This window comes from Bacteroides bouchesdurhonensis (genome assembly GCF_900155865.1).
GTDB classification, from domain to species: domain Bacteria; phylum Bacteroidota; class Bacteroidia; order Bacteroidales; family Bacteroidaceae; genus Bacteroides; species Bacteroides bouchesdurhonensis.
The window spans coordinates 3,997,116-4,054,786 of record NZ_LT707006.1; the positions used below are offsets into that span (position 1 = coordinate 3,997,116).

General features: G+C 39.4%; 51 protein-coding genes and 2 pseudogenes (1 of these 53 only partly in view). 28 read left to right on the plus strand and 25 right to left on the minus strand.

Features of this window, described 5'->3' with window-relative positions; genetic code table 11:
* The first annotated feature begins 174 nt into the window (after positions 1–174).
* The 5 genes from CZ225_RS17425 to CZ225_RS17445 all read left to right on the plus strand — a co-directional run bounded on the left by CZ225_RS17425 (position 175) and on the right by CZ225_RS17445 (position 4,230).
* Positions 175–813 carry a hypothetical protein gene (locus CZ225_RS17425; protein WP_077154792.1) on the plus strand — a complete coding sequence of 213 codons (639 nt, stop codon included), beginning with the start codon at positions 175–177 and terminating at the stop codon, positions 811–813.
* A gap of 149 nt (positions 814–962) precedes the next feature.
* Complete coding sequence (locus tag CZ225_RS17430) at positions 963–1,742, plus strand: hypothetical protein (RefSeq protein WP_077154793.1); 780 nt, start codon at positions 963–965, stop codon at positions 1,740–1,742.
* Between the two features lie 42 nt (positions 1,743–1,784).
* On the plus strand, positions 1,785–2,573 hold the full coding sequence (locus CZ225_RS17435) for a hypothetical protein (protein WP_129585823.1): 789 nt from the start codon (positions 1,785–1,787) through the stop codon (positions 2,571–2,573).
* A 37-nt stretch (positions 2,574–2,610) separates the two neighbouring features.
* Positions 2,611–3,393 (plus strand): hypothetical protein, encoded by a 783-nt coding sequence (locus CZ225_RS17440; protein WP_129585824.1) that lies wholly within the window; start codon positions 2,611–2,613, stop codon positions 3,391–3,393.
* Positions 3,394–3,429: 36 nt separating this feature from the next.
* Positions 3,430–4,230 (plus strand): hypothetical protein, encoded by an 801-nt coding sequence (locus CZ225_RS17445; RefSeq protein ID WP_129585825.1) that lies wholly within the window; start codon positions 3,430–3,432, stop codon positions 4,228–4,230.
* Between the two features lie 69 nt (positions 4,231–4,299).
* Here CZ225_RS17445 and CZ225_RS17450 read toward each other — a convergent pair whose 3' ends face one another.
* From CZ225_RS17450 to CZ225_RS17470, 5 genes are all read right to left on the minus strand, one after another.
* Positions 4,300–5,871, minus strand: coding sequence for a ClC family H(+)/Cl(-) exchange transporter (locus tag CZ225_RS17450; RefSeq protein WP_077154797.1), 1,572 nt, complete (start codon positions 5,869–5,871; stop codon positions 4,300–4,302).
* Positions 5,872–6,038: 167 nt separating this feature from the next.
* A complete protein-coding gene (locus tag CZ225_RS17455) occupies positions 6,039–8,807 on the minus strand; it encodes an outer membrane beta-barrel protein (protein ID WP_077154798.1) in 2,769 nt (922 codons plus the stop codon).
* A 44-nt stretch (positions 8,808–8,851) separates the two neighbouring features.
* Positions 8,852–9,415, minus strand: a complete 564-nt coding sequence (locus CZ225_RS17460) for a hypothetical protein (protein WP_129585826.1) — start codon at positions 9,413–9,415, stop codon at positions 8,852–8,854.
* Between the two features lie 26 nt (positions 9,416–9,441).
* Entirely contained in the window at positions 9,442–9,801 is a 360-nt protein-coding gene (locus CZ225_RS17465; protein WP_077154800.1) for a hypothetical protein, read from the minus strand.
* Positions 9,802–9,805: 4 nt separating this feature from the next.
* Complete coding sequence (locus CZ225_RS17470; protein WP_077154801.1) at positions 9,806–10,342, minus strand: RNA polymerase sigma factor; 537 nt, start codon at positions 10,340–10,342, stop codon at positions 9,806–9,808.
* A gap of 468 nt (positions 10,343–10,810) precedes the next feature.
* Between CZ225_RS17470 and CZ225_RS17475 the strand changes: the two genes are divergently transcribed.
* Together CZ225_RS17475 and CZ225_RS17480 are read left to right on the plus strand one after the other, a co-directional pair.
* Positions 10,811–15,685, plus strand: a complete 4,875-nt coding sequence (locus tag CZ225_RS17475) for a RecQ family ATP-dependent DNA helicase (RefSeq protein WP_077154802.1) — start codon at positions 10,811–10,813, stop codon at positions 15,683–15,685.
* 146 nt (positions 15,686–15,831) lie between these two features.
* Positions 15,832–16,104, plus strand: a pseudogene (locus CZ225_RS17480) (ATP-binding protein); the annotation flags it as partial.
* A 366-nt stretch (positions 16,105–16,470) separates the two neighbouring features.
* On the opposite strand, the gene dnaK reads toward CZ225_RS17480, so the two are convergent.
* On the minus strand, positions 16,471–18,381 hold the full coding sequence (dnaK, locus tag CZ225_RS17495) for a molecular chaperone DnaK (protein WP_077154803.1): 1,911 nt from the start codon (positions 18,379–18,381) through the stop codon (positions 16,471–16,473).
* Positions 18,382–18,679: 298 nt separating this feature from the next.
* Here dnaK and CZ225_RS17505 point away from each other — a divergent pair, with 298 nt between their 5' ends.
* A complete protein-coding gene (locus CZ225_RS17505; RefSeq protein ID WP_077154805.1) occupies positions 18,680–19,936 on the plus strand; it encodes a DUF3472 domain-containing protein in 1,257 nt (418 codons plus the stop codon).
* Positions 19,937–20,031: 95 nt separating this feature from the next.
* Here the strand turns inward: CZ225_RS17505 and CZ225_RS17510 are convergent, their stop codons facing one another.
* Entirely contained in the window at positions 20,032–20,820 is a 789-nt protein-coding gene (locus CZ225_RS17510) for an META domain-containing protein (RefSeq protein WP_077154806.1), read from the minus strand.
* 144 nt (positions 20,821–20,964) lie between these two features.
* Here CZ225_RS17510 and CZ225_RS17515 point away from each other — a divergent pair, with 144 nt between their 5' ends.
* From CZ225_RS17515 to recA, 4 genes are all read left to right on the plus strand, one after another.
* Positions 20,965–22,251, plus strand: coding sequence for a hypothetical protein (locus tag CZ225_RS17515; protein ID WP_077154807.1), 1,287 nt, complete (start codon positions 20,965–20,967; stop codon positions 22,249–22,251).
* 95 nt (positions 22,252–22,346) lie between these two features.
* Complete coding sequence (locus CZ225_RS17520) at positions 22,347–23,540, plus strand: saccharopine dehydrogenase family protein (RefSeq protein WP_077154808.1); 1,194 nt, start codon at positions 22,347–22,349, stop codon at positions 23,538–23,540.
* 74 nt (positions 23,541–23,614) lie between these two features.
* Positions 23,615–24,067 (plus strand): thioredoxin-dependent thiol peroxidase, encoded by a 453-nt coding sequence (gene bcp / locus CZ225_RS17525; RefSeq protein ID WP_077154809.1) that lies wholly within the window; start codon positions 23,615–23,617, stop codon positions 24,065–24,067.
* Between the two features lie 28 nt (positions 24,068–24,095).
* Entirely contained in the window at positions 24,096–25,130 is a 1,035-nt protein-coding gene (gene recA, locus CZ225_RS17530; protein ID WP_025073862.1) for a recombinase RecA, read from the plus strand.
* A gap of 786 nt (positions 25,131–25,916) precedes the next feature.
* On the opposite strand, the gene CZ225_RS17535 is transcribed toward recA, so the two are convergent.
* The gene (locus CZ225_RS17535; protein ID WP_234982984.1) at positions 25,917–27,176 is read right to left on the minus strand and encodes an ISAs1 family transposase; all 1,260 of its coding nucleotides are present in this window, start codon (positions 27,174–27,176) and stop codon (positions 25,917–25,919) included.
* Positions 27,177–27,625: 449 nt separating this feature from the next.
* Between CZ225_RS17535 and CZ225_RS17540 the strand changes: the two genes are divergently transcribed.
* A complete protein-coding gene (locus CZ225_RS17540) occupies positions 27,626–28,990 on the plus strand; it encodes a helix-turn-helix domain-containing protein (RefSeq protein ID WP_159441784.1) in 1,365 nt (454 codons plus the stop codon).
* Between the two features lie 66 nt (positions 28,991–29,056).
* On the opposite strand, the gene CZ225_RS17545 is transcribed toward CZ225_RS17540, so the two are convergent.
* The 4 genes from CZ225_RS17545 to CZ225_RS17560 form a co-directional block, all read right to left on the minus strand.
* Complete coding sequence (locus tag CZ225_RS17545; RefSeq protein WP_077154810.1) at positions 29,057–30,049, minus strand: YeiH family protein; 993 nt, start codon at positions 30,047–30,049, stop codon at positions 29,057–29,059.
* A 112-nt stretch (positions 30,050–30,161) separates the two neighbouring features.
* The gene (locus CZ225_RS17550) at positions 30,162–30,536 is read right to left on the minus strand and encodes a YccF domain-containing protein (RefSeq protein WP_077154811.1); all 375 of its coding nucleotides are present in this window, start codon (positions 30,534–30,536) and stop codon (positions 30,162–30,164) included.
* Positions 30,537–30,587: 51 nt separating this feature from the next.
* Entirely contained in the window at positions 30,588–31,484 is an 897-nt protein-coding gene (locus CZ225_RS17555) for a LysR substrate-binding domain-containing protein (RefSeq protein WP_077154812.1), read from the minus strand.
* Positions 31,485–31,525: 41 nt separating this feature from the next.
* Complete coding sequence (locus tag CZ225_RS17560; protein ID WP_077154813.1) at positions 31,526–32,113, minus strand: DUF6621 family protein; 588 nt, start codon at positions 32,111–32,113, stop codon at positions 31,526–31,528.
* A 320-nt stretch (positions 32,114–32,433) separates the two neighbouring features.
* Here CZ225_RS17560 and clpB point away from each other — a divergent pair, with 320 nt between their 5' ends.
* Positions 32,434–35,022, plus strand: a complete 2,589-nt coding sequence (gene clpB, locus CZ225_RS17565; protein ID WP_077154814.1) for an ATP-dependent chaperone ClpB — start codon at positions 32,434–32,436, stop codon at positions 35,020–35,022.
* Between the two features lie 122 nt (positions 35,023–35,144).
* Here clpB and tnpB read toward each other — a convergent pair whose 3' ends face one another.
* Together tnpB and tnpA are read right to left on the minus strand one after the other, a co-directional pair.
* Positions 35,145–35,510 (minus strand): IS66 family insertion sequence element accessory protein TnpB, encoded by a 366-nt coding sequence (gene tnpB / locus CZ225_RS17570; protein ID WP_077154815.1) that lies wholly within the window; start codon positions 35,508–35,510, stop codon positions 35,145–35,147.
* A 3-nt stretch (positions 35,511–35,513) separates the two neighbouring features.
* Entirely contained in the window at positions 35,514–35,870 is a 357-nt protein-coding gene (tnpA, locus tag CZ225_RS17575) for an IS66 family insertion sequence element accessory protein TnpA (protein ID WP_077154816.1), read from the minus strand.
* Positions 35,871–35,950: 80 nt separating this feature from the next.
* On the opposite strand from tnpA, the pseudogene CZ225_RS17580 reads away from it, so the two are divergent.
* A pseudogene (locus tag CZ225_RS17580) lies at positions 35,951–36,556 on the plus strand (alpha/beta hydrolase); the annotation flags it as partial.
* Between the two features lie 22 nt (positions 36,557–36,578).
* Complete coding sequence (locus tag CZ225_RS17585; protein WP_077155872.1) at positions 36,579–37,118, plus strand: GNAT family N-acetyltransferase; 540 nt, start codon at positions 36,579–36,581, stop codon at positions 37,116–37,118.
* Here CZ225_RS17585 and CZ225_RS17590 read toward each other — a convergent pair.
* Positions 37,097–38,008: a helix-turn-helix domain-containing protein gene (locus CZ225_RS17590; RefSeq protein WP_077154818.1), complete on the minus strand. Its 912-nt coding sequence runs from the start codon at positions 38,006–38,008 to the stop codon at positions 37,097–37,099. The two genes, CZ225_RS17585 and CZ225_RS17590, sit on opposite strands and share 22 nt — an antisense overlap.
* A gap of 162 nt (positions 38,009–38,170) precedes the next feature.
* Between CZ225_RS17590 and CZ225_RS17595 the strand changes: the two genes are divergently transcribed.
* Genes CZ225_RS17595 through tatA form a run of 7 tightly spaced genes read left to right on the plus strand, consistent with a single transcriptional unit; the run spans position 38,171 to position 42,612 of the window.
* On the plus strand, positions 38,171–38,383 hold the full coding sequence (locus CZ225_RS17595) for a hypothetical protein (protein WP_077154819.1): 213 nt from the start codon (positions 38,171–38,173) through the stop codon (positions 38,381–38,383).
* Positions 38,384–38,390: 7 nt separating this feature from the next.
* Positions 38,391–39,428, plus strand: coding sequence for a cyclophilin-like fold protein (locus CZ225_RS17600; protein WP_077154820.1), 1,038 nt, complete (start codon positions 38,391–38,393; stop codon positions 39,426–39,428).
* A 4-nt stretch (positions 39,429–39,432) separates the two neighbouring features.
* The gene (locus tag CZ225_RS17605) at positions 39,433–39,993 is read left to right on the plus strand and encodes a DapH/DapD/GlmU-related protein (protein ID WP_077154821.1); all 561 of its coding nucleotides are present in this window, start codon (positions 39,433–39,435) and stop codon (positions 39,991–39,993) included.
* 6 nt (positions 39,994–39,999) lie between these two features.
* Positions 40,000–41,001, plus strand: a complete 1,002-nt coding sequence (locus CZ225_RS17610; protein ID WP_077154822.1) for a flavin reductase — start codon at positions 40,000–40,002, stop codon at positions 40,999–41,001.
* A gap of 3 nt (positions 41,002–41,004) precedes the next feature.
* Positions 41,005–41,823: a carboxymuconolactone decarboxylase family protein gene (locus CZ225_RS17615; RefSeq protein WP_077154823.1), complete on the plus strand. Its 819-nt coding sequence runs from the start codon at positions 41,005–41,007 to the stop codon at positions 41,821–41,823.
* Between the two features lie 12 nt (positions 41,824–41,835).
* Complete coding sequence (locus CZ225_RS17620) at positions 41,836–42,405, plus strand: flavodoxin (RefSeq protein ID WP_077154824.1); 570 nt, start codon at positions 41,836–41,838, stop codon at positions 42,403–42,405.
* Between the two features lie 15 nt (positions 42,406–42,420).
* Positions 42,421–42,612, plus strand: a complete 192-nt coding sequence (tatA, locus tag CZ225_RS17625) for a twin-arginine translocase TatA/TatE family subunit (RefSeq protein WP_200800553.1) — start codon at positions 42,421–42,423, stop codon at positions 42,610–42,612.
* 547 nt (positions 42,613–43,159) lie between these two features.
* Here tatA and CZ225_RS17630 read toward each other — a convergent pair.
* Genes CZ225_RS17630 through nusB form a run of 5 tightly spaced genes read right to left on the minus strand, consistent with a single transcriptional unit; the run spans position 43,160 to position 46,536 of the window.
* Positions 43,160–43,591, minus strand: coding sequence for a DUF5606 family protein (locus tag CZ225_RS17630; protein ID WP_077154825.1), 432 nt, complete (start codon positions 43,589–43,591; stop codon positions 43,160–43,162).
* A gap of 24 nt (positions 43,592–43,615) precedes the next feature.
* Positions 43,616–44,230, minus strand: coding sequence for a dephospho-CoA kinase (gene coaE / locus CZ225_RS17635; protein WP_077154826.1), 615 nt, complete (start codon positions 44,228–44,230; stop codon positions 43,616–43,618).
* Positions 44,220–45,233 carry a CdaR family protein gene (locus tag CZ225_RS17640; RefSeq protein WP_077155874.1) on the minus strand — a complete coding sequence of 338 codons (1,014 nt, stop codon included), beginning with the start codon at positions 45,231–45,233 and terminating at the stop codon, positions 44,220–44,222. The genes coaE and CZ225_RS17640 overlap by 11 nt, the downstream gene beginning before the upstream one ends.
* 20 nt (positions 45,234–45,253) lie before the next feature.
* Positions 45,254–45,568 carry a preprotein translocase subunit YajC gene (gene yajC / locus CZ225_RS17645; protein ID WP_077154827.1) on the minus strand — a complete coding sequence of 105 codons (315 nt, stop codon included), beginning with the start codon at positions 45,566–45,568 and terminating at the stop codon, positions 45,254–45,256.
* 41 nt (positions 45,569–45,609) lie between these two features.
* Entirely contained in the window at positions 45,610–46,536 is a 927-nt protein-coding gene (nusB, locus tag CZ225_RS17650; protein WP_077154828.1) for a transcription antitermination factor NusB, read from the minus strand.
* Positions 46,537–46,704: 168 nt separating this feature from the next.
* On the opposite strand from nusB, the gene CZ225_RS17655 reads away from it, so the two are divergent.
* The 5 genes from CZ225_RS17655 (at position 46,705) to CZ225_RS17680 (ending at position 50,564) form a co-directional block, all read left to right on the plus strand.
* Positions 46,705–47,097, plus strand: a complete 393-nt coding sequence (locus tag CZ225_RS17655) for a PUR family DNA/RNA-binding protein (RefSeq protein ID WP_077154829.1) — start codon at positions 46,705–46,707, stop codon at positions 47,095–47,097.
* Positions 47,098–47,233: 136 nt separating this feature from the next.
* Positions 47,234–47,824: a 50S ribosomal protein L25/general stress protein Ctc gene (locus CZ225_RS17660; RefSeq protein WP_077154830.1), complete on the plus strand. Its 591-nt coding sequence runs from the start codon at positions 47,234–47,236 to the stop codon at positions 47,822–47,824.
* Between the two features lie 139 nt (positions 47,825–47,963).
* Complete coding sequence (pth, locus tag CZ225_RS17665) at positions 47,964–48,530, plus strand: aminoacyl-tRNA hydrolase (RefSeq protein WP_077155875.1); 567 nt, start codon at positions 47,964–47,966, stop codon at positions 48,528–48,530.
* 43 nt (positions 48,531–48,573) lie between these two features.
* A complete protein-coding gene (locus tag CZ225_RS17670; protein WP_077154831.1) occupies positions 48,574–48,996 on the plus strand; it encodes an RNA-binding S4 domain-containing protein in 423 nt (140 codons plus the stop codon).
* Positions 48,997–49,205: 209 nt separating this feature from the next.
* A complete protein-coding gene (locus tag CZ225_RS17680) occupies positions 49,206–50,564 on the plus strand; it encodes a transposase (protein ID WP_077153452.1) in 1,359 nt (452 codons plus the stop codon).
* A 300-nt stretch (positions 50,565–50,864) separates the two neighbouring features.
* Here the strand turns inward: CZ225_RS17680 and CZ225_RS17685 are convergent, their stop codons facing one another.
* The 5 genes from CZ225_RS17685 to CZ225_RS17705 all read right to left on the minus strand — a co-directional run.
* Positions 50,865–51,290, minus strand: coding sequence for an HIT family protein (locus CZ225_RS17685; protein ID WP_077154833.1), 426 nt, complete (start codon positions 51,288–51,290; stop codon positions 50,865–50,867).
* A gap of 51 nt (positions 51,291–51,341) precedes the next feature.
* Positions 51,342–53,612, minus strand: a complete 2,271-nt coding sequence (locus CZ225_RS17690; RefSeq protein ID WP_077154834.1) for a monovalent cation:proton antiporter family protein — start codon at positions 53,610–53,612, stop codon at positions 51,342–51,344.
* A gap of 210 nt (positions 53,613–53,822) precedes the next feature.
* Positions 53,823–54,908, minus strand: coding sequence for a glycine cleavage system aminomethyltransferase GcvT (gcvT, locus tag CZ225_RS17695; RefSeq protein ID WP_077154835.1), 1,086 nt, complete (start codon positions 54,906–54,908; stop codon positions 53,823–53,825).
* 54 nt (positions 54,909–54,962) lie between these two features.
* The gene (pepT, locus tag CZ225_RS17700; protein WP_025073846.1) at positions 54,963–56,186 is read right to left on the minus strand and encodes a peptidase T; all 1,224 of its coding nucleotides are present in this window, start codon (positions 56,184–56,186) and stop codon (positions 54,963–54,965) included.
* A 121-nt stretch (positions 56,187–56,307) separates the two neighbouring features.
* A protein-coding gene (locus CZ225_RS17705; RefSeq protein ID WP_077154836.1) for an amidophosphoribosyltransferase crosses the window boundary here: on the minus strand, positions 56,308–57,671 show its 3' portion. The gene runs 46 nt beyond the window's last position; the window shows 1,364 of its 1,410 coding nt (coding positions 47–1,410); the start codon falls outside the window, past its right edge — the gene reads right to left on this strand; it ends in the stop codon at positions 56,308–56,310.

The window sequence follows — 57,671 nt, forward strand, 5'->3', positions numbered from 1 at the left end:
TATCGTGGTTTCAGAAGATTTTAATTAGAAGCATCTCTACAGGATAGAGCATAGTTAAATAAGATATTTACTGAACACGATTATAAAAAACATTTATAAAGCTAATTATAAACAACTGAAAATTAAGCCGGAGATAAGCGCCCGGCAATGTTTCGGAGCTAAAAAATCAATATTATGAAAAAAGAAAGAAAATTAAGAAGGTTGGATTTTGATTTGATACAGGCTGAAATGTCGGTTATTGATGGAGAACTTTTAAGAAGTATTGTCGGAGGATATGATAACGACTGCTTTTGGAGATGTATCGCATATATAAACAGTGGTGGTAGTTCTTACTCTGAATCTGATGCCAATAGCTATGCTGAAGCTTATTTTGGTTCTGGCGTGGATCTGAATAAAAGAAAAGATGGTGTAGGATTGGATACTAATCAGATGAGAGAATATATTAATAATAACTACAATAATAGTAGCAATACAAGTTATACAGATAGTAAGACACAATATTTAGTTGTTCAGTTTGATCCCCAAAAAGTACCAGGGCTGAAAGTAGGAAGTACAACGCATGTAGCGATATACAAAAAAGATTTTTGGGACAACGGTGTTCCAACAATACAGGTTTATGACCCGCAACAAAAGGCTACATATAATGTTCCGAAAGACGCTTGGATAGAATCTTTTACTGTTGGTAACAGTAGTGATGGAAGCAATAGTAGCAATAATTACGAAAGCAGTAACTATGGAAGCAGCAATTATGGAAGCAGTAGTAGCAGTAGCAGTAGTAGTAGCAGTAGTAGTAGCAGTAGTTACTATGGCTAATTTAATAAACAAAAAGCGTTTATTACAACTAGAAGCTTGAATGCTTTTAGTTTTGAATGCAAATATTATATATAAGTAATCCTATAACAAGTTAATTGTATCCGTAGCACCAATATTCTATACAATAAAATTTAACATCCTCTAAAGTTATGAATAATATAAGAAGAAGATTATTATCAATAATATGCATCATCGCATATTTAATTCCTGCATACGGACAAAGAGATACACTAACAGCAGATGGATTATATCTGAAATATAATTCTGCATGTTATCAAGTAAGTGGTGTTAAACCAACTATAAAAGAATTGATAAAGAATAAAGACATCCAAGTTTCTATTCCCAATGATTCAGATATGATAAGAGGAGAATTAGATAGAGAAACAAAACGTATAGGTTTAACTTATAAACATCTCCCACAGTATATTATTTCTGAACAATTTGGTCTTCGTTATCCACCAAATCCTTTAGAGTTGCTTAAGACAGTAGGAAATGCAATAACTTCCCAATGGATACATAAAGATGGTGAATGCATACTATTTTTAAAATGTGGGGGAATTACACCAAGCCCCAACAAGGCTATCAACGATTTGCCAAAAGCTCATTTCAACTACATAAAGCATGTCTTAAAAATAGGTCCCTTCCTGACCTATTATCCAACAGAAAAGGAAATGCAAAGAATTAAAAAGAAAATAACCATTTGGTCGCCGGAAAAGGCAAAGGAAACGGTTAACGCACAATATGTGATTACCTATCCGATTAAAAGCAAAAAATCCGTATATATGGGTAAATATATACATAAACTAGACTTAATGATGATAAAATGGGGAGAAAGACTGACTGTCTCATTCTTGGTTACTAAAAAGGGAAATAAGAATATTGAGAAATATATTAAGGATGTTGAGGAAGCATTCTGGTTTGAAGATTGATGGGTGATAATAATGCCGTATAAAACAAAAACAATTATAAATATGGATAACATAAGAAAGCTGTTTCTAATGATATGCACCATCGCATATTTAATTCCTGTATACGGACAAAAAGATACAATCACAGCAGATGGATTATATCTGAAATATAATATTCCAAGTTATCATAGGAGTAACCTTACAATGCAGGATATAAAAAAAATATTAGATGGAGAAATGGATTCCCCTGCTCCTAAGGATTCTGATATGGAAAGAGGAGAATTAGCTAGGCAGACGAAGTTCATAGGTTTAACCTACAAGGTGCTTCCGCAGTATATTATTTCTGAAACGTTTTATCTTAAGGAACCTCCGTTAAATCCAAAAGAGTTATTGTGGACGACAGGTAGTATAATACTCTCACAGTGGATACATGAAGATGGAGAATGTATATTATTTATTAAATGTAGTGGAGATAGGCCAATAGAAATGAAAACAAACAAGTCTATCGATAGATTGCCAAGAAGTATGTTTGAATGGATCAGGGAAAGGCTAAATGTAACCCCTATGTCATTAAAAAAAATAACAGAGGAAGAAATACAAGAGATTAAAAAGAAAATAACCATGTGGCCACCGGAAAAGGCAAAGGAAACGTTTAACGCACAGTACGTGATTACCTATCCGATTAAAAGCAAGGAATCCGTATACATGGGTAAATATACACATATGATGGACTTGATGATGACAAAATGGGGAGAGCATCTGACTGTCTCATTCTTGGTTACTAAAAAGGGAAATAAGAATATTGAAAAATATATTAAAGATGTAGAGGAAGCATTTTGGTTTGAAGATTGATGGGTGATAATAATGTCGCATAAAACAATTTATAAACATGAACTATAATATAAAAAGATTATTATCAATGATATGCGTCATTGTATACTTAATCCCTGTGTACGGACAAAAAGATACAATCACAGCGGAAGGAATATTCCCGAAATACAACCACTTGGTTTATCGTCCGAAGGACCTATCAAAGCACACAATAAAAATAGTAAAAGATGGAGAAATTAAGGAATCTTCCACTGATCCCAATATGGAACTGATAAGAGGAGAATTGGACAGAGCGACAAAAGCTATAGGGTTAACATATAAAAGACTACCACAATATATTATATCTGAAACATTTGGTCTTGAATTTCCTCCGGTAAATCCCAAAGAGCTACATATGACAGCAAATAATGCAATAACTTCTCAGTGGATACATGAGGATGGAGAGTGTATACTATTCATCAAATGTCCCGGCATGAAGTCAAAGATAGATAAATCGATTACCAAACTACCAAAAGAACTTTTTTATTGGATAAAGCAAGCGTTAGGTATGGGATCCTTCTTAATCTATCCGACAGAGGAGGAGATGAAAAAGATTAATAAAGAAATAACTTGTTGGTCACCGAGAAAATCTAAAAAAGTTTTTAATGCACAGTATGTGATTACCTATCCAATTAAGAATGAAAAATCTATATATATGGATCTATACATGCATAAAATGGACTTGACAATGATAAAATGGGGAGAGCGTCTGACTGTCTCATTCTTGGTAACTAAAAAGGGAAATAAGAATATTAAAAAATATATTAAAGATGTAGAGGATGCATTCTGGTTTGAAGATTGATGGGTGATAATAATGTCGCATAAAACAATTTAAACAATGAATAATATAAGAAGATTATTATCAATGATATGCATCATTGTATCCTTAATTCCTGTTTACGGACAAAAAGATACAATCACAGCAGATGGATTATTTCTTAAATACAATACGCCAAGTTATCGCACCAGTAACCTTAAGCCACAAAATTCTAATAAAATAATTCACGGAGAAATACGCCGCTCTACTCCTAAGAATTCTGACATAGAAAGAAGAGAATTAGCTCGGCAGACAAAGTCTATAGGTTTAACTTACAAAGTTCTTCCACAGTATATTATTTCTGAGACATTTCACCTTCTTCCTCCTCAGAATCCGAAAGAACTGCTTTGGACAGCACGTGGTATAATAACCTCCCAGTGGATACATGAAGATGGAGAATGTATATTATTTATCAAATGCAGTGGAATGGATAAACGAATAATAAAAGGAGAGGAACTAAAACCAAACAAGACTATTGATAAATTGCCAAGAAATGTGTTTGGCTGGATCAAAGATAAGCTAAATGTAACCCCTATGTCATTAACAGAAATAACAGAGGAAGAAATACAAGAGATTAAAAAGAAAATAACCATGTGGTCACCGGAAAAAGCGAAGGAAACGTTTAACGCACAGTACGTGATTACCTATCCGATTAAAAGCAAGAAATCCGTATATATGGGTAAATATACACATAAGATGGACTTGATGATGACAAAATGGGGAGAGCATCTGACTGTCTCATTCTTGGTTACTAAAAAAGGGAATAGAAACATTGAGAAGTATATTAAAGATGTAGAGGATGCATTCTGGTTTGAAGATTGATTAAAAAGCTGGTTCATTAGCAGTATCTATTTAAAAATCAAGTGTATCCAAGCAATGAGTTGAATGTCACTAATAAATATTTGCCATGCTGACTAGCGGTTCATAAAGTTTCTCTATATCTTGGGCATCCATTTCTATCTGTACCTGATCACCCGGCATTAATCGCTGTGCTTTAGGAGACCGGTTTTTCCGGTCACGATGAATATTGATAATGATACATCGCTCCGGCAAACGAAGTTCATCAACTAGTTTCCCATCCAGATAAGAACCGCTCATAACCTCTACAGACAAAGTATAACGGGCTTCCGCCTGGAATACGGGAGAGTGAATCATATCATCATACAGCGTCACATTGAAAGGTTTGATTTGCAGCATTTCGGTAAAATAATAGGTTAGTCCGCCCACCACTATTGAAGGATAAAAAACTTCCAGATGACCGGTAATCTCAGTAATCAATACAATAGCCGTCAATGGAGTACGAATGACGGCAACCAAAAAAGCGGACATACAAATCAGCATTATATAGCTAATATGCTCGTAACTGATGAATCCATAACGTACTAAAATGAGAGCTATGATCTGTCCGATGAGTCCGCCGGTTACCAGTGTCGGAATAAAGTTTCCACCGGGAAGACCGGAAGAAAAAGACAAGACGCTAAAAACCAGATGCAATATCATCATACTCGTAATCCATAAGAGTTGTGTATCCGGATTCATCGCTTGTGAAAGTAGAAACTGTTCACCCCCACCCGTCAAATTGACTTCTGTCATCGAAATTAAATAAGCAATAAAAAGAAGGTATAACATCTTCATATAAACGGGATGTTTGATTGCCGGATATATGCGTTTAAAGTAGAGTGTCACCAAAGAGAATAATTTTCCGGCAATAGAAATAGCAGCAGCCAACAACAGGAAGAGCTTCACTTGTCCCCAGAATGTTAAAGCCGGCACTACCGCATCTATATGTGCATAAGCATTCATTGGAAACATCCAACTGGCTACACCTCCTGCCACCACTCCTGCCAACAAAGTTGTTATAGCTGTTTTAGGAGCATCAAAGCGTTCGATAGATTCAATAACTAATAATGAAGAAGCTAATGGAGCAGAAAAAGCGGCTGCCAATCCGGCACCTGCACCGGCTGCCAATAGCTGTTTACGTTCACCTGCCAATACATGTCCCCATTTAGAAACCAAACATCCTACATATGAACCGATCTGTACGGAGGGACCTTCACGCCCTAATGACAGTCCGGTGCTCAATGCGAGAATACCTCCTACAAATTTAGAAACCAATTCAATAAAAGGATGTTTATAAGAAACTCGTCCGTTAATTACTCCACGAGTCTGAGGAATGCCTCCACCTGTAATCAAAGGCATTTTTCTTACCAGCCAGGCAACAAAAATAAGTATGCCCCACATGATCAGGAAAAGAGGGATATACCAATACCATTTAGGATGAGAATCAAAAAAATCGTGACGGAAATCAAAGAATAGTTGAAGTAGATAGTGATAAGGTGCAGCAATAAGCCCTGTCAGTAGCCCCACAAAGATACTGACAAAGTAAAGTCGCGCATCAATCAACTTCAGTTTCATGTCACGCCAGTTTTTATTATCTTTCAATTGTTTTATATATTGAAACATTCGCATATTTCTCACTGTTTGACTCACACGACATGGATGAATCACATAATACGTGTGACACATAGAACAATCAAAACGTAGCGAAGTTTTCTGAGAAAAGTTATTTTTATGCGAGTTTTCTATAACGATTACTCTTCATTGAATTAAAAAACGAAAAATATGTCTGATTACCTTCCCATCAGATTTAACCGGAATATGGCATGTACGATAAAGTAAGAACCTAAAGCATTATAATCTGCATCACGAATAGACGTAGCGGTAATCGTACGTATCTGGGAAGTATTTTGATGAAGAATATCATAGATTTTAAAACGAAGCAGGAGTTGTTTCTTTTTCAGGAGTGCTTTAGTCAATTGGCAATTCCATATATAGTTTTCCCGGGCAAGTCCTTCGTAACCATAACCTTCACGTATGAAATAACTCAGGTCACTATAAAGTTCCATATTCCAAGGTAGATAAAGCTGCATAGTAGCCCCCATCTGATAATCATAAGTTTCCGTCCGCATCTCTCGTACATTATTATATGAATTATTATAACGTATTCCGGCATTGGCAGAAACTTCTATTTGTTTGGTACGATAGGTTAGTTGCAAACGTTCTCGCAACATGAGATGTTGTACGGAGCTTTTTACAGGTGCTTCTTTATTAATCGTTGTATAGCTGTTCTGGTTTCTAAACTGGAAATTAGAATTGTTACGGAAGATCCAATTACGATTCTTAAAAGGATTATTAAGAGAAAAAGATCCTGAAGTGCGCCAGTTTCCATTCATATTGACGGGAGTCGTAGTCCGTACTCCTGTTTCATTGTCATAAGTCACCTGATTGGTTACACTATTCATTGTATTTTCTGCCAAAAGAACAGCAGCCATATTGCGACGGGTTTTCGTATTGTAGGAATTAAAACTCATCGTAAGCGTGTTTGTGTAAGAAGGCTTTAACGATGGATTTCCAACACGTATATATAAAGGGTTTGTCTGATCGACTACCGGTTGAAGATCACGAATACCGGGCTGACGACTTTTTCCTCTATATACAATCTGCAAGCGAGTGCGCTTAGAAAACTTATAACGGAAATTAACGGTAGGAGAGAAATTGATGACTGATCTTTCCAATTGATTCTCCGGAGCATCTTTCAATATAGAATGACTGGTTGACTTCTGCGGCTCTACATCTGCTCCAACATTATAATCGTATTTCTTACGATTGGTACGTACGGAGAGATTCAACAAATGATTACTATATTGATTCTCGAAACAGTTACTTGCATCCTCATCATAATCGGGAGTGAAGTCTTCTAATTCCTTATCCCAGTTGTAGACAAAACGGTCAGAATTATTCACCTTATATTGATAACTATAACGGAATTGAAGATAATGTAACCACGGCAACGGTTCCACATAAACCAGCTGTAATCGATAATTATATCCGTCTGCATCATCTTCTATCTTCTGGTTCTGAATCTTTTTGGTATCATTTTTAAAATATCGCGTAGTAGAAAGATTTCTTCTGTCTGTAGCGGAAGCATTCGTTCCATAATCTACCTTTAAAGCAACATTTCTTCCCTGCCGATTGAGTTTACGGCTTAGTTGTAACATCATTGCCACATTATAACGGGAACTGTTAGTGCTTCCGGATGATTCTTTTTTATTCAATAAGACATCATTTCCCCATCCTTCCTGAGTACCTACATTCTCTCTGTTGTTCTTGACTAAATTATATTGTGGACGAAAGATCAAAGTGGTAACTGTATCTATCTTCCATTCCAAATAAGCATTGGCAACCAAATTATGATTTTTCGTATAGGAGCTATTCGTACTATTTGTAATTGATTTATCCTGACGAAGGAAATTATCTATAGTCGTCCGGCTATTCTCAGAACGGTCCGTTCCCATATATTGGACATTTGATCGAAACTCGACATTCTTCCAGTTATAAGTAGCATTGACTCCTAATGAACGGGAAGTGGTCAAACCATTCTTACCACGAACATTGCCACTAGAACTGGATGATTCTTTCTGTAGTTCTGAAAAGCCTTGATTATTCGTATTATTTAGATTTTCGATAACGGTCAATTGAGAATTATCACGAAAACGATTTAGTGTGTTAGCCACCTCATAGCGATCCTTGCTTCCCATTCCTGCCATGAAGTTTTCTCTCCAACCTTGTTTCATATTCTTCTTCACCGAGAGATCGAGAATCATTTCTTCCTCACCATCATCTATTCCGGTCAAACGTGCCAAGTCAGACTTCTTCTCATAGGCTTTCAGCTTCTCTATCATTTCAACAGGCAGATTTTTGAGTGCAGCTTGCGGATCATCAAAAAAGAATTCTTTACCATCTACCAGAAACTTCTTCACCTCTTTTCCATTAATCAGCACCTTACCATCTTCGTCTATTTCCGCACCCGGTAGTTGTTTCACCAACTCTTCCAGCATCGAACCTTCAGGAGTGCGATATGCAGATGCGTTAAAAACAGTCGTATCCCCCTCGGTTATAGCCATAGGTGCTTGTCCGACAATCACCGCTTCTCCCAACATAAAGCCTTCGGGAAACAAATGGATATCTCCTAAATTGGCAACTGAAATTTTAGAAGAAATAGGGATAGTACGATAAATGGTTTTATATCCTACAAAAGAAACGTGTAGAAGCAGAGAATCCACCTTCTCTTTTGAATCATTTGTAGTTTTGTGTTGGGAAGGGGTCAGTTTAAATATTCCTTTATCATCAGTAGCACCACCTACTAACATCGTGCTATCCGGAAATGACAACAACCGGACCGTAGCAAACGATACCGGTTGTTGTGTTTCTGTATCAACCACCCGTCCGGCAAAACTCTCCCTACCGGACTGAGCATAGACATCCACGCTATTCAGTAATATCACATAAATAGTAATCAAACAAAACTGAAAAGAATAGATATGTCTGCCTATGCCCACCTTGTGTTGATCTAGTAGAAGTAATTTATAATAAACCTAATAACCTATTTCTGCGAATGATGTTGAACATGCTGCTTTTGTTGTCTCTGACGATCTCCCGGAGCAGGTTTCTGCCCTTTTCTACGATCAAATTCTTTTTTGAATTTATTTGCATTACTCTTTTCCTGCTGGTATATCTTCAATATCTGCTTCTGAGAAAGTATTTTGCTAAATTCATTGTAATATTTCTCACGGATATCTAACATCTTACGACTCTGTGCAAATTGGTCTTTCAACATTTTTGCAATATCTGCATCAGTCATTGCAGACCTTGGAGTTTTAGTTGCTTCAGTAGCTTGAGTTGCATCTTTCTTCACTCTAGGTTTAATGTTCATCATGCGACATTCACGCAATTCTTTCACATATCTCTGATAGATAGGAGTGAATTTTGCAGCTGTGGCATCATCCAGCATCAGGGATTTTATCATCTGGTTGGTCTGCATCTGCATCATTTGTTCCGGTGTAGGGCGTTGTTTTTTCTCTTGGTTGGCTTTATTCTGCGCAGAAAGAGAAAGTTGGCTTCCTATTAACAGCGTAGCTAATACTACATACATAAATTTTTTCATAATTCTAACTTTTTAATTGATTCACTTACTTAATTTAAAAATATATCATTCTCAGAGAAGCTGACGAGCTCTTCCAACTCCTCATCTGAAAGATTTTTAATCCAGTTATCTACCGGATCAACGGAGAGAGTTACATTATCAATAGCTAATACCTTTGTATCTGACAATGGAGAATCTGCAGGAAGGAATGAGGGGACAAACAACAATCCTGCCAACACGGCTACTGCAGCAAATGTTGTTGCTACAATCATGTGCAAGCGACATCTTTTCCGACGTTGTGTAATGCCGGTTTGTTCCATGACTTTACGCTGAACTTCCTCAAAGAAGTTATCGGAAGTACGATATGGAATCTGCTTACCAATATTGTCAAAATCAAAATCTTTATCCATGATATTATCTATTTATTATATATTCCTTTATTTTTTCTTTTGCATAGTGATAATTCACCTTGAGCGTTTCCACTTTACTACCCAGGATACGTGCAATTTCTTCGTATTCCAATTCATCATAATAACGTAAATTGAAAACAAGCCGTTGCTTTTCAGGTAAACTTAAGATGGCTTCCTGAAACTTCACTGCCAATTCGTTTTCATAATCTACATAATCAGAGGCTTTTAATTTACCAATCAACTCTTCTTGTATTTCTTCTGCTGAAATCACTCCTTCCTTGCGAACATTAAGAAAACGAAGACATTCATTGGTAGCAATCTTGTAAATCCATGTACTCAATGAACTTTCATTACGAAAGTGATCCAAATGACGAAATACTCTTATAAAGACTTCTTGTAGTATATCCTCAGCATCTTCATGAGATACTACTATCCGTCGGATATAATAATATATCGACTCCTGAAAGTTATCCATTAGCAACTTGAATCCTTTATCGCGATTGGAGGCACAAGCTTCCCGGATCTTATTTTCGTTTATCATCTGTTCATTTGGGCTTTGTTAGATTAGAACGAAGAAAGATGCCGAAGTTAAATTTGAAAGAAAGGCTTTTGTATTTATTAACTTTCAAAGCCTTATTATAAATGGGGTTGAATACTAGGTCATCTTCATTTTGCTATTGTTTGTTATCGTTATTTTTTTTAAGGGGTACTTCACTTCCTCAAAATCAACATTATCTCTGTATGAGCAATTTGCGTACACGTGTTGCAATTATATCGCAAATCCTAAAATAAGCATCCATAAGCAACTACAGCTCTTGATTGCAAAAGCAAGAGTTTTATTGGTTGTAAACACATAAAAATCAAAAGAAAGCAGTGATTTTAACAGATTATTCGATTTTATCCTTACCTTTGTAAACGACATTGGGGTGTTATAACCAAACAACAATAAGAAAACAATGCAAATACATAACTAATACAAATCATAGAACTATTTATTATATTGAATAATATGTCAATATGGAGCAAGCTCATAGGAATCAAGAAAACCGAGGATAGAAATAATATCATCGGTAATAAAACTACCTCTGTATCATGTAGTGCCTCTAATTATGCCATAGTAGATGTTGAAGTAGGCTTGAAAGATCATAAAATCCATGACATAGGAGCACTCAAACATAATGACACAATATTCCATAAAACTTTAAAAAAAGAACTATTTATTTTCTTAAACGACATAGACTACATCTGCGGTCACAATATCATTCATCATGATGCCCAATATCTGTTTACGGACACAACATGCCGCTGGATTTTAGTTGATACACTTTATGTCTCGCCTTTATTGTTCCCGGAACGCCCTTACCACAAGCTTGTGAAAGACGACAAACTGATCAGTGAACAGATGAACAATCCGGTTAACGATTGCAAGAAAGCAAAAGACTTATTGCTGGATGAAATAGCATGTTGGAATTCATTGCCGAAAGAGAAACGAATATTATTCGCATCGTTGCTAAAGGACGAGAAGGAATTTGAGGGATTCCTCCACATGGTAAGTGCGGAATATATCCATGAAGGAATACCTGAACTTATCAAAGAACTTTATACAGGAAAGATTTGCCAACATGCTGACCTAGACATACTCATCAAACAATATCCATGTGGATTGGCATACGCATTGGCTCTGATTGATACCACCGATTACCGTTCCATCACTCCCGGATGGGTACTTAACAATTATCCGGAAGTGGAATTTATTATAAGACTCCTGCGCCATACTAATTGCCACGAAGGTTGCGACTATTGCCATACGCAATTGGACGTGCTCCATAACCTAAAAACATTTTTCGGATATGAACGCTTCCGAACATACGAAGGCGAGCCATTGCAAGAACGAGCCGCCCAAGCTGCGGTGAAAGGCAAATCGCTGCTGGCGATATTTCCTACCGGTGGTGGCAAATCACTTACTTTCCAATTGCCTGCACTCATGGCAGGACGTTCTGTGCACGGGCTTACGGTTGTCATCTCTCCCTTGCAATCTCTGATGAAAGATCAGGTAGATAACCTTGCCGACAGAGGCATCACGGATGCCGTAACCATAAATGGGATGTTAGACCCCATCACAAGAGCACTGTCCATACAAAGAGTGCAAGATGGAGAAGCTTCACTGTTGTATATATCCCCCGAAATGCTTCGTTCCAAAACGATTGAGAGAATATTGATAGCTCGGCATGTTGTAAGGTTTGTAATAGATGAAGCGCATTGCTTTTCTTCATGGGGACATGACTTTAGGGTCGATTATTTCTACATTGGCAAATTTATCCGGCAATACCAGCAAAAGAAAAAATGCAAGAATCCGATACCGGTATCCTGCTTTACGGCTACTGCAAAGCAGAAAGTGATACAAGACATCTGCGACTATTTCAGGCAGACCTTGAACTTGAACTTAGAGTTGTTCGCATCAACGGCCTCAAGAACAAATCTGCACTATTCCGTCATACATGTAGAGAGTGACAATGACAAGTATTTAAAGCTGAGAGAACTTGTAGCAGAATCCGATTGCCCGACAATTGTTTACGTATCACGTACCAAACGAACCAAAGAATTGGCTGTCAAATTGACTCGCGACGGTTATAAGACACTCCCTTTCAATGGTAAGATGGAAGCGGATGAAAAAATTGCTAACCAAGATGCCTTCATGAACGATCAGGTACACATCATTGTGGCCACATCCGCATTTGGCATGGGAGTCGACAAGAAGGATGTCGGTCTTGTAGTACATTATGACATCTCCGATTCTTTAGAAAACTACGTTCAAGAAGCAGGCAGAGCAGGTCGTGATCCCGGTCTCAGCGCACGTTGTTATGTGCTTTATAGCGACAATGACTTGGACAAACATTTTATATTGCTAAACCAAACGAAACTAAGCATCAGTGAAATACAACAGGTATGGAAAGCCGTCAAAGACCTTACCAAACAGCGTATGAAAGTCAACTGTTCTGCATTGGAAATTGCCAGGCAAGCAGGATGGGACGATTCGGTATATGACATTGAAACCCGTGTACGAACAGCATTAGCTGCTTTGGAACAAAGCGGATATTTGGTGAGAGGGGACAATGTGCCTCATGTGTATGCCACAGGAATCACGGTAAAGAACATGGACGAAGCAAGAAAACGCATATCAGCATCTGTGCTCTTTGGCAACGATGAAATAGAAAAGGCAGTCCGCATCATCAAGTCATTGATATCCCAAAAGCACATCGCCAAGGCTCAAAATTCGGAAGCAGAATCACGGATCGACTATTTGGCTGACATCTTAGGGATAAGCAAAAGAGAAGTTATATCCGTAGTGGAACGTATGCGACAAGAAGGCATATTGGCAGACAGCAAAGATATATCTGCCTATCTGAAGGATGTAGGTGATTCGGAACGAAAGTCGCAAATACTCCTCGAACGCTTTGCAAAACTTGAACAATACATCCTCAATCATATTCCCGATGGAGCTTTACGAATATCATGCAAGCAACTGAATGAAAATGCCGTGAACGATGGAATCAATACATCCAAAGAAAAAGATATCCGGACACTACTCTATTTCCTCACTATCAAGGGATATACGCGCAAGAAAGAGGATGCGACTCGTTATATGGAAATAAGTCGCCTGACAGACCTGGAATCAACTCTCATGCGTTTTGAGAAACGATTGGAAATAAGTCGCTTTACTGTGGAATGGCTGTATCAATTAGCTTCTGATGCAGAAAAGGAAAACACACCCGGCAAAGCTATCCAATTCTCCGTGGTAGAACTTCTGAACCGAATAAAATCAAGTTCCCAATCCCTTTTCGGAGGACTTGACGACATTCAATTGGAAGATGTGGAAGAGGCACTTCTATACTTGTCGAAAATCGGTGCGCTTAAACTTGAAGGGGGATTCTTGGTACTTTATAATGCTATGAATATTCAAAGAATAAAGGACAATAAGTCGAGATACAAGCAAGATGACTACCGGATGCTGAACGAATTTTATAAACTGAAAATCCAACAAGTGCATATTGTAGGAGAATATGCCAATCTGATGGTGAGAGATTATCATGCAGCCCTGCAATATGTTCAAGACTATTTCCAAATGGACTACAGGAAGTTTGTCACAAAATATTTTAAAGGAGACAGAGTAAGCGAGATACAACGCAATTTGACACCACAGAAATACAATCAATTGTTTGGACAATTATCCAAACGGCAAATGGAAATTATTTCTGATAAGGATTCACGTTGCATTGTGGTTGGAGCCGGTCCAGGTAGTGGAAAAACACGAGTATTGGTTCACAAACTGGCCTCACTTCTGCTACTTGAAGATGTGAAACATGAACAGCTCCTGATGCTGACATTTTCAAGGGCTGCCGCTACGGAATTTAAACAAAGACTCATGGAGTTGATAGGCAACGCAGCACATTTTGTCGAAATAAAAACATTTCACTCCTATTGCTTCGATCTCCTGGGACGGATAGGGAATCTTGAAGATTCAAAAAATGTTGTTGCAAAGGCAGCCGAGATGATATGCCAAGGAGAAGTGGAACCCAATAAGATTGGCAAGACGGTGTTGGTCATAGATGAAGCTCAGGATATGGGAGCTAAAGAGCATGCACTCGTAAAGGCTTTAATGACTAATAATGAAGAAATGCGTGTGATAGCAGTGGGAGACGATGACCAAAACATTTATGAATTTCGCGGTTCCGATTCAAGTTATATGTACCAGCTGGCACAAGAAAGCGGAAGCACGTTTGTCGAAATGACCGAGAATTACCGCAGTACGCATCAGCCGGTGGATTTTGCCAACGGATTCTTGAAAACTATCAATAAAAGGATAAAAAGTACACCTATCATCTCTATGAGAAAAGAGAAAGGTTGGGTGGAAGTAATACGTCATCAATCGGAATATATGTATCAGCCGCTCGTCGAAAACTTGCTTCAACATAGGGATAAAGGAACTTCTTGTGTACTGACCCAAACAAATGAAGAGGCCGTTATCCTGATGGCTCTTTTGCGGAAACATGGCATAAACAGTAAACTGATACAATCAATGGACGGCCTACGTTTTTGGAATATGGCCGAAATGAGATATTTCCTGAGGTATATAAACAAGCGGATAAAAACACCGTTAATCACGGAAGAGCTGTGGGAAGAAGCCAAGCATAACACCTTCTCTACTTATGACAGGAGTCTAAGCTTGATGTATGTGAAACGTTGTGTGGAACAGTTTGAACAAACCAACAAGACTAAATATTTCAGTGACTTCAAAGAATTTGTATTTGAGTCGTCGGTGGAAGACTTCTGCGACGTATCAGGAGCCGACGTTGTGGTATCAACTATTCACAAGGCCAAAGGCAGAGAGTTTGACGATGTGTATATGCTCATATCCGACAATTATGTAAAGGATGCCCATCTGATGCGTCGATATTACGTAGGAATAACCCGTGCGAAAAACAGGCTGTTCATACATACAAACGGTGATTGTTTCAATCATTTGAGTGCAGACCGATATCTTATGGATCAGCGACAATATGACATGCCTGAAGAAATTGTACTGCAACTCTCTCACAAAGATGTTTATTTGGGATTCTTCAAAGAAAAGAAACAAGAGGTCTTAGCATTGAGAGGAGGAGATTCTTTAATTTACAATGATTTCTTTTTGTATAGTTCATTGACTGATAAACCCATAGCTAAGTTGTCATCAAAAATGCAGGATACATTATCCGAATGGGAACAAAGAGGTTACAAGGTGAAATCCGCATCTGTACGGTTCGTGGTGGCATGGAAACCTAAAGACGCACAAAAGAATGAACCGGAAACAGCTGTTCTTTTGGCTGACTTGATGCTTTCTTTGTAAGCTAAAACGTTTGAAAATATCAATTTTGTGATAAGAATTAAATATCATATAAATAATAAGGGAATGATGCTGATTCATAACAATACATTGATAGCGGAATACTCGGCTTATGATTTCAAGGGAATGTTGGAATGTAGGAAAGTAAAGTCATTGCGGATGTGTTCATACAGTTGGACTACATGGAGAAACGTGGTTCCGGCTTACGCAAAATGCGAGAACTTACGGAAAAACTATCCAAATTTCTGCAAGGCAAAGAACCACAATATCAAACGGAAGCGACTTCTTTCTTCACTACCTTTTATAATCTGAACTGGGGAGAGAACGGAAGAATACCTGTTGAGGAAGTGGTCAACAGGGTAAATAATCCCCTCGAAAAGTACCCTGTAAACGAAGAAAGCTCGGAGAAAAAATTCAGTGTAATTGACTTCTAACCTCGCGTTTCTATCTTTGCATCCTTTTTGCGTTTCCAAACAATTTTACCACATTTAGAAGAACAGTAATGACTGTCAAGTGTTTTTGCGACAAACACCTTGCCGCAAACCTTGCACTTCCGTTTGATTTCAAAGCCGATTGTTGGCATATTATCTACTTTTAAGTATGTGTTAGTATGGATAAATAAAATTTAGTACCACATTATCTACTTTTTTGTCTTGTCGCAAATATGTCGCAAACAAGAGATAGAAAACACATAGAAACCATGAACCCCATAAACGCAAAAAGCGTGCAACTCATTCATTGAGCTGCACGCTTTTGCTTATTGTTTATTATCTGTATCCTTATCGGAATCATTTGACTTCCTCGAAGTCAGCATCTTGGACATTATCACCATGTTTATTATCCTGCTGTCCAGCACCTGCACCAGCATTAGGATCAGTTTGTGCTCCTTGAGCACCACCTTGCTGTGCATACATTTCAGCACTTGCTGCTTGGAATGCTGTATTGATTTCAGCCATAGCAGAATCGATAGCAGCTAAATCCTGAGCTTTATGAGCATCTTTCAATTTCTGCAAAGCCGCTTCAATCGGAGCTTTTTTATCAGCTGGCAATTTATCACCCAAATCTTTCAACTGATTTTCAGTAGAGAAGATAAGGCTATCAGCCTGATTCAACTTATCAATCTTTTCACGTTCTTTCTTGTCTGCTTCCGCATTAGCAGCAGCTTCAGCTTTCATCTTTTCAATTTCATCTTTACTCAAACCGCTAGAAGCTTCGATACGGATAGCCTGTTCCTTACCTGTTGCTTTATCCTTAGCAGAAACTTTTAAGATACCGTTAGCATCAATATCGAAAGTAACCTCGATCTGAGGAACACCACGACGAGCCGGAGCAATACCTGTCAAGTTAAACTGACCAATTGATTTATTCTGTGCAGCCATCGGACGTTCACCCTGCAATACATGAATAGTAACTTCTGTCTGGTTGTCAGCAGCAGTTGAGAACGTTTCACTCTTCTTGCAAGGAATAGTTGTATTAGCTTCAATCAATTTAGTCATTACTCCCCCCATTGTTTCGATACCCATAGACAATGGAGTAACATCCAACAATACAACACCTTTTATTTCATCTGTCAATACTGCACCTTGTACTGCAGCACCTACAGCTACTACTTCATCAGGATTCACCCCTTTAGAAGGAACTTTACCGAAGAGATCTTGTACCAACTTTTGAACAGCTGGAATACGTGAAGAACCACCCACAAGGATTACTTCATCAATATCAGAATTACTCAAACCTGCATCGCTCATAGCCTTTTTACATGGTTCCAAACAAGCCTGAATCAAATCGTGAGCCAAGGATTCGAATTTTGCACGAGTCAAAGTCTTAACCAAGTGCTTGGGCACACCATTTACCGGCATGATATACGGTAAGTTAATTTCTGTACTTGTTGAAGAAGAAAGTTCGATCTTAGCTTTTTCGGCAGCCTCTTTCAAACGTTGCAGTGCCATTGGATCTTGAGTCAAGTCAGCACCTTCATCGTTCTTAAATTCCTGTACCAGCCAGTTGATAATTACCTGATCGAAGTCATCGCCTCCCAAGTGAGTATCACCGTTAGTAGAAAGAACTTCAAACACACCACCACCGAATTCAAGGATAGAAATATCAAATGTACCACCACCTAAGTCGAATACGGCGATCTTCATATCTTTATGAGCCTTATCCAATCCGTAAGCCAAAGCTGCAGCAGTCGGCTCGTTTACAATACGTTTTACTTCTAGGCCTGCGATTTGTCCGGCTTCTTTAGTAGCTTGACGTTGAGAATCAGAGAAATATGCAGGAACTGTGATGACAGCTTCTGTTACTTCATGTCCCAGATAATCTTCAGCTGTTTTCTTCATTTTCTGGAGAATCATCGCAGAAATTTCTTGCGGAGTATACAGACGTCCGTCAATATCAACACGTGGAGTATTATTCTCACCTTTTACTACTTTATAAGGAACACGTGAAACTTCTTTCTGTACCTGATCCCAATTTTCACCCATGAAACGTTTGATAGAGGAAACTGTACGTTGCGGATTAGTAATAGCCTGACGTTTAGCAGGGTCACCAACTTTACGTTCACCACCATCTATGAAAGCGACTATAGAAGGAGTAGTACGTTTACCTTCACTGTTCGCAATTACTACAGGTTCGTTACCTTCAAATACGGCAACACAAGAGTTTGTAGTTCCTAAGTCAATACCAATAATTTTTCCCATGATTGTTATTTTTATTTATTATTATTCAATTTCTTTTTGTCCGGTTGGTTACTTCCTTTCATCAAGAGCCACGTCTCAAACGGACATTGATAAAAAGACAAACCTTGTGCCAAAAAGGAATTAGACGAATACATGACATAATATCTGCCAAAAAGACAGTTGCACGATACTCCATCATTACCTGCTACATAAATAAGCAAGCCGGCAACTGATTCTTTAAACAAATGTAAGCGTCTCTGGTTCAATGAAGAAAAGAATTTCCTATTTTTGCAGCATTATATTCTAAAAATAAAATAAAATGAAAACACTACTATGCCTATTTGCCACATTTGTATGTATTACATTATCTGCCCAGTCTCAACAACTCAATATCGGGGTTGCCGGTAATGGTTACGTAACCACTCAAAGGGATGGTGCCCAAATCACACAATCCGGACTCTCGAATTGGACAAACCCAGCAAGTATTGTGAGCATATACTTTTATCTGCAACAGCCAACAACAGCCGATTTGTCACTTTATGCAAAAGGACATTCAGTAATTAAGGTCAGTTACGGAAAAAGAGCTTTCAAAATAAACCTCCAATCAAACGAATATACAAAAATTCCTGTAGGAAGTATTGATATTCCACACGCTGGTTATGTGCAAATCAATCTGCAAGGTATATCAAAAGAAGGAGAAGGCTTTGGCGAGATACAACAATTGATAGTAGACAATGTCTCGGGTAAAAGCAACTATGTAAAAGACTTTTCTGAGTATTGGGGACGTCGTGGTCCTTCGGTACATTTGGGATATACATTGCCAGAAGGGGATACAGAATGGTTTTACAACGAAGTTACTGTTCCGAAAAAAGGTGAAATTATGTACAGCTATTATATGGCAACCGGATTTAGCGAAGGATATTTCGGTATGCAATACAACTCTCCAACTGAACGACGGATTCTTTTTTCCGTATGGAGTCCTTTCGATACACAAGATCCTAAAAAGATTCCAGAAAACCAAAAAATTAAAATGTTACGCCGAGGTAAAGATGTGCATATCGGAGAGTTTGGCAATGAAGGGTCTGGAGGACAAAGTTACCTAAATTATCCATGGAAAGCCGGTAATACTTATAAATTCTTAATGCATGTAAAACCAGATGGGAATGGTAACACAATCTATACCGCCTATTTTTATGGTGCAGAAGAAAAATGCTGGAGACTAATAGCCAGTTTCCAACGTCCAATGACTGACACGTGGTACAAATATCCCCATAGTTTTCTGGAAAATTTCAGTCCGGAACAAGGATATTTATCACGTGAAGTATTCTTTGGTAATCAGTGGGCACGAAGTAAAGAGGGAAAATGGACTCAATTGACCGAAGCCACCTTTACTCATGATGCAACAGCTAGTGCCAAAGTCAGATTAGACTATCAAGGAGGTAATACAAAAGACAATCGATTCTATCTAAAAATGGGAGGTTTCTTCAATGAATCTGTTTCAATGGGAACAAAATTCTACTGTAAACCAACCGGAAAAGCACCTGAAATAGATTGGGAATCATTAGAAAAGCTATAACACTATCAGATTAAGACCTATAATATAAGGAAATATAAAATAGGCTCATATTACTTATAGCAGCATGAGCCTATTTTTATTTATATATATAAGGTTTACTTTTCTAAAACGAGAACCAACGCGCCATTAGCATCATACAGCCCAATTCCGCCTCCGGATAATACATCAAAGGATTTCACTTCATTCAGTGCTTTCAGAATTTTACCTTCTAGTTCCATATCAGGGCATGCCATCATTGTAGTAGCTACTCCTGGAAAAGAAATAGATTTAGCATTATCAGCATTTGTTTCAAAACCGCCATTCATCAAGTTACATCCGGCGTTTCCATGGATTGTTTTTTTCTTCACATCAAAAGCTAGAAAAGGTTGTTTTTCCATACCAGAAGGAACAGCTTCTCCGTTAACCTCTTTAATCTTCCATTCTCCACTCAAGACAGAAAGTTTCACGTCCGACACTTTTTTCTCAAGTATCATTACTGGACGATGGGATGCATTACACAAATACATTTTGTTTTTGCCCGCTCTCTTATAGGCTGTCACCTGCCCTAAAGCGTTCAATACATTATTTTCGGTTGTCATATCCGGACACATCATTCGAGTACTTGCCATTTCTTTAAGATCAATACTACCAGATTTAGCATTCACATCAAAGCTACCCATCATACGGTTACAACCACTATTACCAGATACTCGACCTGTAGTAGTATCAAACACTATAAACGGAAGATTTTTACTTTCATCCGGAACAACTTTTGAACCGTTAATCTCTATGATATTCCATTCACCATTAATAGATGATAAAGGAAGTGCCTTTTCTACAGAACGGCATGAAGACATTGCAAGTGCTACACCTGCAACGCAAATTGAAACAAATACTTTCTTCATTTTATTATAACGTTTAAGTTAAAATCGAGGCAAAGATATCAAAAAGATTGGGAAATTTAGCCCAATATAATATAAAATGTATACATTTGCCTCTAGGTATAAAACAAACAGACATTTTACATAGTTCATTTTAAATAAATTACCATGAGAATAATCATCCTGACTCTGCTTTTATTTTTTTGCTGCACATCGAATATTGCAGCTCAAGATGATTACCTCGTCTCCACTTCTGCCAATCAAGATATTTCAATCAGTGAAGAAGAACAGTTCATAAAACAAAACTTTCCCATGCAATTCTTATGCAAATGGACTCCCGGAATAAAATTCATGTTCAATCCTTCCGGACATGATCAATTTCTCCCTATCCTTTCATTTTGCGAAAATGAGAAAGAAGTAGAGAGCACAACGCTTAAACATAAAATACTCACGTTTGTAGGTACTGAAGAAATATCTAAGGAATTATCAATCGGAACAAACTATTCTACGCGTTTTCTTTTTGAATGTGAAGGGAAAAAGTATTATTACGAATTTAAGAATATAAGATTAGATGAAATTTGCGAGAAAAATCCACGTGCTTGCATCAATGGATTGGTATATTTACAAGATGTGGATACAGCAAAAGAATTGCTAATAGGAAGAAAAGTATACATACAGTCTGAGAGTGCTCGTATAGATGATACAAACAATTACTCAGGTTATCAAGATATCGCTATTCCTACCAATTTGGAAGCAACAATTACTGCTATTGGAGTCGGCAATCAGACATGCCCTGTCAAAATCATTTTTAAAGACAATCAAGATCACTCTTTCTATCTGGAGCTTGCTCTCTCACGAACAAACTCTGGGATGGACTTAAACAATTTCCAAGCCGAAAAGAAAATGAAATACTTTTCTAACGCTATCAGTTTTACTAATAAAAGATTAGACAATATAGAAGCATTGAAAAATAAATATATAGGATTAACCATTTATCCTAAAAAGATGCTGGAAGCCCAGCGAATCACCTTTCATGAAGACAGTCCCACAAAGTCCCGTGTACATCTACCCCGATACACGATCTTAAATATAAAGGATATTATTATCTCTTCTGTTCCAAATACACAAGCTGTCTTATCTGTGACTGATAAAAATGGAGCAGTCTATGAAATAGAAGTAGATCTCAAATATGACATAATCATCAAAAACGATAATTATATTGAAGACCTTTTCGGATTTGGAAATATCCATCAAAAATATTCGGGTATAACCGAAGAACACTGGGAAATCATTTCAAAAGGAGACCTGAAAGAAGGAATGAGTACAGAAGAATGCCGTTTATCCATAGGCAATCCAATAGAAATACGATTGAAAAAAGATACTCGTTTCGAGACCTGGTTTTATAATGGTAGGACCCTGGAGTTTGAAAACGGCACCTTACAACGTTTCAAATAAAAAGAAGTGCCTACGAATGATTATCTGAAAATAATCCCGTATATTTGCTCCATCAACAAATCTTAATTCTTAAATTTTAATTCTTAATTAAAGAAATGGGTAGAGTTCTTATTATTGGTGCAGGTGGTGTTGGCACTGTCGTAGCACACAAAGTGGCACAAAATGCCGATGTATTTACAGACATCATGATTGCCAGTCGCACAAAGGAAAAATGTGACAAAATCGTTGATGCAATAGGCAACCCCAATATAAAAACAGCGAAAGTCGATGCAGATAATGTAGATGAATTAGTCGCTCTTTTCAACAATTTCAAACCGGAAATAGTTATCAACGTTGCTCTTCCTTATCAAGATTTGACCATCATGGAAGCATGTTTGAAAGCAGGAGTAAACTATCTCGATACGGCTAATTATGAACCAAAAGATGAAGCTCATTTTGAATATAGCTGGCAATGGGCTTACCAAAACCGTTTCAAAGAAGCCGGACTGACTGCTATCCTCGGTTGCGGATTCGATCCGGGAGTAAGTGGTATTTATACGGCCTATGCTGCCAAACATTATTTTGATGAAATTCAATATCTGGATATTGTGGATTGCAATGCAGGAAATCATCATAAAGCTTTTGCTACTAATTTCAATCCAGAAATCAACATTCGCGAAATTACTCAGAACGGACGTTATTATGAAAATGGGAAATGGATAACGACGGGTCCGTTGGAAATTCATAAAGACTTGACATATCCTAACATCGGACCACGTGACTCTTATCTTCTTTACCACGAAGAATTAGAATCACTGGTTAAGAACTTCCCGACTATTAAGCGTGCCCGTTTCTGGATGACTTTCGGACAGGAATACCTGACCCACTTACGTGTTATCCAGAATATCGGTATGGCTCGTATCGACGAGGTAGAATATAACGGTACTAAAATTGTGCCTCTTCAATTCTTAAAAGCCGTATTACCAAATCCGCAAGACTTAGGAGAGAATTACGAAGGCGAAACTTCCATTGGTTGCCGTATCCGCGGTATTAAAGATGGAAAAGAACGCACCTACTATGTTTATAACAATTGTAGCCACCAAGAAGCATACAAAGAAACAGGTATGCAGGGAGTAAGTTATACCACTGGTGTTCCGGCAATGATCGGAGCAATGATGTTCTTAAAAGGAGAATGGAAGTGCCCTGGAGTAAACAATGTAGAAGAATTCAATCCGGATCCTTTCATGGAGCAGCTTAATAAACAGGGATTGCCATGGCATGAGGTATTCGACAAAGATCTGGAACTATAATAATAAAAAACTAAAAATGAAGAATAATTAATTGCGTTACACGATTTTATTTTTCATTTCTAATTATTTAAAATATGAATATAGGAGATAAAGCACCTGAAATCCTTGGTACCGATGAAAAAGGTGAAGAGATTCGTTTAAGTGCTTATAAAGGTAAAAAAATTGTATTGTATTTCTATCCGAAAGACAATACATCAGGTTGTACGGCTCAAGCTTGCAGTCTTCGCGACAATTATGCAGAATTGCGTAAGGCAGGTTATGAAGTGATCGGTGTGAGCGTAGACAATGCAAAATCGCACCAGAAATTTATTGAGAAAAATAATCTTCCTTTCACTCTGATAGCTGACATTGATAAGAAGTTGGTAGAAGAATTCGGTGTATGGGGAGAGAAGAAACTATACGGGCGTAGCTATATGGGAACCTTCCGTACTACTTTTCTCATTAATGAAGAAGGAATTATAGAACGGATTATCACTCCTAAAGAAGTGAAAACTAAAGAACATGCCGCACAGATATTAAATCAATAAAATCCATCTAACTATATAATAATAAGGTATGGCAAAAAAAGACGAACTTAATTTTGAAACAGATAATAAAATGGCATCAAGCGAAAAACTAAAAGCCTTACAAGCCGCCATGGAAAAGATAGAGAAAAACTTCGGTAAAGGCTCTATCATGAAAATGGGTGATGAAAGCGTTGAACAAGTCGAAGTAATCCCTACCGGTTCCATCGCCCTAAACGTGGCACTTGGCGTAGGAGGATACCCTAGAGGTAGAATCATCGAAATCTATGGACCGGAGTCATCCGGTAAAACGACATTGGCCATTCACGCCATTGCCGAAGCACAAAAAGCCGGTGGTATAGCTGCCTTTATTGATGCAGAACATGCCTTCGACCGTTTCTATGCTGCCAAACTAGGTGTAGATATCGATAACTTATGGATCTCACAACCGGACAACGGAGAACAGGCATTAGAAATTGCCGAACAGCTAATCCGTTCATCTGCTATTGATATCATCGTAATAGACTCCGTAGCCGCCTTGACTCCGAAATCGGAAATCGAAGGAGATATGGGAGATAATAAAGTAGGTTTGCAGGCACGTTTAATGTCACAGGCATTACGTAAATTGACTGCTGCTGTCAGCAAGACGCGTACCACTTGTATTTTCATCAACCAGCTTCGTGAGAAAATCGGCGTAATGTTCGGTAATCCGGAAACTACAACAGGAGGTAATGCATTGAAATTTTATGCTTCCGTACGTCTTGATATTCGTGGTAGCCAACCGATCAAAGATGGCGAAGAAATCCTTGGAAAACTAACTAAAGTAAAAGTTGTGAAAAACAAGGTGGCTCCTCCATTCCGTAAAGCAGAATTCGACATCATGTTCGGTGAAGGTATCTCCCACTCAGGAGAAATAGTAGATCTAGGAGCTGAATTGGGAATCATCAAGAAAAGCGGTTCATGGTATAGCTATAACGATACCAAGTTAGGACAAGGACGTGATGCAGCCAAACAATGTATCGCAGATAATCCGGAACTAGCAGAAGAACTGGAAAAGTTGATTTTCGAAGCACTGAAACATAAATAATCGATTACCGATTTTGAGTAAGAAAACTTCATTCACAGGCTGTCTCTCGCTTTTATTTTAAGAGGCAGCCTTTCTTTATGCTCTTTGAGTATCTTTTTCCCTCCCCCAAAAATATTTCTCTTTTAGCCTTTTCCATGTTTCTACTCATTATCCCAACTATATTCCAGGCTAAAAACATCTTCATTTTTTAATAATGACATTCAAGGAAATAAACATAAAAGAACAACAGAGCCAATATGGTCAAACAGATAAAGCAATTAGTATAGTCATAATCTACAACTAAAACAGAATTTTCCCAAAAAGGATGTATCAAATAACTACTAAATAATTTATTGATAGATATTACCCATACTTTTTGAAAGATTATACCCTATCAAGATCTATTAAAAGCTCTATACTTGCAGCGGAAAAACTATTAACAATGGTATTTTTGAACTTATAGAAAAAATATCACTGAAATTAGTTTGTACCCAAAAGAACTATATAACCGTCATTTAAATTATTATATGAGACCTATGAATATGTTTTTATTATTTATCGTTGGATTTTTATATCCACATCAAACAATTTCTTCTTATAAAAATTCCCCCTATCAATTAGAAGATAACAGTCATTTCAATTATTCAACATCCTTCGCACAACAATCAAAATTCGTCTCACCCCACGGCTTTTTCATTTAAGTTTTGATTTAGGGGTACAATCCCCCTACCCATGCCAGTGCGGCATGGGCGGGTATCCCGTTGTTGGTAATCAATGCGTTACGAATATGTCAAATCTGAATTTTTCTCATTTTTGAGCCAAAAAATGCAACACGTTAGTGAAGCTTACCGATAGTTCCCTTATTATCTCAGCTGTACCCTTTTGCTTATCTGATATTTTTTTCCTTCTGTTCTTCCAAACGGCAATCAATGCCAACACCATCCTTTGAATTGTGTCCAGATTCCTGGCCGCCCGTTCAGCCTTACGCTTTATGCTGTCCTGCCGGAGATTGCGGTCAAGATCCCAGTGCATGCTTTCAATAGCCCAATGCTGTTTGGTTATCTGACTAAGCCGCTCTGCACTGCTATCCAGGCTTGAAATGTAGAGTCGCTGTTCAGATGTACTCCTGCCATCGGACTTTTTTTCGGTAGATGTGACTATTTCTATAACTGTCAAATTGCCATTCCATTTTTCCCTGTCCACAATAAGTTCTTCCCCACGGTATATACGGCATATCCTTGACTCAATCCTGCCGTGTTCCAAGTATGGACCTTCCTTGTAGACATCAGTCGGGGTGGCGGTCTTTATAGAATCTTCAAGTCCATAGCGCAAAGATCTTTGATTCGCCTTGAGTTCGATCACGAAGTCTGCTCCTTTATCTCTAATCTTGTCTATTATTACCTTTTGGAATGACATGGCGTCTGCTGTGACTACACATCCTGACACGTCTAGTTTGTCCAATAACCGGGGCACGGATTTGATTTCATTACTTTTCTCCTTGCAAATATCAGTAGCCAAAGTAAGGCCCGAACCAAGTGAGTAGGCAGAGACGATATCAGGGTTACGTCCGTTGTCGTACAAGGTACCCCGCATGGCCTTGCCATCAATACAAATGATATCAGTTGCCGTAGTGGATATTTCCTTGCGGAAAACATCTGCAAAAGCAGACATGCGCTCAGCCATCTTTTCATCGTCTATGCTTTGAAACACACGGCAAAGCGTAGCTGCTGAGGGTAGCCCATACGGGAATAGCCCTTTCCCCTGCAGGCGTTTTAAGTGATGTTTGCCAAATTGAAGTATTTCAGCCCTGGTAATACACTTGCTGAGTCTCCCCAATATGACAAGCATGAGTATGTCTTCAAGTTTGTGCTTGAAGTTTCCCCTGCTTGTTCTGCGGTATTCAGGGACTGAGGATACAAATTTTCTCAAATGAGTCAGGATGCTGCCACGAAGACAGTCAAGGTGTTTCTTCTTTAGTAGTATTATGCGTAAAAAGTTGTATATCAGGGAAATAAATCGTATTTTTGCTGTCGCAAAAACAAAGGCGGAAGACAATAGAAACATCATACCACTATTGAATTCCGCCTATAAAAAAATAAAAATGAACGATAAGAAGAAACACCTAAGGCGGTGCTTCAGCATCGCTGCGCACGAATATAAGGATTTTTATTACAACAACAAGCGATGAACAATATTTCTTAAATGAAAAAGCCGTGGTCTCACCCCCATTATTATGGCAAGCTTCTTGGTCCTACTCTTTGGAAGGAATAACCATTGGTCTATTGATATCTCTGATGGCCCGCCACAGAATGCTTCATAACAAAAGGTTATTTTCTAACGAGAAATTAGAAATCGTATTGTATCTTATTCAAAGAACTCAAACTCCACTATCATTAATACAAAGGTTATTGGAAGATATAGATTCCAACGAACTGCCTGAAGCTACGTCGAAGAAAATGAAGAAGATACTCAGATACACTAATCATGTAATCAACTGTCATCAGAATATTATTACATTGGATAAGATAAAGGGAAAAATATACCCTGACACTTCAAATAATGAGTCTGATCTATCTACCTTTATAAACACTGTCACTAATCAATGCCGTATTTATGCCAATGCACGTCAAATAGAATTTAGGATAATCAAAGACTTTAACTGTATAAAATGCCAGATTAATGAAACAGTCATGAATGCAGCTTTGCAATGCCTTTTAAACAAAATAATTGATGTAACTCCTTGTAATGGTTGCATTGAAATAACAGTATCACAGCTAAAAGATTACTGGAATATGAAAATAACGAATTATGCACATAATGAGCTTGATAATAGAAATACAAATTCATTAAATTCTGTACCAATGCCTGTATATTGTTGTGGTAGCCTACGAAGTATCAAAAAGATAGTTCATCTACATGGTGGAAAATTAAGTGGCAATAAACATGGAAAAGCAATCTGTTTTCAGATTCAAATCCCAATACATTGTCCTTGCAAAATAAAGAAATACATGGTAACAGAAAAGTCGGAAACGGGAAACAATGGAGCAATTTATCCAACTAATACAAACTCGTCAAAACAAATAAAATTAATCCATAAAGCTAGTAAATTACCACATATTTTATTGGTGATGTCGGATAAAGAATTTAGTGATTATTTATGCGAAGCACTTACAACCTTTTATCAAGTAACTCTTTTGGAAGAGCCCGATAAAGTATATTCTTTTGCTTGCCAGAAAGGACCCGACACAATTATTATAGATGAGATAATCAATGGTACTTACGGAAATGATCTCTGTATCCAAATAAAATCCAATACTGAGATGTCCGATACTCCTATTATTTTATTACTCAACAAGAACATTCGTGAAAACTATCTCACATATATTAATAGTGGAGCAGATCGATTAGAACCGCGTACAGTAAGTATTTATGCACTTCAGGCTGACATTCAAATTTTAATAAAGAAGCGAATTGCACAACAAAACAAAATCAAAAAGCTACTATCAGACACCACTTTAATCAATCATCCTGAAGATGATATTAAAGACGATGAAAATGCTCTATTCCTAAAAAAGGTGGAAATGCTCCTTGAAAAAAATCTTTCTACTGAAAAATATAACGTAGATATACTAGGTTTGGACATGGGTATGAGCCGTACCGGATTTTATAATAAAATGAAAGAAATTACCGGGAAACCACCTGCAAACTATATGCTAACTTATAAGATGGCAAAAGCAAGAGCTTACTTATTGGAACAAACCTATAGTATTGGAGAAATTTCGACTATGTTAGGTTATTGTGATGCAAAATATTTCAGTAAAAAGTTCAAAGATTTCTACCATGTTTCTCCTACAAGGCTTCTCAAAAATACATTAGGGTAAAAATAACAAATAAGAGGTCATTCCTGTAATCTCAGAATGATCTCTTATTTTATAAATTATAAACTCTTATACAAAATAAATATATGCAAGTGTACTTAGACTGATTACAATCCACAACAATATTCCTTGTATAAGTGGCTTGATACCAACAGCTTTCAGTACATCCAAAGAAAGCGAAGCACCAATAAAAAACATGGTAATCGTTAATGTCTTACGGGCAATTCCATTGATAGCAGCCCCCAATTCTGGAACACCATTCAATAAATAAGTATTCACTACCATAGCCAAAATAAAAAAGAAGATAAACCATGGAATACTAATTTTCTGGCCTTTACTTTTAAAGATAAAAGAAGTAGCAAACGCCATTGGAATAATCCAAAGAGCACGAGTCAATTTAATAGTAGTAGCTACCTTCAATGCTTCTTCACCATAAGCAGCTCCTGCACCTACTACGGAACTAGTATCATGTATAGCTATTGCCGCCCAAGTGCCAAACTGATGTTCAGTCATATTTAATGCATGACCAATTGCCGGGAAAATAAAAAGTGCAATCGCATTCAGAATAAAAATAGTACCTAATGCAACTGACATTTCACTATCTTTTGCTCTCAATACAGGCCCCACTGCTGCAATGGCACTTCCACCACAAATAGCGGTTCCCGAACTAATCAGATATGATGTGTTCCGATCTATTTTGAAAAGCTTACGTCCTATAAACCATCCAATTACTAATGTACCAACCACAGATATAACCGTAAATTCCATTCCCTCTTTACCAGAAGCCAAAGCAGAATGGAGATTCATTCCAAATCCTAATCCAACTACAGAGTATTGCAATAGATATTTAGAAGTCTTCTTATTAAATTTCGGATGAGCCTGTCCGCAAGTCAATGCAAATATAAGTCCAAGGAACAAAGCAACCGGAGGAGTTACCCATGCCGACCATGCCTGCAAACCTGAAATATAATCTAAAAACAGGAAAAAAGTTAAACTGGAAAGCAGAACAACATAAATCATCTTATTTTTTGCCTGCAATGTTTTTGTAGCCGTTGAAATCATATTTTTATCTTTAATTTATTTTCCGGGTGCAAAGGTATGGTAAATGATTCAAACCGGCTAATCGTTTCTATTTATACATTATAACTTTTAGTTATCGAGTCGATTTCTTTAGTTACGATTCAACGATATCCTTACCAAAAGGTGTCAATGCTAACGCTGCCAACTTAAAGTGTTGCAAACCAAAAGGAATACCAATAATAGTAATACACAATATTGCCCCAAAAGCCAAGTGTGAAAGACAAATCCAGATACCCCCAAAAAATATCCATAAAATATTCATCAGTATATAAAGACATCCCCCCGAACGTGCTCCACTCCTTACCTCTTTACCAAAAGGCCATAATGCAAGTCCTGCCAACTTCAGTGTTTGTATGCCGAAAGGGATACCAATAATGGTAAACATCATCAATAAACTTGCAATAAGATATTCTATTGCAGTAAATATGCCACCGAGCAGTAGCCACAAGATATTCATTAAACAACCCATATATTTTCTTATTTTTTAAAAGTTATATTCACCAAAGGATGTGTAAACAAACTACAAATTCTTATTATGATGCCCCGCAAATCGCATAAAGACTTGAGATAATCCTCCTTCCTGCCCTTGCAACTGAACAAAATTAAATTCACGATTCATAGACATCTCTTTTATCTCAATAACACGCAAACTACCTGAAACCAGTTCTTTATGAACAGAACGAATAGAAACAATTCCCATGCAATCTGTGTGTTCCAAAAAAAGTTTAATACTTTCTGTACTTCCAAGATACATCAGCACATTCAATGAAGAAAGTTTAAGATTATGCTGCAATAAAGCACGTTCAAATACATCCAATGTACCGGAACCTCTTTCACGTAAAACTAACGGTATATTCAGTAAATCCTGAGGAGTTATTTCGTCCGATTTTATCAATCTACTATTACTATGTACAACAGCCACTAGTTCATCCTTTAAAAAAAGCGTATATTTCAAATTAGGCAAGCGAAAAATACCTTCCACTAATCCTAAATCAATTCGATGTTCTTGCAAAGCTGTTTCTACCCCTCGAGAATTTCCGTTTAAAAGAGATAAATTGATCTGAGGAAACTGAGAAATAAAATTAGCTAATAAAGGTGGAAGAACATATTGAGCAATAGTAGTACTGGCTCCTAACCTTAATTCACCGATATATTCATTATGTAATAAATGCATTTCATATTCCAGCTGCTTATAATCATCCAGGATTTTCTCACTGTGTTTCAACAACAGTCTCCCCGCCTCAGTCAATAGAATCTTACTTCCCTGACGCTCAAACAAACGTGCCTGATAGAAATTTTCCAATTCCTGAATATGTTTAGTAATAGCAGGCTGGCTGACAAACAATTCTTGCGAAGCCTTTGTGAAACTCAGATTCTTCGCTACGCTCTGAAATACTTTTAAACGAAAATCAGACATTGAGCTAACTATTTTAATTGTTCAAATTTAGCTGAAACCAACTATTGTAATTCGTCAGCTCTAATACCCATCGCTTGCATAACAGGAAAAGCCAACATATCCCACTTATACTCTACAGGTATTTTCGGTTCATTCATTCGAAATTGGATAACCTCTTTCTCCTTTATTTCATTTAAAGCCATTATTACTTTATCTTCATATTCCTCATTAAAAGAGATAACAATTATTTTCTTCACATCCGCCGAATCAGAAATAATTGATAACAGATCCAGAAATAAATCTTCTCTGGAAACCATTCCTTCTGAAGGAACACTAGCAAACAAATATTCTCCGTACGGACTTTGAAATGCAACTCCATTCAATTCATTCTCCAGGTCAGAAGGTTGGCAATTTTGCAGTTTACTAGAATTCTTATCATAAACAAAAAGAAATTGCACCTCATTCTTCCCTTCAACGATTCCTGCATCTAAAGTCAGATAGGTGGTTAGCATAGAAAGGTCTATTTCCTGCAAAGCGCGTTGCAGAGTCTCTTCAAAATACCCTTTCATATCCATAATCACAAAATTCAAAAAAGCAGCATCTATTAATACCACAGTTTCCGAAAGCTTTATTTGAGGTTTATTAGTCATATACATTATTATATTGATACAGCGGATAAAGATACTACATTACTTTTATTTATAAGCCTTACAAGATTCATTTTCTTTCATTAAATAACGTGTTTCCCTAAACGTACATGTACGTCCGGGTACAAACAGTTATTAGAAAACATACAAAGACACTAATAACATCTTGTAGTAAATTCGTCAGTATCATCCAGTTAAAAGAAGTCATTTTGTCTTTAAACTTCTAATAACAAATGAAATTTTGTCGTATTTTCCTACTTGGCAAATCTTTTGCGCCCTTTAAGGTGTTATTAGAAACATGAAAAAGAAAGGAGAACAACGATATGAATTTTAACAATTTTACCATCAAATCCCAAGAAGCAGTTCAAGAAGCCGTAAACCTGGTGCAAAGTCGGGGCCAACAGGCTATTGAACCTGTTCACCTCATGCATGGAGTGATGAAAGTAGGCGAAAACGTCACAAACTTTATCTTCCAAAAACTGGGGATGAATGGTCAACAGGTAACTTTAGTAGTAGACAAACAAATTGATTCGCTACCTAAAGTATCCGGTGGTGAACCATACCTTAGTCGTGAATCTAACGAAGTGTTACAAAAAGCAACACAGTATTCCAAAGAAATGGGTGATGAATTCGTTTCATTAGAGCACATTTTAATGGCCTTGCTAAAAGTAAAAAGTACCGTCTCCACCATCCTGAAAGATGCAGGAATGACGGAAAACGAACTTCGTAATGCTATCAATGAACTGAGAAAAGGAGAAAAAGTGACTTCTCAATCAAGTGAGGATACTTATCAATCACTGGAAAAATATGCTATAAATCTAAATGAAGCCGCTCGTAGCGGTAAATTAGATCCGGTAATTGGTCGTGACGAAGAGATACGTCGTGTGCTTCAAATATTGAGCCGACGTACCAAAAACAATCCGATTCTGATTGGTGAACCAGGTACAGGCAAAACTGCAATTGTAGAAGGATTAGCACACCGAATCCTTCGGGGAGATGTTCCTGAAAACCTGAAAAACAAACAGGTTTATTCATTGGATATGGGAGCGTTAGTAGCAGGTGCCAAGTATAAAGGTGAATTTGAAGAACGACTGAAATCAGTAGTCAATGAGGTCAAAAAATCAGAAGGAGACATTATTCTGTTCATTGATGAGATTCACACGCTGGTAGGTGCAGGCAAAGGTGAAGGAGCAATGGATGCTGCAAATATATTAAAACCAGCTTTGGCACGTGGGGAACTGCGTTCTATCGGTGCAACCACTTTGGATGAATACCAGAAATATTTCGAAAAAGATAAAGCTTTGGAACGTCGTTTCCAGATTGTACAAGTAGACGAACCGGATAATTTAAGTACAATTTCCATCCTGCGTGGCTTAAAAGAACGTTACGAAAACCACCATCAGGTTCGTATCAAAGACGACGCTATCATCGCAGCCGTAGAACTGAGTAGCCGTTATATTACAGATCGTTTCTTGCCGGATAAAGCTATTGATTTGATGGATGAAGCAGCCGCCAAATTACGTATGGAAGTAAATTCCGTTCCGGAAGAATTGGATGAGATTTCACGTAAAATCAAGCAATTGGAAATCGAGCGCGAAGCCATCAAACGAGAAAATGACAAGCCTAAACTTGAAATTATCGGCAAAGAATTGGCAGAACTGAAAGAACAGGAAAAGTCTCAAAAAGCAAAATGGCAGAGTGAAAAGACTTTAATGGATAAGATTCAGCAGAATAAGATTCAAATTGAGAATATGAAATTCGAAGCGGATAAGGCTGAACGCGAAGGTGATTATGGAAAAGTAGCTGAGATTCGTTATGGTAAACTTCAGGAGCTAAACAAAGAAATAGAGGATACTCAGAAAAAGTTACACGATATGCAAGGTGACAAGGCAATGATTAAGGAAGAAGTAGATGCCGAAGACATTGCTGACGTTGTTTCACGTTGGACGGGTATTCCTGTTAGCAAGATGATGCAAAGCGAAAAAGACAAATTGTTACATCTGGAAGAAGAACTCCACAAACGAGTAATCGGTCAGGATGAAGCCATTGAGGCTGTTGCAGATGCAGTACGTCGAAGTCGTGCTGGGTTGCAGGATCCGAAACGCCCGATCGGTTCGTTTATCTTCCTCGGTACGACAGGTGTTGGTAAAACAGAACTTGCTAAAGCATTGGCAGAGTTCTTGTTTGACGACGAGTCTATGATGACTCGAATTGATATGAGCGAGTATCAGGAGAAACATAGCGTTTCACGTTTGGTTGGAGCACCTCCGGGATACGTTGGGTATGATGAAGGTGGCCAACTGACTGAAGCAATTCGTAGAAAACCTTACTCAGTTGTTCTATTTGATGAAATCGAAAAAGCGCATCCGGATGTATTCAACATTCTCTTGCAAGTGTTAGATGACGGACGGTTGACTGACAATAAAGGTAGAGTTGTTAATTTCAAGAATACCATCATTATCATGACTTCAAATATGGGAAGTTCCTATATACAAAGTCAGATGGAAAAATTGAATGGAGACAATAAAGAAGAAGTAATCGAAGAAACAAAGAAGGAAGTGATGAATATGTTAAAGAAGACCATTCGTCCGGAATTCTTAAACCGCATCGACGAAACTATCATGTTCTTACCGCTGACAGAGCCAGAAATCAAGCAAATTGTACTTCTCCAAATCAAGAGTATACAAAAGATGCTTGCCGAAAATGGAGTAGAACTTCAAATGACAGATACCGCTCTAGACTTCTTGTCTAAAGTTGGTTATGACCCGGAATTTGGTGCCCGTCCGGTCAAAAGAGCTATTCAACGCTACTTACTGAACGACTTGTCAAAGAAATTATTGTCTCAGGAAGTAGACCGCAGTAAGGCAATCATTGTTGATGCTAGTGGCGACGGACTAGTGTTCCGAAACTAAGATTTATCTGACATCATAAAAATAGCCGGTGTATCCTTCAAAGGTATACCGGCATTTTTATGATGCTAAGATACTAAAAAACAGCCGGAATACGGCATTGTATATGTTATAATTTGTTACAACTACAACCCATGGAAACCACTTCTTTTATAACGCCTGACCTTGCTGCCGTCCATTCCTTGAACCATCATCACAAGGTCATTCCAGAAGGTTTCAATCGCTTTAACCCGACCTTCCTCCGTATTTATGACCGGCAGATGGAAGTGCCCCTGTTCCAGTTTCATGTGGTATATCATCAGACCACCATATTCCATATGGAGGATTTTCATACAGGTACAATTCGCATTGATAAAAATGAAAGCGTCACCGTCACGTACATTCTTTCCCATCTGGTTGGTCACGATGCCGCTAAGCGTATAAAAACTCTTACGCACGTCTGTCGGATAAGGGTAAAGATAATATCTGTTGGATGCATTCAAGGAAAACATAGGCTAACGGTTTGAATTCAAAAATATCAGGGTTTGCAATACCTCCGGTGACAAAGGGCTGTTCAAGCGGACTGTGACACCATTGGGATAGGAGATCTCACATAGCGACTGGGGAATTGGCGACGGGCTGACCGGAGGTGCAGACAGCAGGGGTTTCTCTTTATGGGGAAGACTGACCTGTCCCTTACTGTTTACCTTGACCGGGATAAAGCCGCCTTTGCGCAACAGCTTGGAACGCCACTCGTAGAAACGTTGGGGACGAATACATTCATTCGAACAAAAATCTATAACTGAAAGTCCGCTCGACTTGAAACGGGCATAAATAGATTCAAAATCTTCCATGGTCCATTGATGGGACATAATGATTGAACTTTTTTACTTTGGCTACAAAAGTAACATCACATTTTTAGAATGAAAGGGGGAGTTTATCGAATACTTACGACTATTTCGACGGTGTGCAGTTCAGCCGCGACAAGGAGGCTTTGAACCAGTATTTCCGACAGATGACACCCAATGTCGGTTCGGTCGATTTCGAGGTTTATTCCGATGCCTATGCCGCCCTGTTCGACAAGATAGGTCCGGCGATATTCGTCACCCACTCGCAAGGCGGTCCCGTCGGCTGGCGGACGCTGCTGAAGACGGACAATATCCGGGCGATTGTTTCCTACGAGCCGGGCGGCGGCATTCCGTTTCCCGAAGGGCAGGTTCCCGAAGAGGGAAAGATATTGACCCTATCGAAGAAGACGGAGGGCGTGAAGGTTCCGCTGTCCGATTTTAGCAAGTACACCGAAATCCCCATCATCGTCTATTACGGCGACAACCTGCCCGAGACGGACGAACGTCCCGAAATCTACGAATGGACGCGCCGCTTGCATCTGATGCGCCGATGGGCGGAGATGCTCAACGATCTGGGCGGAGATGTGACGGTGATTCACCTGCCCGACATCGGACTGCACGGCAATACCCACTTCCCGATGTCGGACCTGAACAATGTCGAAGTTGCGGACCATCTGTCAAAGTGGCTGCATGAGAAAAAATTGGATTGAACATTATAAAAGCATTTCCGGCATGAAAGATTATATATTCGAGCTTGTGGAGAAAAAGGATTTAGAAGATATCTTCACCCTTTATGCGGAACGCATCCGTTGGATGGATGCGCATGGGATAAAGCAATGGAACGTATGCCAGTATCTCGAACTCTATCCCTTGTCTTATTATCGGGAGCAGTACGAACACGGGAATCTCTATTCGCTCCGATACGCCGGAGACGATCTGCCGGTCGGGGCTGTCGTTCTCAGGAAGAGCGATGAACGATGGCCGGACAAAACCGGCGTTCCGGCATATTATATCCACAATCTCGTTACCCGCCCCGGCATCAAAGGGGCGGGAGTATGTATCCTCGCAGAAACAGAGAGGCTTGCCATTGAACATGGCAAACGTTTCGTTTGTCTGGATTGCGCCGTCGATAATGCGGCTCTGAACGAGTATTACGCCTCCAAAGGCTATGCGGAGGTCGGCGAGTTCATTGAAGGCAGTTATTGCGGCATGCGCCGGGAAAAGGTGTTGCCACAGTCCTGTCCGACAGATTATTTCCGTGCCGTTTTCTGAATGCTTGCGCAATACTCTGATGGAGTTATCCCGGTTTGTTTCTTGAACATCCGGCTCAGATGCTGCGGATATTCAAAGCCGAGCTTGTAGGCGGTTTGCGCAATCCCCGTGCCTGCTGCAAGCTCGTTTTTCACTCGTTGAACAATATATTGTCGGATATAGTTACTTGCCGTATCGCCGGTCGTTTTCTTAACCATATCGCCGAAATAATTGGCGGACATACACAATTTGTCGGCGCAATATTGGACGGTCGGCAAACCCTCCGACAACTGCCGGTTCTCCTCGAAATAATCCCGCAACAACGTGTCGAACTTCATCAGCATATCCGAGCTTTCCAACTTACGGGTAAGGAACTGACGGTTGTAGAACCGCTGGCAGAAATTCAGTACCAGACCGATGTAGTTCACGATAATCGCATCTTGCACGGCATCGCGCATCCGATTGACTTCATTCCGTATCTGCCGCATCAGCGAAACGAGCATGTCATGTTCCTCGTCGGTCATGTGCAATGCTTCATTGATGCGGTAATCGAAAAAGGAGTAGCCCTTTATCGTCTTTTCCAGAGACGTACCGTGCAACAGGTCGGGATGAAAAAGCAACGCCCAGCCCGTCAGATTTATCCGCTCGCCATTGTCTTCCTTGCCGCCTACCTGACCGGGAGCCACGCAGATGATCGTACCTTTCTTATAGTCGTATTTTCCGCAGCCGTACTCCAGAGCTATATCCGCCTCATCATGAAAGAAAATGCCATAGACGCTGTAGTTGTTCAGACTATGGCGCACGGGCGATACGGTTTCATAATCGATGATACAGACCAGCGGGTGCTGTTCCGTTTGTCCGAGATAGCGGCTGTAATCATTCGGATTTCTGACTTTCAGTATTTTGCTCATAAGGTCTATCAGTTTGCTATTCAACTACAAAGATATTTATTTTTTGCCGTTAAAACGTGATAACCGTTCATAAATCAGTAAAAACGGTACGAACTGCCCGTTTATTGTTACGTCCGATTTTAGAGTTCCCCATAATTTTGCATCATAAAAGAATAATCAAGAATGAAGAACCGAAAAACAGACATCCCCGAAGAAATCTATCAGGATGAAGTCGTCCTTTTCTTTGCCGACCGTTACCATACTACGCCACAGAAAGTGCTGCGACGTTTTCTCGAACAATACAGTCACGCACCTGAAGCGGCACCCGAACCATTCCGGTTGGAAGAAAACGAAATGACGATCCTGCGGGATATGCTTTCAAAAACGAATAAATAAATGGAATATGAAAAAGATTTTATTGTTTACATGGATGCTGCTGACTGTAGTTTCGTTGTCAGCTTGTGGCGGCTCCGATGACGAGCCCGTAACTCCCGAACAACCAGAAACGCCTGAACAGCCCGACGGCGGAGACAACGATGATAACCCCGATACACCGACACCCAGCGGCAACGGCAAATATTTGGTGCTCTACTGCTCGCGCACGAGTAACACCGAGCGTGTAGCGCAGTCGATTCGGACAACACTCGACTGCGACATATTGGAAGTAGAACCGCAGACGCCTTATGATGACGACTATAATTCCATGCTCTCCCGTGCACAGGAGGAGCTTGCAGCCATCCGGCAGGGCAATTATCCGCCAATTAAAACGTCGGTCGAAAATTTCGATGCCTATGACATCGTATTCGTCGGTTATCCCATCTGGTACGGCAGCATGGCAACTCCTATGCAAACCTTCCTGCATGAGCATGCGGAGAAACTTACCGGAAAACAAATCGCACTGTTCGCCACCAGCGGCAGTAGCGGCATTTCCATTTCGGTCAATGAAGCACGCAACCTTTGTCCAGATGCAACGATAATCGACCGAACCCTGTTGTTGACCTCTTCGGAGCTTTCACAAATGGCAACCCGCATCCCGGCATGGCTCGAAGCAATCGGAGCAAGCCGGAACGAATCGGAGGCAACCTCCCTGAAAATGAACATCACGGTCGGCAACCGCACGATTACCGCCACCATAGAGAACAATGCCGCAGGCAGAGATTTCCTTTCCCGTCTACCATTGGAGGTTACACTGAACGACTACAACAACACGACCGAAAAAATCTTTTATCCTTCACCGGCACTGAAAACCGAAGGTATAACGCGCGGTTGCGCCCCTACGCCCGGAGACATCACGATTTATGCGCCTTGGGGCAACGTGGCGATTTTCTGCAAGAGCTGGTCGCACAGTAATGATTTGATAAAGATAGGTCGTATCGACGGGAATGGAATTGAAGCCCTGACGGTCGACGGCGATATACGAGTAAAAATAGAAAAACAGTAAAATCATGAATATCGAAGATTTCAAAGAATATGTAAAGACGAAGCAGGCACTCGACACGGAAGAGATACACCGCTTCATGGACGAGATGAGTGACGAGGCACGCCACGTCACGTTCCGTTTGAACACGGCTTATCATACGCCCGATGAAGTGCGCGATATGCTCTCTGAAGTGTTCGGCTACCAAGTGCCGCAATCGTTGCGTGTCTTTCCACCGTTCTACACCGATTTCGGCAAGAACATCGTCGTCGGCGAGCATGTGTTTATCAATGCCTGCTGCCATTTTCAAGACCACGGCGGCGTGACGATTGGTGACGGATGCCAAATCGGGCACAACGTGGTGTTTGCTACGCTCAATCATGGACTTGCCCCCGAAAAACGGAAATCCACCTGTCCTGCCCCTATTGTGCTGGGCAGGAACGTGTGGGTCGGCTCGAACGCTACCATTCTGCAGGGCGTGACCATCGGCGACAATGCCATCATTGCGGCGGGTGCTGTCGTAACGAAGAATGTGGCAGCGAATACGATTGTCGGAGGTGTTCCAGCAAAATTCATCAAGTCAATCTAAAGAAATATGTCAAGAATCGCATTAAGTGTACTGCTTCTCTTTGTGCTGCTGTCATGCGGCACGGCAGAGAGAAACAAAACAAACAGCCCCAATATCATGGAAACAAAAAAGAAGAATATCGGAAACCTGCTTGCCCTCTATCCGAAGCCGCTGACGGTCATAGGTGCGGAGGTCGATGGCAAAGTGAACTGGCTCGTCGTAGGACACACGGGTATCATCGGTCACGACCGCATCCTCGTGAGCATGAGCGACAAGCACTATACCAATCAAGGCATCCGCCAATCGAAGAAACTGAAATTCTCCATCAATCTCGTCAGCCGCGAGATGCTTTCGAAAGCCGACTACGTAGGCAGCGTCAGCGGTGCATCGGTCGATAAATCGGAAGTGTTCGGTTACCATTGGGGCGAGAACGGCACACCCGTAATTGACGCGTCACCGCTGACGATGGAGTGCGACGTGGTGGATATGTACAAGACTGACGGGTTCGACAATTTCATTTGTTCGGTCGCCAATACCTATGCCGCTCCAGAGGTACTCGATGCCGACGGAAAGCCCGACTACACGCGCTTGAAACCCGTGTTGTTCGATTTCACGACCTACTCTTATATCGCTACAGGTGAGGTTATCGGCAAGTGTCTCAACCTTGACAAGGCACCGTCGATATGCGCCAAAGAGCCGATGACTGCCGACGGCATCGTGAGGCTATCGAAAATTGAGGTTTACCCGCAGCATCTCGACGAGTATATGAAGTACGCGGCGAAAGTCGGCGAAATCTCCCTGCGTACCGAACCGGGTGTATTGACGATGTACGCTGTCGGCGAAAAGAAAAATCCCTGCATGGTGACGATTCTCGAAACCTATGCGAGCCGGGAGGCTTACGATAAACATATCGCCTCGGAGCATTTCCGGAAGTACAAACAGGGAACGCTGCACATGGTCAAGTCACTGGTATTGTCCGACCAGACACCGCTCAACCCGTCAAACAGAATCAATAACTTCATACAATAAATCATGAACCGAATCATTTTAATCTCAGTATTTACTCTTTTAACATTCCATGTTATGGCACAGAAAAAAATAGTACAGACAGCGGGACGCGACCAATTGGGCGAGTTCGCTCCAAAATTCGCAGAACTCAACGACGATGTCCTTTTCGGCGAGGTATGGAGCAGAAACGACCTGCTCAGTCTGCGCGACCGGAGTTTGGTAACAATTACCTCACTCATCAGTCAGGGAATAACGGATAGTTCGCTGACATTTCATCTCCAGTCGGCAAAGAAAAACGGCATTACCCGCACCGAAATTGCAGAAATTATCACCCACATCGGTTTCTATGCCGGTTGGTCCAAGGCATGGGCAGCATTCCGTCTCGCCAAAGACGTATGGGCGGACGACACCACCGGAGAGGGTGCCAAAGCAGCGTTCCAGCGCGAAATGATTTTCCCCATCGGCGAACCGAATACGGCCTATGCCAAGTATTTCATCGGCAACAGTTATCTTGCTCGGATTTCGACCGAGCAGATTCCGTTCTCGAACGTAACCTTCGAGCCGCGCTGCCGCAACAACTGGCATATCCATAAAGCCACGAAAGGCGGAGGACAGATGCTGGTCGGTGTAGCCGGTCGCGGTTGGTATCAGGAAGAGGGCAAGCCTGCGCAGGAGATTCTGCCCGGCACAGTTATCCACATTCCCGCAGGTGTGAAACATTGGCATGGCGCAGCGACCGACAGTTGGTTCGCACACCTTGCTTTCGAGATACCCGGTGAGAACACCTCGAACGAATGGCTCGAATTCGTCACAGACGAGGAATACGATAAACTTCAGAAATAAAACGGATTTTCTATGTATAAATGCTTATTGGTATTGTTGTCGGTCGTCGGTATGGTGACCGCAATATTCGCACAACAAAAACAGGATATGAACAGCAAGCAATCGAATCATAAATTCCTCGTCGCTTATTTTTCTGCGACGGGTACTACGGCTCGTGCAGCCCAAAAGGTGGCTGACGCAACGGGCGGGGAACTCTATGCCATTACTCCGGCACAACCCTATACCGATGCCGACCTCGACTGGCACGATGCGCAGTCGCGCAGCTCGGTGGAGATGAACGATGCGAAAGCTCGCCCGGCAATCAAAGACGAAAAGAAAAACATCACCGATTACGATGTGATTTTCATCGGCTATCCGATTTGGTGGAACCTCGCCCCACGAATCATCAACACGTTCATCGAAGACCACGATTTGAAAGGCAAAACGGTCATTCCGTTCGCCACTTCGGGCAGCAGTTCAATTGCCAACAGTGCCGCCACGTTGAAACGTACTTATCCGGCGTTAAACTGGAAAGAAGGCCGCTTGCTCAATCGTTCCGATGAGAAAACCGTCCGCACGTGGATTGACAAATTAGGATATTAACCGCTTAAAAAGACGATGATGACACCCTTATTTATCGGCGGTCTGGGTATGCGGGAAGTGCTGCTGATCGCATTGGTCGTACTGCTGTTTTTCGGCAGCAAGAAGATTCCCGAACTGATGAAAGGGCTCGGCAAAGGAGTGCGTTCGTTCAAGGAAGGGATGCACGCTATGGAAAAAATCGAGGACGAACCGGTGAAGAAAGAGTAACGGATAGCGGTGAACACGGACAAACAATCCTTCTGGGAACATCTCGACGTACTACGGGCGGCGATTGTCAAAATCGTTGCCGACACCGGTCGTGCATCGTACCGATAAAGTGACGATAGTCGTTTTCGCTTGCAAAGCCAAATTTCCCCCATTGAATTTTTACCTTTTCGTCTGTATAATTCAAAAATAAGGTAATAACTCAACGATTGTTTGCTGATTTAAGATATTACTTTATCTATGTAATTTGACGAGTAAAAGTAGTATCTTGCCATACTGAATGTATTCGTTCTTCAGATAGTTCATTACAAAAACGCTTTTATTCTTATCTTTATCCATCACCGACGCCTCGGCAAGAATGAACACAACAAAGATAAATAAAGACAGTGGTTCTGACTAAAGAAACCTGAAAATATTCATGCAAAGACAAGATTATCAGAAGAACAGCAGATGGAACTTTTTGTTTGAAAACGTATCCTTAAAAAAGTAAAAGGGCGATAGCCATTTCACACGGCTACCTCCCTTTTACTTTTTATTTATAGTTAACAGATTACTCCGCCACAACTTCTTCTTTCTCAGCCTCTGTTTCTGCCTTGAATTCTGTGATCCCGTTTGATATCAAAAGATTATACCAAGAAATCAGTTTCTTGATATCAGCTATGTGCACCCGGTCACGATCGAAGTCAGGCAATACTTCTGCCATATACTCGCGCAACTGCTCCGAAGTAGCTTTCTTTGGATCAATCGCAGCAACCGCAGCATTCTCTTTCGTTTTCATAGAATCCAATACATTGCACAAAGGTACTTCTGCATCATTAGTGTACATTGCTATATCTGCCAAAGAAATAATTTTCTCATTACCATAAGCAGGAAAACGTTTCTTATCAACACTGATTGATTCTACAATCAACATATTTTTTCCTTGCGAAATAAGTTTGTACAATCCCGGTTTTCCGGAGATAGACAAGATAGTCTTCAACATAGTATATATTCTTTTGTTAATTAATTATTTTTTTGCGGAGCAAAGGTAATGATTATTTTTAGAAAGCAAAGAAATAAGTTTTAAAACCTGTGGGATTAAAGGCGTCTCACCATCATTCAGAATCACAAAATCAGCTTGTTCCCGCTTGGATTCATCACTCATTTGTGATTCAATGCGCTTCATTATCAACTCTTTTGAAGAACAGTCGCGTTTAATGGCACGTTCTATTCTTGTTTCTAAAGGCGCATATACCATTACCAGAAAATCTACTTCATCTCTAAACCCGGCTTCCACAAGTATGGCAGACTCCATACCTACGATTTTACCTGCGCCCAAACAGGCACTCCATTGCTGAAAATCTTCTTTTACCTTGGGATGTATAATTTCATTCACTTCCTTTATACGTTCTGGATGACCAAACATATAAGCTGCCAGCAAAGAACGGTTTAATTCTCCTTTTTGATAAATTTCCTGTCCGACTAACGTACAAAGGTCACGACGAACAATTTCATTAGTAAGAGTAATACGCTTTGCTTCTACATCAGAAATATAAACGGGAATTCCCATTATTTCTAACAATCTGGAAACCACACTTTTTCCACTACCGATACCACCGGTAATACCAATCTTAATTGCCATCAGTAGAAACTTGTTCGATCAAAAAATCAACTTGTTCGGGCACAATACGTATCTGGCTAATTCCACGAGGAAATGACTTCAATTTAACCGTATATTTATCCGAACCTAATTTTAGTAATTCTTCATAGGAGACATTTATCACAAAATCGCTTTCTTTTACACTCAAAAAACTCTTCATGCCTACTTTGAAAGTAACCTGAACTTTAGAAGGGAAAGCCCTTAGCACTTTATCTGCCGGGAAATTGACTCCATGTAATGGGACTTCTACTGTTTTTTCGGTATAAATATCCACAGGAAAAGTCAACTCAACCATACTGGGAACAAACTTCACCCCTTTCACTGAAGCTAAAGTTACTTGTTGTCTAATCGTATCTGATATATTTTCCAGATCTATGCCACGAATATAAGCAGCCGTTACTGTATCTAATATCGCTGCCGGAGCATAAGCTAATACAGAATCGGGACTACAAATCGTATCAGATACATAATATTGAAGACCAGCCGTTACATTTCCCTGAAAACGCACTGGAACTACTTTGGATTTACCTGTGGAATAAATATAATCCAATGTATCAGGTTTCACCGAAAGGACTTTAGAAGACACACTTAATTGGCTAAAAATCTTTTTCTCAAACTCTGTTGCCGGAATCTTCACATGGTTATCCTTTCCCTTATAATCAGCAAAGTTCAAATTCACGGGAAAGAAACTTTTCCCTAACATATAATTTAAAAGTACAGTTCCTTTATCCTTCACCCGAACACGAAGTTCGGAAGGTGGCTCCGAAGTTAGTACCACATTGTTGGGAACGTCCTTTATCCGTACCGGAATCGAGAATTCTGCCTCATAATCATTATTCAATGTTTGAAGCAACCAGAACCCGCCGGCTATCAGAAAAAAGAACAAAAAAATTAAGAACTCCCTACTCTTATCACTAAGCAGGAAATCCTTAATTTTCTTAGATTGTTTTAAATATGTATATCGTATTTTCCTACGATCTAACATAGACATTTATTTACTAATCTTTATTTAGGCTGAGCAGCCGAAGCATCAGCAAAAATAGAATTCTTATCTATTTTAATCTTTACGTTAGGAGCAATTTCAAGAATTACATGATCATCATTAATCTCTTTAATTGTTCCATGAATACCACCAGCAGTAATCACTTGCTGATTTACCTGAAGAGATTTACGGAAGTTAGCTATTTCTTTCTGCTTCTTATTTTGAGGACGGATCATAAAGAAATACATGATAACAAACATTGCTATCAGCATGATCCACATCATGCCTCCACCTCCTGCCGCAGCCGGAGTTTGCATAAATACAGTCAATAAGTTCATAAATAATTAGTTTTTTAGTTTCTACTATATGGACAAAGGTATTAGTTTTTACTCAATTTACCTTCTTTTTTTAATTGATTAACTATTCCATCAAGAGTGCCGTTGATAAAACTACCGCTCTTCGCTGTACTATACAACTTTGCAATCTCTACATATTCATTTAACGAAACACTGACCGGAATGTTCGGAAAGCTTAAAATTTCTGCCAAAGCAGTCTGCATGATGATGATATCCATAAATGCAATACGATCCAAATCCCAGTTCTTTGTATTTTCGCTAATAAGATGGCGGTAATAATCTGAATTCAAAATGGTACGACGGAATAAGCGACGTGCAAATTCCTGATCTTCATCATCCTTAAATTCAGGAAGCAATTCTTGGTTAGCCCCCCTCTTCTCTTCAAACCGTTTGATTGTCTTCAAAACAAATGTGTCTACTATTTCTTTATCATCATTCCAATAGAGACTCTGGTCTTCCAATACCTGATCGAGAGATTCATTATTAAATATATATGTCTTATAAAGCTTTCTCCACAATTCACGGTCACCTTCATAAGATTTATCATCAGATGCCATATAATCCTTATATATATCGGATTCTACTATCTTCTCGTAAAGCTCTTTGATGAAATCCTGATCATTAGCCCAAGTTCTTTTCTGATTGGCAATAAATTCCGTTAATTGTTTATTGACTTCCAATTGTGAAATAAACTTGTTTTCTACAAACTTCAAGTTAGGATACAACTCTTCTCTAGTAGGTGCAAGTTTTGCTTTTGCCGTATCAATACGTTTTTGTGCATACTCTGCTAATGCTATCATCAGCATTAGCAAATAGTTGTAAAGGTCATACGCCTTTGAAAGACTAAAGAATAACTCTTTCTCCGCTGAGTCTAGATTTTTGCTGCCGTTTTGATAATAGGCATACACGATCTGTATAATCTTAAGACGAATAAGAACTCTGTTGATCATAATTCTAATTAATACTGTTATTATCGAACTGCAAAAGTAGATATTTTTAATGAGTTTCCACTAATAAATCACATTTTTTAATGCAGTATTTCATTCTCTGCTCTTTTTCTTTTGACAGTTTAAAAAAAATATCCAATTTTGAAGCCGATTATAAACGGACAGAAAGATATGGAAGACTTAAAAAAGAAAATGGGTGCAGACATGAATGATAAGGAGATCGTTTTCTCTAAATCTATTAAAGCAGGTAAGCGCATTTACTATCTCGACGTAAAGAAAAACCGTAAAGACGAGATGTTTCTGGCTATCACAGAAAGTAAAAAAGTGATAATGGGAGAAGGGGATGATTCCCAAGTTAGTTTTGAGAAGCACAAAATCTTCTTATACAAAGAGGATTTTGAAAAGTTCACTTTAGGACTAGCACAAGCTATTGACTTCATTAATCTTCATCAGACTAGTGATTCAGATTGTCTATTAAATGAACCGGAACCGCAAGATATTCTTTTGGAAGAGGTGAAAGACGAGAAACTGGACAATGAAATTAAGATTGATATTGACTTTTAAATAAGTAACTCTTTGATATTTCAAAAAGAAATCGTACTTTTGCACCGCTTTTTTGCAACATCGTGTGATAATCCACATCGTGTGATGGTGAATTAAGCAAACTAACTTAATTTAGAGTAACACAATTTTTTAAGAAATGAAATCAATTGAAGTAAAAGGAACTGCAAGAACAATTGCAGAACGCTCTTCAGAACAAGCAAGAGCTTTGAAAGAAATTCGCAAGAATGGTGGCGTACCTTGTGTATTGTACGGAGGTAATGAAGTGATTCACTTCACAGTAACTAATGAGGGACTTCGTAACTTAGTTTACACTCCGCATATCTATGTAGTAGATTTAGATATCGATGGCAAAAAAGTAAACGCTATTATGAAAGATATCCAATTCCATCCAGTAAAGGATACTATCCTACATGTAGACTTCTATCAAATTGACGAAGCTAAACCTATCGTGATGGAAGTTCCTGTACAATTGGAAGGTCTTGCAGAAGGTGTGAAAGCCGGTGGTAAATTGGCTTTGCAGATGCGTAAGATCAAAGTGAAAGCTTTATACAACATTATCCCTGAGAAACTTACTATCAACGTTTCTCACCTTGGCTTAGGTAAAACAGTGAAAGTTGGTGAATTGAGCTTTGAGGGTCTTGAACTGATCAGTGCTAAAGAAGCTGTTGTATGTGCAGTCAAATTAACTCGTGCAGCAAGAGGTGCAGCTGCTACAGCAGGCAAGTAATTTGAGAATATCCCTATAGCAGAGATATAACGAAACGCAGATTAATGCAGATTAAAGCAGATGTTCAGTCTGCATTAGTTTGTATTGATCTGCGTTTCTCTTTTATATTTAAGAACTATTTTCTTTAGAAAAAGTAATGATAAAATATCTAATTGTAGGTTTAGGAAACATTGGTCCCGAATATCATGAAACCCGACATAATATCGGATTCATGACAGTAGACGCATTGGCTAAAATAAATAACGCTCCTCCTTTTATTGATAGACGTTATGGTTTTACTACAAGTTTCTCCATTAAAGGTCGCCAATTAATCCTCCTTAAGCCTTCAACCTTCATGAATCTAAGTGGATTAGCTTTACGCTACTGGATGCAGAAAGAAAACATTCCATTGGAGAATGTGTTAGTAATAGTGGACGATTTAGCGTTGCCCTTCGGAACCTTACGTTTAAAAGGAAAAGGAAGCGATGCAGGACACAATGGCCTGAAACACATTGCTGCAACTTTGGGCACACAAAATTATGCCCGTCTGCGTTTTGGCATCGGAAATGATTTCCCTCGGGGAGGACAAGTAGATTATGTGCTCGGACATTTTACCGATGACGATTGGAAAATAATGAATGAACGTTTAGATACAGCAGGCGAGATTATCAAAAGCTTCTGTCTTGCCGGCATTGATATAACAATGAACCAATTCAACAAGAAGTAACCGTCTGATTTATTAATAAACTTTTAATTTTGTAATTAACATTATGGCTGAAGCAAGAATAGATAAATGGATGTGGGCTGTACGAATCTTCAAAACACGTACAATTGCAGCTGAAGCTTGCAAGAAAGGTCGTGTCACCATGAACGGTTCACAAATAAAAGCAGCCCGAATGGTAAAGCCCGGTGATGTGATACAAGTAAAAAAGCCACCTATCACTTATTCTTTCAAAGTTTTACAAACCATCGAGAAACGTGTCGGTGCAAAACTCGTACCGGAAATGATGGAGAATGTAACAACTCCCGACCAATATGAATTGTTAGAGATGAGTAAAATAAGCGGATTTATAGATCGTGCACGTGGAACAGGACGTCCTACTAAGAAAGATCGTCGAAACTTGGAAGAATTCACGACTCCGGAATTTCTGGACGATTTCGATTTTGAATTTGATTTTGATAGCGAAGATTAAAGTCTCCCTACGAATCGACTTCCAAGAGGAGATAAGATCAGAAACTTCTTACTTATCAAAGATCCACAAAATAAAAAGGGATATTCGTAAAATAATAAAATTTAAGGCAACTAATTCATTGCGAGTTAGTTGCCTTTTTTGTATCTTTAAGCATTCCCCCCAAAAAACGGTTTGACGGCCAAAACGGGGGTAATCTAAACTAAAAAGACATGGTAAAGATACAAAAAATATCCGAAATCGAACCTTGTTTAGGTTTTACCGAGTTCGATATGCTAAAAAAATATCGTCAAAGTTTTGCAACGAGCGAATTAGGTCGCCTCCATGCTCTGTTTCCTTTCTCGGAACTGGCCCGGCAAATGCATTTGAAGTCCTCTGCTTTGGGTCGTAAAAGTTATTTTTCTCCCGAAGGTAAAATAGCCTTGATGGTCCTGAAGTCCTATACCAACTTTTCCGATGCACAACTGATTGAGCATTTAAACGGTAATATTCATTACCAGTTATTTTGTGGTGTTCAGATTGATCCTCTTCATCCACTGACCAATCCTAAAATCGTCAGTGCGATTCGTCAGGAAGTAGCGGACCGCCTTGATATTGAGTCCCTCCAGCTTATTCTGGCTGAGCATTGGAAACCTTATCTTGAGAACCTTCATGTCTGTATGACCGATGCCACCTGTTATGAAAGTCATTTGCGCTTTCCTACTGATGTCAAACTCTTATGGGAAGGTATTGTATGGCTTCATCGCCATCTGTGCAAACATTGCCGTACATTGCACATACAACGTCCCCGTAACAAGTATCTTGATGTAAGCCGTGCCTACCTTGCTTACAGTAAACTGCGTAAACGCAGGAAATCACAGACCCGTATGATTAAACGCAGGCTACTTCAGTTATTGGAAAAGCTACTGGACCAGCTGGAGCAGCTTCATTCATCCTACAGGCACAGGCTTACACTATCCTCTGATTACCAAAGGCGTTTCTCGGTCATACAGACGGTCCTTGAGCAAGGGAAGAATTTATTTGCAGGCAAAAAAGTGTCCAACCGTATCGTGAGTATCGACCGGCATTACCTTCGCCCCATTATCAGAGGCAAGGAAACCAAATCCGTTGAGTTCGGAGCCAAGGTCAACAATATACAGATAGATGGAATCTCCTTCATAGAACATATCTCCTTTAAGGCTTTTAACGAAGGAGTACGTTTGAAAGACTGTATTCATTTGCAACAACAACTGACCAAGGTCAGGGTTAAGGCGCTTGCAGCGGATTCAATCTATGCTAATAATGCCAACCGGAAATTTTGTACTAAATATCATATAAGTACTTCCTTTAAGCGTAAGGGAAGAGCTGCCAAAGATGAGCCACTTCGGAAAATCTTACGGTCGGAACTCAGCCGTGAAAGGGCTACCCGCCTGGAAGGAAGTTTTGGAACGCAGAAACAACATTACTCACTGGCCAGAATAAAAGCCAGAAACAGGAAAACGGAAATACTTTGGATTTTCTTTGGAATACATACGGCCAATGCGGTATCTATGATAGAAAAGGTCGAAAAGAAAAAAAGAACGGCTGCATAATCAGACTAAAAGAAGAAGAAGAAAAGAGGAGAGGTTTTTAACTTCCCCTAAAAAGACATATACATAATGTACCGTTGGGAAGAAAGAATAAGAATATGTAAATAATATTCTATTAAAAAGATACAAGACTTGAGACTTTACACAAAAAAATTAAGAGAAAAGCTCACGTAAAGTAAAACTGTTCTCTTAATTTATAAGAAAGAGGGACATTTACTGAATATCCCTAAAAAAAGAAGATGGCAAAAGAAAGTTTTGCCATTCTTATGATTGTAAACCTCCTTCAATATCTATAAATCAAGATTATAAATTAGCTTTCAAAGCATCAATTAATTCTTGATACTCAGCATCTGTCAAATAAACCTTTCCCGGATTCATTTGAAATGTACTTCCGTAATCTGGTCCGCCTATATACTTTGGAGCCAAATGGAAATGCAGATGCGACAGTTTATCAGAGTAAGCACCATAATTTATCTTTTCCGGTTGGAAAGCCTTCTGCATAGCTCGAGTTACGCGAACTACATCTGCCATAAAAGCATTACGTTCTTCATCACTCAATTCATTTAAATCGTTCACATGATCTTTGTAAGCAACAAGACAACGTCCACGATAGGTTTGTTCTTTAAATAAAAACACACGTGACACACTCAACTGTGTAATCTCAATCATCAGATTATGCAACATCTCGTTGTTCTGGCAATACAGACATTCTTTCGGATCGCTCTTCATATTATTATTATTTTATGTTTCAGTAAATAAATAAAAGTAGTTCTACTACTTTTATCCTACTTGTAATTTTTCATCTTTTTGATTCACTAATAGGTAGACATCTTCTTTCTCACCTACTACCCATACTACATCACCTTCCTCAAACGGTACATTTACATCCGGTGTAACTAATGTTCCATCCTCTCGTTCCACCCCCACAATCATACACCGGTATTTATCACGAATTCCAGACTCGCGAATAGTCTTACCTAAAAAAATAGAATCAGTATCAACAATGAACTGTTTCAAGCTCATTTCACTCTGCTCATATACCTGCCAGTCAATCTTCGCACCATTTTGCATATCTTCACTGAAGTTATTCAGCTGCTCATCCGTTCCAATCACTTGTATCTTATCCAATGGAAACAAACGTTCGGCACCACCGGGAATATTAATTCTCCTTCTCCCTCGAAGGATAGAAGCGACATGTACTCCATATCTTTTCCCCAGATTTAGCTCCATCAAAGTCCTTCCAGCCCAAGGTGATTCTCCAGGAATTTCCAAATCCGCTAAATGTAAATCATGAGACAATAAACGCCCCGCATATTCCGGTTTCTTCTCCCCCAAATACTCTGCACGAACATCCCGGGAACGCAAATTTTGAAAAAAGCGTCGTTCAATCAAGATGGACTGTTTTTTCAGACGGCGAGACCATACCATCAATAGTACTACCAATACAGCCACACCAATTATCAATCCGATAGAGGCTTTGAATAAACCTGAAATAATAAAAATGACAAATAATACCGCTATCATCACCCGAATAACAATCGTAGCAACCAATGGTGCACGATTAGCCCGGCTATCATGCCATAAAGTCATAAATTCTACTGAATGATTTTTCTTCACCATAATAGCACGCAGGAAAGGTGAAATAAAAAGTATAATAAATACCGCACCGAGCAATGAAGCCCAAAATGGAGGCAAGTTTTCCTTAAAAAACGGAATCACAAAACGGAAAGAGAGTGCAATAACAGATATACTGACTATTGAATAAACAACAGTGATCCGTATGATCGCCAATAACAATTTTTTCCACAGATTATCATGATTCATTGCCGTCTGTGAACCAGTATAACGTAATAACATCTTTCGCCAAGATGCAGGAAGATGAGCATCCACAAAAGTAAAAGCCGGTTCTGCAAAACGAATCATATAAGGAGTCAGAAAAGTAGTAATAACAGAAACTGCTACTACAATAGGATACAAAAACTCACTCGTCACATGCAAAGAGACTCCCAAAGAAGCAATAATAAAAGCAAACTCACCAATCTGTGTTAAACTAAAACCGCACTGCATTGCTGTCTTCAAAGACTTTCCTGAAAGAATCACTCCGAAAGTTCCAAAGGTAGCCTGTCCCAAAATAACAGCAATTGTTATCACAATAATAGGCACAGCATATTCCACAATCATTGCAGGATTTACCATCATACCTACCGACACGAAGAAAATTGCCCCGAAAAGATCTTTCACCGGTTTTACTAAACGATCTATGGACTCAGCCTCAATCGTTTCAGCCAAAATAGATCCCATTATAAAAGCTCCAAATGCAGCAGAAAATCCTGTATGAGCAGCCATAACCACCATTCCAAAGCAAAGTGCCAACGAAACGATAAGTAACGTCTCCTCTCCCATCAATTTCCTGCAACGCTTCAGGAACTCCGGAATGAGATAGATACCCACTACAAACCATAAGATGAGGAAGAATAATAATTTACCGATACTTTCCAGCATTTCAGTCCCTTCAAAGTTATGACTCACAGCCATAGTGGAAAGCATAACCATTAATACAATGGCGAGAATATCTTCCAGAATCAGAATACTCAAGACAAGCCCGGTAAACTGTTTCTTCCTAAATCCTAAATCATCAAAAGCTTTATAAATAATTGTAGTAGACGACATGGCGATCATACCACCTAAGAAAAGACAATCCATACGATGCCAGCCAAAACCCATACCGACACCTATCCCTAGCAGAATCATACAAAAGATAATAGTACATGCAGCGATGACAGCAGAACCTCCAACTTTGACAATCTTCTTAAAGCTAAATTCCAGTCCAAGTGCAAATAATAAGAAGATAACGCCTATATCTGCCCATGTTTTAATATTAGCAGTATCCATCACCGAAGGGGTGTATGGCATATGCGGACTTGCCAGAAAACCAGCTACTACATACCCTAATACCAGAGGTTGCTTTAATTTTTTAAATAGCAAGGTCATGATACCTGCACAGATTAATATCAGTGCCAGATCAGCTATAAGTGTAGGTAATTGAGACATCGATTTATCTTAATTTGCTGACAAAATTAGAATAAATCTATGGCATAAACAACATTTAAGGATATATTTACTATTAATGAATATCAGAATGTATGATCATATACTTCAAAACATGAATGACGTGAATAACATAGATTTATTAAACTCTTTTAAAGCTAAAAATCCACATCATTCACGTCACCTGCTACTAGTTTTTTTTATATTAATCGATCATTTCCTAAATGGCGGCTTCACCACTTCGGCTTTCAATTTGCGTCCACGCATATCAATATAAATCTCCGTTCCGACTTTACTGTATTCCGGCTTCACATATCCCATCCCAATACCAATCTTACGAGTAGGCGACATCGTTCCGGAAGTAACCACTCCTATCTTCTCCCCTTCTGCATTGACCAACTCATAACCATGACGGGGAATTCCGCGATCGATCATCTCAAAACCAACCAACTTACGAGTAACCCCTTCCGCTTTCTGTTTTTCCAACATTGGACGATTGATAAAATCTTTGCCATCCACAAACTTAGTAATCCATCCTAAGCCCGCTTCAATGGGAGAAGTTGTATCATCCAGGTCATTACCATAAAGACAAAATCCCATTTCCAGACGAAGAGTGTCACGCGCACCCAAACCAACAGGTTTGATACCATACTCCTCTCCTGCTTGAAAAACAGCTTTCCAGATTTTATCTGCTGCTTCCGGATAAAAATAAAGTTCAAAACCTCCTGCACCGGTATAGCCGGTATTTGATATAATCACATTTTCTTCTCCTGCAAACGTACCAACCGCAAACGTATAATAAGGTATAGCAGACAAATCAATGTCTGTCAGTTTCTGCAAAGCGAGAATAGCCTTTGGACCTTGTACAGCAAGCTGCGCTGTGCAATCCGAAGAATTTTCCAATTCCGCTCCTTCCGTATTATGAGAAACGCACCAATTCCAATCTTTCTGAATATTAGCGGCATTAACTACCAATAGATATTTTTGGGGTTCAAAATGATATACCAATAAGTCATCTACAATTCCTCCTTCTTCATTTGGGAAGCACGTATATTGTATCTTTCCCGGAGTAAGAGACACCACATTATTGGAAGTCACCTTTTGAAGAAAAGACAAAGCATGGGGACCTTTCACCCAGAATTCTCCCATGTGGGATACATCAAACACACCGGCAGCATTACAAACAGTCAGATGTTCATCAATGATACCGGAATATTCGATAGGCATATTATAACCTGCAAACTCGTGCATTTTAGCACCGAGTGCAACATGTTTCTCTGTAAACGGAGTGGTTTTCATAAATATTATTTTAAGAATTAAGTATTAGGTGTTAATGATACTCATTATTGATTTTTATTTAGAGGTTACCAATTCGGCAATCTTCACAATAACGTTCATTGCCTTCTCCATACTCTGAATAGGAACAAATTCATAACGTCCATGGAAATTCAGTCCTCCTGCAAAGATATTCGGGCAAGGCAAACCTTTGAAAGAGAGTTGCGCACCATCCGTACCACCACGAATCGGTTTTACGTTTGGTTTTACACCAACAGCTTCCATTGCAGCAAAAGCGACATCGATAATATGCATTACCGGTTCTATCTTCTCACGCATATTATAGTATTGATCACGCAATTCCAGAGTAGCCGTACCTTCTCCATATTCTGCATTGATTTGTGCAACCATACGTTCCATTTCCTTTTTACGGTCCTCAAATTTCTCACGATTATGGTCACGGATAATATAAGTAACTGTTGTTTGTTCTACTTCTCCCTGAATACCGATCAAATGATAGAATCCTTCATAACCTGTAGTCTGTTCCGGAACTTCCTGAGCAGGTAGCAGTGAGATAAACTTATTGGCAACGCGAATAGAGTTGATCATTTTATTTTTAGCATATCCCGGATGCACATTACGTCCTTTGAAGACAATCTTAGCTACAGCAGCATTGAAGTTTTCAAATTCAAGTTCTCCCAGTTCACCACCATCCATCGTATATGCCCACTCACAGCCAAATTTCTCGACATCAAACTTATGAGCTCCCTCACCGATCTCTTCATCCGGATTGAACCCTATACGGATCTTTCCATGTTTGATCTCAGGATGGTCTTTCAAATAAACCATTGCTGATACAATTTCTGCAATACCAGCCTTATCGTCAGCTCCCAATAGTGTCTTACCATTGGTTACAATCAAATCTTCCCCTTTATGATCCAGTAGTTCCGGGAACTGTGCAGGAGAAAGAATTATGTTTTCCTCAGCACAAAGGACAATATCCGATCCATCATATTTTTCCACAATACGCGGAGTCACATCCTTACCTGTCATATCAGGACTGGTATCCATATGAGCAATAAACCCGATAGTCGGAATTTCTTTATCTATATTAGCCGGAAGAGTAGCAAAAAGATAGCCATGTTCATCCAATGTTATATCTTCTAATCCCAAAGATTCCAGTTCAGTTTTCAAATACTCAGCAAAAATCATTTGCTTGGAAGTACTGGGAGTAAGACCTGTCGATTCATCAGATTGTGTATCGAAGCTTACATACTTTAAAAATCTGTCTACTAAAGTCATTTTATTTAATTACTAGTTATTAATTACAAATTACAATTTGATAGTTTATATTGCCGTAAAGGTAAAAAAAGAGCCGTAAATTACAAAGCAATTTACGGCTCTTTTTTATCTATAATATTCTTTAGAAATGGCTGCTGCCATCAAAACAATGTGTACAAACTTTGCATTTAGGCAAACCTATCGCTTCAATCAGCGTTTCCAGCGTATTAAATTTCAAAGAGGTCAATCCGAAACGTTCTGCAATCACACCGACCATTTTTTCATATTCAGGAGAACCGGTAGTAGCATATTTCTCCAGATTCTTATTCTCGTCTCCTTCCAGTTCTTTGATAATTCGACGGGTAATCAATTCCAATGCATTTTTTGAAGCGGAGAATCCTACAAATGGACAAGCATAAATCAACGGTGGACATGCAATACGCATGTGTACCTCTTTTGCTCCATATTCAAACAGAATCTTTACATTGTCCCGCAACTGCGTTCCGCGAACAATTGAATCGTCACAGAACAATAAACGCTTCCCTTCAAGCATCGCGCGATTAGGAATCAACTTCATCTTTGCAACAAGCGAGCGCAACTCCTGATTACTTGGTGTAAAGCTACGAGGCCATGTCGGCGTATATTTAGCGATAGCACGATGGTAAGGCACACCTTTTCCTTCCGCATATCCCAAAGCCATACCAACCCCCGAATCAGGAATACCACAAGCACAGTCTACTTCCGACTCATCCTTCTGCCCCATCTTCAAGCCGCTGGTAAAACGAACTTCCTCTACATTCTTTCCTTCATAACAAGACGTTGGAAAACCATAATAAACCCACAGGAACGAACAAATCTGCATTTCTTCATTCGGCTTGCGAAGTTGCTCAATATGATCGGCATGCATACGTACAATCTCTCCCGGTCCCAAATATCTATCAATCTCATAATCGAGATTTGGGAAACTAGTCGATTCGCTCGTTGCAGCATAAGCCCCTTCTTTCTTACCAATAACAATTGGAGTACGTCCCCAATGATCGCGGGCAGCGATAATGCTTCCATCCTCTGTCAGAAGAAGCATAGAGCATGATCCTTTAATATGTTTAAATACGTTTTCGATTCCTTCGGTGAAAGTTCTACCTTGTATGATAAGAAGTGCGATAAGTTCCGTTTGATTGGTATTGCTCGAACTCAGTTCGGCGAAGTGCATATTTTTACTGAGGAGCTCTTCTTCCAGTTCCTGGATATTAGTTATTTTAGCAACAGTAACAATGGCGAAACGCCCGAGATGAGAATTGATAACGATAGGTTGTGCATCTGTGTCGCTAATAATGCCGATTCCGGCATTTCCTTTGAATTTATCCAGTTCTCCTTCAAATTTGGATCGAAAATAAGTACTTTCCAGATTATGAATAGAACGGATAAAACCTTTCTCTTGACTATAAGTAGCGAGTCCGCCCCGCTTCGTTCCCAAATGTGAATTATAATCTGTACCGTAGAATAAAT

Bases quoted from the DNA above. Each gene is read 5' to 3' on its own strand.
- CZ225_RS17425 (WP_077154792.1), top strand. From the start codon at position 175: ATGAAAAAAGAAAGAAAATTAAGAAGGTTGGATTTTGATTTGATACAG.
- CZ225_RS17430 (WP_077154793.1), top strand. From the start codon at position 963: ATGAATAATATAAGAAGAAGATTATTATCAATAATATGCATCATCGCA.
- CZ225_RS17435 (WP_129585823.1), top strand. From the start codon at position 1,785: ATGGATAACATAAGAAAGCTGTTTCTAATGATATGCACCATCGCATAT.
- CZ225_RS17440 (WP_129585824.1), top strand. From the start codon at position 2,611: ATGAACTATAATATAAAAAGATTATTATCAATGATATGCGTCATTGTA.
- CZ225_RS17445 (WP_129585825.1), top strand. From the start codon at position 3,430: ATGAATAATATAAGAAGATTATTATCAATGATATGCATCATTGTATCC.
- CZ225_RS17450 (WP_077154797.1), bottom strand. From the start codon at position 5,871: ATGTTTCAATATATAAAACAATTGAAAGATAATAAAAACTGGCGTGAC.
- CZ225_RS17465 (WP_077154800.1), bottom strand. From the start codon at position 9,801: ATGGATAAAGATTTTGATTTTGACAATATTGGTAAGCAGATTCCATAT.
- CZ225_RS17470 (WP_077154801.1), bottom strand. From the start codon at position 10,342: ATGATAAACGAAAATAAGATCCGGGAAGCTTGTGCCTCCAATCGCGAT.
- CZ225_RS17475 (WP_077154802.1), top strand. From the start codon at position 10,811: ATGTCAATATGGAGCAAGCTCATAGGAATCAAGAAAACCGAGGATAGA.
- dnaK (WP_077154803.1), bottom strand. From the start codon at position 18,381: ATGGGAAAAATTATTGGTATTGACTTAGGAACTACAAACTCTTGTGTT.
- CZ225_RS17505 (WP_077154805.1), top strand. From the start codon at position 18,680: ATGAAAACACTACTATGCCTATTTGCCACATTTGTATGTATTACATTA.
- CZ225_RS17510 (WP_077154806.1), bottom strand. From the start codon at position 20,820: ATGAAGAAAGTATTTGTTTCAATTTGCGTTGCAGGTGTAGCACTTGCA.
- CZ225_RS17515 (WP_077154807.1), top strand. From the start codon at position 20,965: ATGAGAATAATCATCCTGACTCTGCTTTTATTTTTTTGCTGCACATCG.
- CZ225_RS17520 (WP_077154808.1), top strand. From the start codon at position 22,347: ATGGGTAGAGTTCTTATTATTGGTGCAGGTGGTGTTGGCACTGTCGTA.
- bcp (WP_077154809.1), top strand. From the start codon at position 23,615: ATGAATATAGGAGATAAAGCACCTGAAATCCTTGGTACCGATGAAAAA.
- recA (WP_025073862.1), top strand. From the start codon at position 24,096: ATGGCAAAAAAAGACGAACTTAATTTTGAAACAGATAATAAAATGGCA.
- CZ225_RS17535 (WP_234982984.1), bottom strand. From the start codon at position 27,176: ATGATGTTTCTATTGTCTTCCGCCTTTGTTTTTGCGACAGCAAAAATA.
- CZ225_RS17545 (WP_077154810.1), bottom strand. From the start codon at position 30,049: ATGATTTCAACGGCTACAAAAACATTGCAGGCAAAAAATAAGATGATT.
- CZ225_RS17550 (WP_077154811.1), bottom strand. From the start codon at position 30,536: ATGGGTTGTTTAATGAATATCTTGTGGCTACTGCTCGGTGGCATATTT.
- CZ225_RS17555 (WP_077154812.1), bottom strand. From the start codon at position 31,484: ATGTCTGATTTTCGTTTAAAAGTATTTCAGAGCGTAGCGAAGAATCTG.
- CZ225_RS17560 (WP_077154813.1), bottom strand. From the start codon at position 32,113: ATGACTAATAAACCTCAAATAAAGCTTTCGGAAACTGTGGTATTAATA.
- clpB (WP_077154814.1), top strand. From the start codon at position 32,434: ATGAATTTTAACAATTTTACCATCAAATCCCAAGAAGCAGTTCAAGAA.
- tnpB (WP_077154815.1), bottom strand. From the start codon at position 35,510: ATGTTTTCCTTGAATGCATCCAACAGATATTATCTTTACCCTTATCCG.
- tnpA (WP_077154816.1), bottom strand. From the start codon at position 35,870: ATGTCCCATCAATGGACCATGGAAGATTTTGAATCTATTTATGCCCGT.
- CZ225_RS17585 (WP_077155872.1), top strand. From the start codon at position 36,579: ATGAAAGATTATATATTCGAGCTTGTGGAGAAAAAGGATTTAGAAGAT.
- CZ225_RS17590 (WP_077154818.1), bottom strand. From the start codon at position 38,008: ATGAGCAAAATACTGAAAGTCAGAAATCCGAATGATTACAGCCGCTAT.
- CZ225_RS17595 (WP_077154819.1), top strand. From the start codon at position 38,171: ATGAAGAACCGAAAAACAGACATCCCCGAAGAAATCTATCAGGATGAA.
- CZ225_RS17600 (WP_077154820.1), top strand. From the start codon at position 38,391: ATGAAAAAGATTTTATTGTTTACATGGATGCTGCTGACTGTAGTTTCG.
- CZ225_RS17605 (WP_077154821.1), top strand. From the start codon at position 39,433: ATGAATATCGAAGATTTCAAAGAATATGTAAAGACGAAGCAGGCACTC.
- CZ225_RS17610 (WP_077154822.1), top strand. From the start codon at position 40,000: ATGTCAAGAATCGCATTAAGTGTACTGCTTCTCTTTGTGCTGCTGTCA.
- CZ225_RS17615 (WP_077154823.1), top strand. From the start codon at position 41,005: ATGAACCGAATCATTTTAATCTCAGTATTTACTCTTTTAACATTCCAT.
- CZ225_RS17620 (WP_077154824.1), top strand. From the start codon at position 41,836: ATGTATAAATGCTTATTGGTATTGTTGTCGGTCGTCGGTATGGTGACC.
- tatA (WP_200800553.1), top strand. From the start codon at position 42,421: ATGATGACACCCTTATTTATCGGCGGTCTGGGTATGCGGGAAGTGCTG.
- CZ225_RS17630 (WP_077154825.1), bottom strand. From the start codon at position 43,591: ATGTTGAAGACTATCTTGTCTATCTCCGGAAAACCGGGATTGTACAAA.
- coaE (WP_077154826.1), bottom strand. From the start codon at position 44,230: ATGGCAATTAAGATTGGTATTACCGGTGGTATCGGTAGTGGAAAAAGT.
- CZ225_RS17640 (WP_077155874.1), bottom strand. From the start codon at position 45,233: ATGTTAGATCGTAGGAAAATACGATATACATATTTAAAACAATCTAAG.
- yajC (WP_077154827.1), bottom strand. From the start codon at position 45,568: ATGAACTTATTGACTGTATTTATGCAAACTCCGGCTGCGGCAGGAGGT.
- nusB (WP_077154828.1), bottom strand. From the start codon at position 46,536: ATGATCAACAGAGTTCTTATTCGTCTTAAGATTATACAGATCGTGTAT.
- CZ225_RS17655 (WP_077154829.1), top strand. From the start codon at position 46,705: ATGGAAGACTTAAAAAAGAAAATGGGTGCAGACATGAATGATAAGGAG.
- CZ225_RS17660 (WP_077154830.1), top strand. From the start codon at position 47,234: ATGAAATCAATTGAAGTAAAAGGAACTGCAAGAACAATTGCAGAACGC.
- CZ225_RS17670 (WP_077154831.1), top strand. From the start codon at position 48,574: ATGGCTGAAGCAAGAATAGATAAATGGATGTGGGCTGTACGAATCTTC.
- CZ225_RS17680 (WP_077153452.1), top strand. From the start codon at position 49,206: ATGGTAAAGATACAAAAAATATCCGAAATCGAACCTTGTTTAGGTTTT.
- CZ225_RS17685 (WP_077154833.1), bottom strand. From the start codon at position 51,290: ATGAAGAGCGATCCGAAAGAATGTCTGTATTGCCAGAACAACGAGATG.
- CZ225_RS17690 (WP_077154834.1), bottom strand. From the start codon at position 53,612: ATGTCTCAATTACCTACACTTATAGCTGATCTGGCACTGATATTAATC.
- gcvT (WP_077154835.1), bottom strand. From the start codon at position 54,908: ATGAAAACCACTCCGTTTACAGAGAAACATGTTGCACTCGGTGCTAAA.
- pepT (WP_025073846.1), bottom strand. From the start codon at position 56,186: ATGACTTTAGTAGACAGATTTTTAAAGTATGTAAGCTTCGATACACAA.